Here is a 48317-nt window from a genome sequence, read left to right as displayed (position 1 = left end):
GGCGGTGACCGCCCGCCGTCCGGGCCAGTTCGCGACCCACCGACCCAGCGTAGGAGAGCCCGCGTAGGTCGGCCCTGCCGTCGATCCGGCCGAACGGAAGCGAGAAGTCGTCCGCGGCCCGGGTCTCGCCGCGCACCAACGCCACGGCGAGAGCGACCTTGGCCGGCCCGTGTTCGCCCCGCCATCTGCGCACAAGTTCAGCTGCCACTACTCGGACGCCTCGCGGAGGCGGGCGAACTCTTCGGCCAGGCGGTCCAGTTGGAAATGGGCGTTGAGGCCGCTCGGGTTCGGCAGGAGCCACAGGCGAGACGGGCCCGCAACCTCCGGCTGCGGGCCGACCACGGCCTTCGGACGGCGGAACGCCGCGCGATAGGCCGTCACACCCAGGATCGCGATCCAGTGCGGGTGCCAGCGCGCCGCCTTCGCGGCCAGCGCGGTGCCGCCGGCCACCAGTTCCGCGGAGGTGAGGTGCTCGGCGCGGGCGCTCGCGCGGTCGACCAGGTTCGTGATGCCCAGCCCGACGTCCAGCAGTGACTGCTGCTCCGCCGGGTCCAACTGCCGCGCGGTGAAACCCGAGCGGTGCAGGGCGGGCCAGAAGCGGTTGCCCGGGCGGGCGAAGTGGTGCCCCGTCGCTGCCGAGTACAGGCCCGGGTTGATGCCGCAGAACAGCACCCGCAAGCCCGGTGCGATCACGTCGGGCAGCGTTTTCTCCGCCGCGGCCTCGAGGTCGGCCTTCGTCGGTCTGGTCACAGCGCCCGGATCAGGCCGCCGTCGATCGCGATCGACGTGCCCGTCACATATGACGCCGCCGGGGACAGCACGAAGGCCGCGGCCCGCCCGAACTCCCGCGCGTCGCCCACCCGGCGCAGGGGGATGTCGTCGCCGGCGCCTGCGCGCGGGCGGGTCGGGTCGGCGGGGTCGCCGTACGCCGCCCGGGTGCGGTCCGTGAGGAAGCGGCCCGGCAGCAGGCTGACCACCCGCACCCCGCGCGGGCCAAGCTCGTCCGCCATGTCCTTGGCGACGCCGACCAGGCCCGGGCGGAAGCCGTTGGAGATGCCGAGGTTGTCGATCGGCGTCCGGGCCGACGACGAGAGCACCAGGCCGATCGCGCCACCGGACGGCAGGGCGGCGGCGATCACCCGGGCCGTGCGCACCGCACCCAGGAAGACCGTCTCGAACGACATGCGCCAGTCGTCGTCGGACACGCTCAGGGCCGTGCCGGGCGGCGGGCCGCCCACGGAGAGCAGCGCGCCGTCGAGCCGGCCGAACGACGACTGGGCCAGCGCCACCAGCCGGGCCGCCGTGTCGGGGGCCGTGAGGTCGGCCACGATCCCCTGGACCTTGCCGAGCCCGCCCAGCTCCGCGACCGCCGCGTCGACGTGCTCCTGGTGCCGGGACGAGACGATCACCCGGGCGCCCTCGTCGACCAGGTAGCGCGCCGTGGCGAAGCCGAGGCCACGGGTGGCGCCGGTCAGCACGTACACGCGGTCGGCCAGGCCAAGGTCCATGCCAGGATCCTGCCCTACCGCCCGGTAGCCCCACAAACGCGCCTCAGCGGACGAAGTGGGTGTGCGGCCGGGCCAGCAGCGTGCCGTCGACCTGGATGTCGACCAGCTCGTTGTAGAACGCGACCAGGTCCGCGATGGCTGCGACCGCCGCCGTGGGAAACGTGTAGGACCACGCGATGTCAGCCCCGCCGACCGACCAGTAGTCGCTGGTCACGCCCTTGTAGGGGCACGCGGTCTCCGTCGGCGAAGCGGTCAGGCGCGCGAAGGAGACGTCGCGGCGCGGGATGTAGTAGCGGGTCGGCAACCCCGTCTCGAACAACAGCACGGGTGTACGCGTCTCCGCGAGCACCACGCCGTCGAGCGAGACCCGGACGTGGCGGTCGGAGCGCACGGCGTCGACGCGGACGTACGGGTTGCGGGGGTGCACGAAGATCCGCTCGGACTCCTCGTACCAGGCGTCCAGCGCGGTCCAGTCAAAGCGGGCATATCCGGACACGGCGCCGGCGTCGAAGACCCACACGCTGCCTGGTCGCTCGACGCCACCGGCGCGCAACCCGAACCGCCGTGCGGGACCGCGCCGCAGTCGTTGCGAATGCGACTCGTCGACCAGGAAACGCGCATCGATGTCGCCGAACGGGATGTAGTACTGCGGGTAGTTCGGCCACTCCCACACGTACCGCGCCGAAGTGGTGTCGAAGATCTGCTCGTCCCCGAGCGTGCCCCGGATCCGGCGCGGCGCCGGCTCGACGCGGTCCGTCTCCGCGGCCATCCGCGGGTAGTCCATCAGCCCATCGTAGGAAGGCGAGGCCGGCCGGCGCGCACACACGCGCCGGCCGGCACCCCTGGTTCCTACTCCCAGGTCATGTCGACCTGGCGCTCGAAGACCGCGTATCCGGCACGGGCGAACGCCTTCGCCATCGGCACGTTGCCGACGTCGGTCGCCGCGCGGATCCGCGGCACGCCCTCGGCGGCCAGCACCCGGGTGCCTTCCGCCAGCAACTCGTCGATGTAGCCGTGGCCACGGTGGTCGGGCACGACACCGATATAGGCGATGATCGGGTTGTACGAGTTCCGGGCGGGAATCACGAAGCCGACCGGCGCGCCGTCGTCCCGCACGCCGACCCGCCACCACTCGCGGGGCGAGGGATAGCCGAGCAGCTCGTCGTCGTACTGCTGCGCGGCCTGCTCCTCCGGGCTCATGTGGCGCAGCTCGGCCTGGCTGTGCGCGTCGAGCGTGCCCTCCAGCACCTTGGCCATCAGCCCGACGAGCTCGGCCCGGTCGGTCGGCGGGCGGAAAGAGAGCCGGCCACCAGCCGCGGGCACGCCCCGCGAAGGCAGCCACTCGAGCCGCAGCCGCTCGACGAGCAGCCGCGCGCCCGTGCTTTCCAATGCGGTGACCCGGTCGGTGACGGCCTTCTCGGCAACCGGGTCGTCGTGCCAGTCGGGCGGGGTGAACCGGATGTACTGCGGCATGGCCGCGCCCGCCGGCACGACGGCGGCGCGGGCCGTCTCGAACAGCTTGAGCGCGACCTCGATGCCGTCGGGCGAGTCGTCGAAATCGAAGAAGTCCATCGCGTACGGCGCTTCGCCGTCCCGGAAGGTCCACCAGGCGACCCGGGCGACGACGCGGTCGTCCCGCAGGGCCACCCAGAGCCAGTCGGCCCGGCGCCGCCCTTCGGCGAGGTCGCGGGCGAGTTCCTTGTCGAGCTGGTAGCGGAGCTGGCAGAAGAGGTCGAGTTCGTCCGGCCCGGTGATCGGGCGCAGCGTTGTCATGGGCACACAGAGTCCTAACTAAGGGGTGTGCCCGTCTTTCGGCTTCCGCGTCAGCGCGACGGCGACGCGAGCGAAGGCACGGGCACGAGGATGGCGTTCATCTGCTCGTCCCTCCTTTCGTCTCGAACGGTCCGCACAGGTCTACCGGATCATGAGCCCGCCGCGCAACTGGGTAAATGACTCCGTCACAGCGAGTGCCCGGCGCCGAGCTGGGTTACGCGACGACAAGGCCGATCTGGTCCGGGCCGTCGCCGGCGGAGCTGCTGGCCGTCTACATCGAGTCCGACCTCGAGTTCATCGCCGAGCAACCGACCGCGATCCGCGCGGTCATCGAGATCGCCGCGAACGCCCGCACCGACGACGGCGCACCGCTGGATCCGCGCCGAAGACGTCGACGACCCGATCGCCCGCCTGGTCGCGCTGTTCCGCGCGGCGCCCCAACCGTCCTGTTCCACCTCTGCTACACCAAGAAGTGGGACCTGCGAGCATGAACGGCGACCGACTTCGGCGACCTGAGAGGCGGATACGCGGTGGCATCGGTGGCGCCGGACAGAACGACCCGGGACGGGCAGGGCATGGTCAAGATCATGTTCCGGTTCGTGCCACGCGAGGGGTGGCTTCCCTATGACACCGAGGGCTTGTGGGCGCGGCTGGTCACCGCGGACACCGCGCGGGTCGCGAACGTGCCGTTCCTGCAGGACGGCGTCGCGGAGGGAGACGTGGTCCGCTTCACGACTGACGACGACGGCGTGCGGTGGTCAGTAGAGCGTGTCGAGGCGTCGGGCAACTGCACGATCCGCGTCCTGCCGTTGCCCGACGGTCCGCTGGGACGAAGCGCACGAGCGGTTCACGAAAAGTTCGCACCCTTCGGCCTCGGTGGTGAGACGTTCAGTGCGGAGTTTCCGTTCGTGGCGTTGACCGTGCCGGCCGATACCGACCTGGGTGCCGTCAAGGTGCTGCTGGAGTCGGGGGAGACCGAAGGCTGGTGGGCCTTCGAGGAAGGGTGCATCACCGACGCGTGGCGGGACGCCTGAGCGACCCACCCGGGGAACGGGCCGCTCAGCCCGACTGGTGGCGGGTGAGGCGTTCGCGGATCAGCTGGCCGAAGAGGCCGTTCGGTTGGGCGCAGGCCGTGCAGGTGAAGGTTTCGTCCAGGCGGCCCGAGCCGCACTGGTCGCAGGTGCCGTGATCGCGCGGGTCGTGGTAGGAGCGCAGCGCTTCGACCAACGCCCCGGCCGCCGCCGGGCTAAGCGTCACCGACACCGTCAGCGGCGGGCCAGACCCCGGTGCCAGCGCGTCGATGCGGGCGGCGAACTCGTCGATCGCGGCGCGCACATCCTCGGCAGTCATCGCACCAGGATATGGATCGCGACCATGACCGCCAGCAGGTCCGGGCCGCGGATCACCTGGCGGATCATGTCTACCGGGATCACGCCCATCGGGGTTTCGGCGACCGCGCCGCCGTAGGCCATCGCGCCGCGGGTGGCTGAGCGGTAGAGGCTGGCGGCTACGCCGGCTACCAGCACGAACGGGAGCCAGAGCGGGCCCGCGCCGACCGTCGGGATCGTCGCCAGCCAGAACAGGGCCGCCACCAGCGTCGGGACCAGCATGTGCGTCAGTTTGAGGGCGCCGTCGCTGCCGCCCACCGCCCGGCGCAAGCCCGCCGAGCGGGAGATGCCGCGCAGACCGCCGGCGAACCGGTCCGCCGCCAGGAAGGCCGCGACCACCTGGACCCCGCCGGCCACCGACGGGAGCGCGACCTGCACCGCGTACACCGCCAGCACCAGCACCGCCCACCAACCGAGGGCGGCGCGGTTGCGGCCGACCCGGCGGACGTCCGCCTGCAGCAGCACCCACCAGCGCGGGCCGCCGCGGAAGCGGCCGCTGCGGACCCGGCCCACCGCGCGCCAGCGCTGGTTCTCCACCACCGCCGCGAGCATCGACGGGTCGAGCAGCAGGACCGCCGACGACGCCGCCGACGCGAAGCGGGCGCCGGTCGACAGCGACGCCCGGTCGATGCCGGGTAGCGCCCGCACCGCCACCACCAACAGCACCACTGCCGGCACCAGGCCGGCGAGCGCGACCACGGGCAGCACCGCGACCGGTGGGCGCCCGGGTGCCCAGCCCCACAGGCCGTGCGTCAGCACCACCGCGAGCACCACCAGGCCACCGACGCCGGCCAACGCCACCGCGGGCCAGCGGAGACGCCGGCCCGGCCACGACTGCGCGGCGGCCGCGCCCGCCGCGAAGGCCGTCCCCCAGCCGAGTCCGGCCACCCCCGCCCAGACGTAGCCACCGGAGCGGCCGATCGCGGCCGCGGCCGTGCCGAGCAGCGCCGCGCCCAACGCCCCCGCCAGCACCAGGCCCACGAACCGCGGCGCCAGCAGCGACCGCCGCGACAGCGGCGTGCTCGCCAGCCAGCTCTGCACCGCCGGGCCGACCTGCAGCGGACCGACCGCGGTCAACCCCTGCCAGACGAACCCGGCGAGCGCGACCCCCGCACCCGCCCCGATCCAGTAGCGGGCGCCGGGATCGGACGGCGCCGCCGCCACCTGGCGGTGCAGGAAGCCGCTGACCGAATCGACCCCGGCCCAGCCGTAGATCGCGATCAGGAACGCGATCATGTAGAGGTCAGTGAGCAGGTCACCGATGGACCGGTCCCGGTGCTGGCGGCGGGCCCGGCGCAGCCGGGCCTTCAGCTCGCCCGACGGCGGCGGCGCCGCGCCCGGCGGCGGCACCAGGGTGGTCGCCGTCACCCGCCGATGCCGATCCGCACGTCGGCCACCGCGTCCACCAGCTCCGCGTCGTGCGACGCCATCAGCACGGCCGTCCCGGCCGCCTTCTCCCGCCGCAGCCGGTCGGTCAGCCAGGCCCGGCCGTCCACGTCCAGCCGCTGCTCAGGCTCGTCGAGGATCAACACCCGGCGCGGCCGCACCAGGCATGACGCCAGCGCCAGGCGGCGCCGCTGCCCGCTCGACAGGGTGATCGGCAGCTGGTCGCGGGCCGGCGCCAGGCCCAGCTCCGTGAGGACCTCCTCGACCGGGTCACCGCCGTCGCCGTGCGCGTACGCCAGCAGCGCCAGATGCTCCGCCACCGACAGCCCGGGGACAGCAGAGTTACCCCTGACGGCGCCACGGGGCGCCGGGACAGGGGAAGCGCCGTGAAGCTCCAACCGACGCACATCGAGTTCACCTCCGAGGCGGACGGCCGGTCGTACGCAGCCCTTAAGCCGGGCACCACGTGGACGCAGGCGAAGGCCACGGCAGCTCTGTTCGGCCCAACTGGCAAGCCGGTCCGCCGGAAGTAGTCCTACCTGGCCATCCCTGATCGGGCATCCCACGGGGTGCCTGGTCAAGGGTCGCCAGTCGGCACCCGTCACCTGGGGAGGGGACACCCGAGATGGACAGCATCACCACCACGAAGTACCTACCCGCAGCGACGACGGGCGGTCGTCCGGTCAAGGTCGCGTTGTCCTTCAACGGCTTCCGGATCAGCGGGGGTCACATCCTGTCCGGTAACGGCGTGACCGTGACCTACGCACTGACCAACGGCAAGCACACGATCACGGGCGCCGACCTGCGCACGCCCCTCGGGTTTAACCAGGAAGTCGGGGACATGGTCCGTGCGCTGTGCTCCTTCCTGATCAACGACGCAGACCACGCCGACGCACACGACCGTGGCCAGTGGGGAAGCCCCTGCCCGGAGTACGGCGACGCCTGCCCAGCGCGGGACCCCCAGCGCATCGCGGCAATCGAGGTCATGCGTGACGCCATCGACGCCGCTAGCTGGATCGGCCAGCCTGCCTGACCACCCCTGGTGGAGCACCGGGCAACCGGTGCCCTGCCAAGGGTCGCCAGTCGGCACCCACCCAGTACGCGACGGGAGAGACCAATGGAGATCGTGCACGAGCTGATCGTGTGTCACGGCTGCGCTTGCTACCTGGCCAACGGGGACGGCGACCCCGACCACGCGGACGGGTTCGCTGTCGGCATCCGGTACTGGGCGGGGTTCGACGTGGTTCTCGCGTGCGGCGAGGAGAGCAACTGCGACGGCTACGGCTGGCACCGGTGCGAGGTGTGCGGCGATGAGGGCCACGGGACCGCGCACCCGGCCGTGACCTTCGCTCGCGAGACGACCGCCGCGCGCTGACCCTGCCCCATGGTGACCGGCCCGACCGGGCGCCGTGGAGTGGGACCAGACGGACCCGCAGACCCTCACGAGAGGACGAGACCATGAGCGAGACCACCACCCCGCCCGACTACACGACCGCGACGTGGAAGGGCTGGATTCGGACCGGCCAGTCGGCACAGCGCGCCATCGACAAGGGCGCCTGGAAGATCGGCGACCTGGCGGTGCAGGTGCAGGAGCACCAGGAGTACGGCGAGGCGGCCGTGACTCAGTTCGCCGCAGACCTCGGCATCGCCCGCAGCTCGATGTACCAGTACCTCCAGACGAGCAAGGCGTACGCCGAGTCTGGGCGCTCAGACCGGAACGGCTGGTCTGTCCACTTCCTGTTCCGCAACGAGGTGGACCGGGCTGAGTTGGTCGCCGCGAAGAAGTGGAGCTACCGCGACGCGCAGGCCGAGGTTAAGGCGCGCAAGGGCAAGAGCGACGCACCGACCGGCGGCGGCGAAGGCGACAGTGCGGGCGACACGGCCGAGGGTAGCGAGGGTGCCAGCGTACAGCCGATCACCTCGGAGCCTCCGACGGCAGTGCAGCTTGCCGACAACGCGCTGGCCGCGCTTGTCGCGCTGCTGAACGCGCTTCCCGAGGACGCGCCCGGACGTGACGCATTGGCCGAGCAAATCGAAGCGACCGTGACCGCGATCCGCGAGGCGCGCGGGGGTCGACTCCTGAAGCCGAGCGAGGCGGACGCGGTGAGCGTCGCTCGCAGGGTCCGCACCCGCAAGACCGCCTGAGCTGACTTCCCCGGTTGTCGCCGGATCCCGGTCCGGCGGTAGCCGAGGTGGCCAGGCCAGGCACACCCAACCAGCAATCCACGGAGGTATCTCCATGCGACGCCAGCCCTCAGCCGCCCTGTCGAACAACTCGCCCGCACGACCGAGCCATGTCCACCACGTCAGGTGTGGTGCGCGTACTGCCGGCTGACCGAGGCAGAACAGCGCCTCATCCGCGTCGCCCAGCGGGTTGACGCGCAGCACGTGACCGTGAGCCAGCACCAGGCGGTAATCGGAGCGGCCCGACTGCTGACGCTGGCAGCGAATGACGCGGAAGCGCAGGCCAACTACGAGACGCGCTCAGCCGCATAGCCGACCGGCCGGGTGGTGCACGGACAAGACGCCGTGCACGCGCCCAGCGGGCCGACCCGCTACCACGACCACCGAGACCCCTGACAAGGCGGTGCCGTGGTCCCTCGAACCCTCAAGGAGGGGTTGTGCACAAGACTAACCAGGCGTCGAACGAGAGGTTCGGCTACACCACGGGAGGCGGGCCCGACCGGGACACGATGACCGACCGCGAAAAGGTGGCCACGCGCCTAGGCATCCCGGTCTCGGCCGTCCAGATTGCCGCCGATGCTGACGCCGGGGTGTACCCAAACGTCGCTGCCGCTGACTGGCTCGACGCGGACGGAGATGACGACCACGCCGAGGTCACCACGATGATTCCTCTCCCGCCGCAGATGGCCACGTTCCAGCCAGTGCAACCGCAGCGACGGAAGGGCACCGTCTACCGGGCGCGGCACTCGGTGAATCAGCCGGTGCGTGAGCGCAAGCCGTGGTGGCGTCGGAAGATCCTCGGCATCCCGTTCGCCTTGCCCATCCTGTTCGTGTTGATCCCAGCAATCGCGTTCGCCGCTGTGATCGCGTTCAACAAGACGATCTCGGGCAGCGTGAAAGGGGCCAGCGTCGGGGCCGATGGCGGCTGGGGGTGGGTGCCGGTGACTCAGCGGTGGGCCGTTGACGGCACGTACCTCGGAACCACGACGCAGAACAACGCGTTGGCGGCTGAGCTGGACATCGACCCCGGCGACCTCGACTCGGGTCAGCCGGTCCGCATCCCCGATAACGGTGGGTGCGTAGCGGCAGTCAGGATCGCGGACCGGGGCTCCTTCGCAGTCAAGCTCATCCGGGCCATGCCTGGGGGTGAGTGCCGGATCAACGTTGGCTTGCAGTCCGAGACGAACCCGGCCAACGTCGCCAAGGTGGAGGTCGGTACGCCTACGGTCAACGCGGGAGCCGTAAGCGTGGTCTCGGTGGCGCTCGACCCATCGGCCCCAGCGAAGGCGAACCTGTTCAACGGCGTGACCGGTGGAGAGCAGTACAACACGGTCAAGGCCGGTGACGTTCTGGACGGGGCCAACGTGACGCGCGTGCTACCGCTGAAGCTGACCATCCCGGCCGGTGCCGACCTCGGCACCTCGGGTGAGTGGAACGCCTTCACGGTGACGGTGCCGTTGGAACTGGTCGGAACCAACCAGTCCTAGACCCACGAGACGCGGGGCGGGGTCCGGGTTGGGCTCCGCCTCCTTCGCGCCCGCACGCAGAAGCGGCCTGGACAGGCACGCATGCCCCGTTCGCCCGTCAATCAGACGTACCGCGGACTTGCAGGACCGACCCGTATCCGAGGGACCCCGATAGGATGGCGAGCCATCATGACCAGCAAGAAGACGCTTCGGATTCTCGGCGTGGCCCGGCTGTCCCGCGAGACCGACGAGAGCACCAGCATCACCAGGCAGACCGAGCACCTGCACGCGTACGCCGCGAGCCGTGACGCCACCCTCGTGCATGTGGCCGCAGACGTAGACGTGAGTGGCGCCGTGCTCCCGTTCGACCGGCCGCAGTTCGGGCCGTGGCTGACGGACGAGCGGGCCGGCGAATACGACGTGATTGCCGCCGTAAAGCTCGATCGGCTGAGCCGCTCGCTCAGCAACCTGGTTGCCCTTCTCGACTGGGCACGCGAGCACGACAAGATCGTGATTGCCTTCCAAGACGGGATCGACACCAGCACGCACACAGGGCGCCTGATGGCCGGGTTGCTCGGCGTAGTGGCCGAGTGGGAACGCGACATCATCCGTGACCGAGTGCAGGACTCAATGCGCCTGGCCACCCGGGAGGGCAGATTCCACGGGGGGACGGTGCCGGACGGATACATGCCCGTGAAGGTGGTCGACGGCTGGCGCCTGGTCCACGATGCCGAGCGAGTCGAACTGCTGCACGAGATCAGGCGAGACGTCATCGCGGGAAAGTCGGTCAATTCGATATGCCAGGGGCTGAACGAGTCGGGCACGCTGAGTCCCCAGGATCACGCCAACGTGCGGACCGGCAAGGCGGCGAAGGGCGCCCGGTGGCGTTCCGAGTCGCTGCACAAGATGCTCCGCTCGCGGGCGACGCTCGGCGAGAGCGTGAAGAAGGACGGCACGGTCATCCGGGGCGCCGACGGGCTGCCGGTGATGCGGGCGCCCGCCATCTACACCCAAGGGGAGTGGTCCGAACTACAGACGGCGCTCGACGCGCTGAAGGCGACACCTAGGCGAACACGGCAGGTCTCTCCGCTGGGCGGCGTGCTGTTCTGCAACGTGTGCGAGGCGCCGTGGTACCCGGTGCGCCCGACGGATGCGAAGTCGGCCCGGTACCGCTGCCGCAGCTCGGTGAACCGCGCAGGCAAAAACTTCTGCGGGAACCCATCAGCCCAAGCCGTCGTGATTGACCAGGCGATCAACACAATCATGATGGAGGAACTGGGCGACACTCCGATCGTTCGACGTGATTTCGTCAAAGGCGAGGACCACACGGCTGAGCTGGAGCGCGTTGAGCAAGCGATTAGGGACCTACGGGACGACCGCGACGCCGGGCTGTTCCGAGGCGAGCGGGACGCGGCCGAATACCGGACCCGCATGGGCTCACTGGTCACCAGGCGCGATGAGCTGGCGGCACTGCCGCAGCGCGCCGACGAGTGGCGCGAGGTGCCGACCGGTGACCATTTCTGGCAGGTGTGGCCGAGCATCGTGGCGTCGGCGAATCCGACGGCGCGCCGAGATTTCCTGCTCGCCTCAGGACTCCGTTTCTACGTGGGGGAGCGACCCAATGCCGCGACGCGCTTCATGCACGTCAGGCGGGTACCGCTTGGCGCTCCGTTCACGGGATCGGGTGTTGAGTACGACGAGGACGCCTGAACCCGCAGACGTACGATTCGGTGGCCAACGCGAGATGCCCCGCCGGCCCGTTGAGAGCAAATCTGAGCGACCTTCTGGCCCTAGGGGTACTCCTGGATACCCTGGCAGTCCTCGTAACGACAGAGCCCGCACCCCGGCAATGGGAGTGCGGGCCGTCTGTCTAGCGGTCCAGCGCTCGCGACTGGCGCAACAGCCGCTGATATGCGCGCCAGAGCGGCCCACGCCGAGCCCTGCCGGCGCGATGGCACTCCGCGTGAGCGACAGGCCATGCCTGGCGGGAGCGCTCCGTGGGTAGACCGCAATATCGGCATCGGGTCGGCGTATCGCTGCCCCTCTTGCGGATCGACGGGTCTGCATAGCGGTACAGCCGGTGGACGTGTGCCCGGCATAGCCCATGCGACCTCGGAGGCCGCTTGCAGCCTTCCTCGGTGCACTCCGGAGGTTGCGTCCGTGGTCTACCTCGGCGGGACCGAGGGCCGGCGGGCTGAACGCCGGCCCCGTCCCCGTCGCTCACCGATAGATCAGCCCATCGCGGAGCTGTTGGGCTAGCTCGGCGACATCGAGGCTGTCAGGCAGCGGCTCGTGCGGATCGAGGCCACCCCTGATTCTGGCCGGCTGCACGGGCAGCTCGTCCTCCGGGCCAAGCTCCGGGATGTCGGCGGACTGGAAATCTGTCGCGTGCAGCGTGCCAGTCTCGCGGAGTAGCCGCGCGGCCTTGACGGGGTCAAAGTCGGCCACGGTCAGAACACCTCCGAAGTCCGATTGGACCAGTTGATCACGGCGTAGGACGCCAAGGCTGCTTCGTGCTCCTGCTCCCGGCGTTCGGCCTCGGCCTTGGCCACGATGACCGGATCTCCGATGGTCCCTTCGAACTCGTACTCGTAGCCGGTTGGGCCGCCGTCAAACTTCGACGTGCTAACGCCGTCCGGCGACTTGGCGCCAACGTCTGCGAGGGCCTCACGGATGAAGCCGTGCGGTACCAGCGCCGGCAGGTGGCGAGACTCGACGGTGATCCGCGCCCGGCCGAACGTGTCGCCGTACCGGGAATCCTGGGACGGTGTCCGGCCACGGTCCAGCGGGATCGACTCGACAGTGATGCGGCCGAGGACGATCCCGGCAAGGCGGGCCGCCCGCTCGACGCGTGGGCTCAGCACCCCCGCGACAAGCTCCGCGAAGCGGTGGCCGATGGGGTTCACCGAGCCCGACGCTGCGAAATACTCCTTCTCGGCCCGATCAACAGCACGGCTGGCGGCCACGGCAGCGGACCGCAGCCGGGCCAGCCTCATTTCGTTGCGCCCGTTGAGCAGGAACTCGTTCAGGTCGTCATCCTCGGCGAAGCGAGGCTGGGGCAGAGGCTCGCCCTCGTCGTCGTATCCGTCCGACTCGTCGCTCGCGGCCTCCAGCGCCTCCGTGGCACGTGCGGCGGCTTCCCGGGCAGCGTTCAGCGCTGCCTTGGTCGCCTCCTTCGCGGCCTGGTCTGGCAAATGGGCAACGACAATGGTGTCGGTCGGCGCCTCGGCGGTCGGGGTGGCGGTGGTCTTGTTGGTCGGCCTGCGGGTGGTCATGCGGTCGCTCTCCTGGGTTTCGGTGGCTCGAATGTTGGTGGCCTGTCGTCGGGTCATGCCGCACGCTCCCGTTGCGTCGCCTGGACGGCGCGAAATAGCACCTTGACGGTCAGTAGGTCGCCGTTTCGCCTCGGCTGGCCGCCGATGGGGTTCGGGTACAGCAAGACGCCGTCCGGTGCGTACAGCCGGCGCACCGCTTCGCCCGCACCCGTCCACTCCCCGGTGAAGTCAGGCGCGACGCCGAACCCGAGCCAGCCGATGGAAAGCATGGCTTGCACGTACGGCCTGCCCGCGTTGGTCGTGCCCTCCTTGTCGGTCCGGTACAGCGACGCGACGTAGATGGACATCGGACCGTCGGTCGGCATCGCCTTGCCCGGCACGACGTACGCCGGGATGCGGAGCCAGCGGCCGAGCGAGTCGGCCACGATTGGCGCGAGGATGGTCATGCGGCTTCCGCGACAGGCAGCCCGCCAGACCGCTCCAGCAGGGCCAGAGCGCGCTCAGCCTCGGCGGTGCGCCGGTCGATACGGTCTGCTTCCCGCGTAGCCTCGCGGACCCGTTCAACGGCCTTGAACTGGCGCCGTTGCCAGCCCGCCAGGACCACGCGCGCGGTCTTCACCGCTTCCATGCGCTCCTGCCGTTCGGCACGGGCGGCTGGGCCTTGGTCGAACCGCCTTTTCGGGGACTCGTGCTCGTCTACTTCGGACAAGCTGGTTCCTTCCTTCGTTGTAATTCCCTGACCGCCACGTGGCGGGTCGGGTGGCTGGGGGGCTGTCTCGGCGCTCAGACAGTCAGGGTGTGGTCGGCGGCGCTGCTTCGGGCCGCCCGCTGGAGCCGCTGGCGGAGGCGCTGAGCAGCCCAAGCGCAACGCGAGCGGGTGAACGACTCTGGCGGCTGGGGCAGTCCGCGGTGACTTTCGTGACCGCAGTCGACGGCGCAGAACCGAGCTGAGTAGCTGCCTTCGACGCCGGGCTGCCCGCACCACACGCAGATGCCGGCGATCCAGCGCGCCTCGGCTTCGGACTCGTAGGCGTCGAACGTGGTGACGACGTCCGGAAGGGCCGGACGGGGCTCGGGAGTGGTCATCGAGGCCGGTCCTCTCGTGTGTCGGCTGTCTTCTGTGAGCAACTCGCGGATGGTGGCGCGCACCGAGCGCGGTACCGAGTGGTCGACGCGTCGATGGCAGGCTGAACAGATCGACACATACGCATCGGGGTTGGTGCTGTAGGCCAAGCCCGCGTTCTGGCCTGACGGCTCCGCGTACAGCTCGTGCGGCGTCGCGATATCCAGCGCCCACTCGGTGGCCTGGCCGAGGCACACGGTGCAGTGATGTTCGCTTGCCTTGCCCTTGGCGCGCTCGACCGCGTGATGGGCGCCGACGTAGCCGGGGATGCCCGAGCGATGCCGGTTGGCCCTGCCTGAGCACTTCCCGCATGTGGAGTGCTCGCCCTTGACCAATTTGCGGGCCGGCGCGGTTGACTCCTGACCGCAGGCATCACAGCGCACCAGGGCTATCCGACCGCTGGCCTTCCCGTTCGGCTGCTTCGGGCCGGGCCGTAGGGCTAGCACCACGAGAGCGCCGAAGCGTTGGTCTATCTCGACCGGAACGGGCTTTGTCATGTCGTCGCTCCGGTCCGGATGCGCTCGCGCAGTTCCTCCTCCGTGATGCCAAGGTGACGGGCCACGCGGCTCAGCCGGTAGACGACGCGGCCGAAGATTTCCTCGGAGACCATGCCAACGACTTGTTCCGATCGCCTGGCACGTCGGTTGCGAAGCGACTCGGCGGTGACGCCAGTCAGGAGGGAAACGGCGTGGACATCGAGGTATTCGAGGCCGCCAGAGTGGTAAAGCGTGATCACGACTTGTCCTTTCGGGATGGAGGGTCGAAAAGCGGTTACGCCGCGTCCAGCAGGAGGCGAACCGGCTTGCCGCGACCGAGCTTGTTGGTTCGCCACGAGTCGGCCGTGCCGTCGAACTTGGTGGCCAGCGCCTTGGCCTGCTCGCTCGCGGTCGCCTTGGCCAGTCCGGCGGCAATCAGGTAGTTGGCGGCTTCGCGATGCCGCTCGTGCGTCTCTTGGGCGCGCTGCTTGGCCTTGCGCTCGACCACGCCGTCAACGGTCCAGCTCGGCGTGCCGCGCTTATCGACGGCAAGCGAGAGGTTGATGGTGGAGTCGCCGAAATCGCGGGATTCGATGTTGAGCCGGTGGGTTCCGCTCCCGAGCTTCTCCAGTCGCAGCGTCGAACGAGCCCATGCTGTCCAGGCCAGCGATCCGGTTGCCGTCTTGGCTCCGATGCCGCCAGGGCCGGGCTTCGATGTGTGGGACATCAGGACCGGCACGACGTCCAGGTGCGCCAGCTCGTCCAGGCGGTCCGTCGCCAGCGACCGCACGTCAGCGGGCTTGTTCATGTCTCCGCCCCTGCTGCCGACGAGCCCTAGCGCGTTGTCGAAGATGGCGACGTCGAAGCGGTATTCAGTCACCACGTCACGCACGGCGCTCCAACTCCAGTCACCGAACAGCGGCGCAGCGAAGATGGGACCTGCATCCCCTCGCCGAGCCGCATACCGGCGATCCTCGCGGGGATCGGTGGTGAAGATGACCACGCGACGGCGCGAGGGGTTGAAGATGGGACGGTCAAGCCAGGTCGGTTCGCCGCTGGCTAGCGCTGAAGCTAGCGAGGACACCAACATGGACTTGCCAGCGTTAGCGGGACCGATGATGGTGGTGGCTGCGAAGTCGACCAAGCCGTCGACCAATGCCAGCGGTTGACCTTCCATGGTTTCGGCGATGTCCTCCAGTGAGCGAACGGTGATCAACGGGGTTTCCTTCGGTTAGCGGGCTAGCTGCGGCCTTCGGCCGCGCCAACAGGGGATGCTTGATAGCCGATTAGCCGGGGATCGCTCCTCCCCTCCGTCTCTCTTTGCCGCGGACGGAGGGGGTTTCGGCGTGTCGATGGACGACGGAGTCATGATCTGGGCCGCTCGGCGGTTCGTCGGGCAGCACATGGAGCCGCTGAGCCCGGGCGTTCCCGGACCCTGCACAGCATGCCCGCCGTTCGATGACGCGGCAGTCCTCGTGTGCTCACGGCTCCGCTGGGCGATCCGGACGCTCCTCGACAACGGCCGGTTGCACTGATGGCCGACACAACGACCCTCCTGCATAGCCTCCTGGACCTCGCTTACCACTCGTTCGAGGCCGGCAGGGCTGCGGAGCGGGGAAACGGCGCTGCCAATGTGGAGCACAACGCCGCTGCGCTTCGGATCGTCGGTCAGTTGATGGACTCCGCCGACGCCCACGAGCTGCACTCAAGCACGGCGGACTGCCGACCCAAGGGGATCGCCGGGAGGCATCGGTGAGCACGGTCAGCCCCAAGCAGATCGAGGAATGGACTCGGATCTACCGCGAGCACAGCCGCGATCCCGAGGACCGGCACCGCTGCATGGGCTGCATACGGCTCTGGCCCTGCCGCGACCGCATCGAGGTCGCCGAGTTGCTGGTCATGAACGGCGTTAACGTCGATCCGGCTGGCCCCACGATCCAATGTGTAGTCTGCGACCATGGCTCAGCTCTGGAAGTGCCCGAAACCGGATTGCCCGCCGACCGAGTTTGAGCCGGTGGCTGCGACTGCCGGTGACGCGGTGGCAACCTCGGTGTGTGGCGGTGCCTGCGGCGAAACCTACCCGCGACAGGCATTCAAGCGCGTTCCTGCCCGGTGACCTAGCCTCGCGCGTTCGTCATATCGGGCGTGCTACAGTGGACCGACCTGGCCAGGGTGACTCTGCAATTGTCCTTTAAGGATACCTATGCTTGTCACTGGCCCGTTCATTGGAGCCCCCGGCCCGGTGAGCCAAACCCCGCAGAAGCCCACGCTGACCGTGCGCGGGCTCGTCGTTGGCGCCGCGTCTGCTGGCGTCACTGCCCTCGCGTACTTCATTCCCGAGAGTCAGCCGCTGATCGTCATCTTCGGCTTGACCTACCTCGGGCTCGACCAGCGCGTGGGCTACTGATCAGCTAGTGCTGGCGGCCTCGGTGCGTGTCTCGGGTGTAGTCCCAGCACATGGGCTGGGGCCGCCAGCGAATTCCGGGTCAGACTGCATAATATGCGAACGATTTGCGCCCGTTTCGCCAGTCTAGAACCTGCGCAACCCCCGGGGGCATATACCTCCCGGTCTCCTTACCTAGCCGCCGAGCAGGTCATACCCCCACCCCCTGGGGCAGAACCGGACACGATGGACAGGCGTGAGCATGCGTCGGGCTGCATACCCATGCGATCACCCGCAGTGCGCGAGCCGTGACGGGAGCTGCCAGGGTGCCCCATCCGCGAAGCGCTCTGTCGGGGCCACGCTCACGGGCCACACCCGCCACCCTGACCTCAGATACCCTGGGGCTCTGCGAGGCTGGCAGCGGCCAGCACGGCGGGCAGCCTGCTACCTATCCACGCGGACGCGGTTACCGAGTGCACCACTGGAGGTCAAGACGTTGTGGCCTGCATCACAAAGGTGTAGCTCTGCTTGACACGAGAGGTCGGGGAAGAAGTCGATGTCGTCGAGCGCGGCCGCCATGATCGAGCGGGCCCACGCATCCGTCTCGTAGATCCGGCGCCCGCCCACCGTGACCACGCCCTCGTCCGGCCGTTCGGCGCCGACCACGCAGCGCAGCAGGGTCGTCTTGCCGGAGCCGTTGGCACCCAGCACGGCACCGACCTGGCCCGGCTCCACCGTGAAGCTGACACCGTCGAGCACCACCAGGTTGCCGAACCGGCGGGTCAGCCCTTCGACCGAAAGCGCGTCCACAGCCGTCCACTCTCCCAGAGCGAGATCCGGCGGACCCGCCCGGACAGCGGCCGGCGGCGGGGGACGGGGGCACCGTGGCCGTCGTAGCGGAACGCCGCCTCCCGTCCCGCCAGCTCCGCCGCGGCCGCGCCGGACAGCGGAGACGACCGCGCCAGATCCCAGCCGTCCCGCAGCGAGCCGTTGGTCGGCCGCTGCGCCGCCCAGGCCGCGAACGTCTCCCGCCAGCTCTCCCCGAACGACGCCGAGAGCATCGGCCAGGTCCGCGCGACCTCCCCGGCCCGCTTGCGGAGCAGCGCCTGCCGGGCCACACCCACCAGCCGTGGATCAAATCCAGGGGGTACGGGCGCGCCCGACGTGAGCGTGGCAACCAGGGCAGCCTGGCGCGCCGCGAGATCGCCGGTCACGTGATCGCCGGATAGCCCGAGGCGGCGGCGATCGCGTCGAGCTCGGCCCGCAGCGTCTCCGCCGCCGGGTAGGACCCGTCGCGCTCCAGCAGCAGCGCCGGCGGTCGCTGCCGCGCACACAGCGCCGACACCAGCGCCAGCACCGGCTCCGGGACCGCGTGCGTGTGCGTGTCGTGGTAGATCCCGGCCGCCTCGGCGCCACCCGCCACGTGGCAGTACGCGACCCGCTCCAGCGGCAGCGCGTCCAGCAACGCGAACGGGTCGGTGCCGCGGTTGCGGGCATTCGCGTACACGTTGGCGATGTCGAGCAGCAGCAGCGCCTCGGTCCGGTCCAGGATCTCGGTCAGGAACTCCGCCTCGGTCAGCTCGTCGTCGGGCCAGTCGAAGACCGCGGCGATCGGCTCGAGGGCGATCGGGACGGACAGTTCGGCCTTCGTACGCGCGACGTTGGCCACCACGGCATCGACCGCCTCCCGGGAGCGGGGGAGCGGCAGCAGGTGCCCGGCCTCGACCCCGCCCGCGCGTACGAAGGCGATGTGTTCACTGACCAGCGGCGCGTCCAGCCGCTCCGCGACCGTGGCTAGGTGGGTGACCCGCACCGGGTCGACCGGCTCCGCTCCACCCAGGGAGAGCTTGACCCCGTGCGGCACCACCGCGACGCCCTTGTCCCGCAGCTCGGCCAGACCCTGGGGCACGGGCGCGTGATCGTGCACCGACTCGGCGACCACCTCGACGAACCGCAGGCCCGGCAGCTCCGCCACGAACCCCGCGATCTCCGGCCGCCAGCCGATCCCGACGCCGTAGCCGGTCATTGCCCACCTCCGCCGCCACCACAGCCGCCGCCACCACAGCCGCCGCCACCACAGCCGCCGCCGCCACCGCAGCCGCCGCCTGCGCCTCCATCCGACCCGCCCCACCAGCCGACCGGGCCCGTCGGCCCCATCGCCGTGGCGGCCACGATGCCCGCGAGCCCCGCGTCCGCGGCGATCCGCGCGTCCAACAGGTAAAGGGACGGCGCCCCGAACAGCGCGACGGCCATCGCCGTGTCCCGCACACTGTAGGTCGCGTAGCTCGGCTCGTGCTCGGGCGCCAAGTGGAAGTGGCGGAGCTTGAGCCCCTCGAGCGCCTCGCGCGCCGCGCCGGTCGACTCCGGAACCCGGCGCACGCTCACCACCAGGCCGATGAGGAGCAGCGCGCTGATGAACGCCAGCCAGCCGATCGGCCGTTCGTTGACGATGCCCGAGCGCATCCGGACTGCGCCGAGCACGAGCACGGGCAGCAGTAGGAGGCCCGCGAACCGCGCGAGACGGCGGCGGCCGCGGGACAACAGCAGCCCGTTGCGGCGGAGCTCGACCAGGAGGTCGACGAGGGCGCCGTGCACCTCCGGGTCGTCGACCAGGTCGCCGGCCCGCCGGTGGCGGGCCGCGCGGAAGACCGCCTCGTCCAACGGCGTCGCGCCTGCGGGCACCGCGCCGAGGGTCGTCAGCCGGCCGTCGCGCCTGGGCCGGATCGCGTTCGCCCGGCGCAGGAAGGCCAGCGACGTGCACATCACCAGCGCGACACCACCGTTGAGGTACGCCGCCTCCAGCGGCCCGATGCTCTCGAGCCGCACCTCGGCCGTCCCGTGCAGTACCTTCCGCCGCAGCAGCACGACGGCACCGCCGGCGATGGCACCCAGGACGGCGTAGAGGGCGACGAACTCGGGACCGGAGAACGTCCAGTCGCCGCCCGCCGCGATGACCGGCGCCGCTAGCCGCCGCACCCGCCACCGCCGCAGCCGCCGCCACCACCGCAGGAGCTGCCACCACTGCACGAGCCGCCACTGCCGCTGTCGGAGTAGCCCGCGCCCCCGTCACTCGACGAGCCGCCGCTGACCTGCCGGTTGATCTCCGCGTCGGCGGCGAACGCCGGGTCGAGCAGGAACAGCGTGCTCGCGCCGAACAGCGCGACACCCATCGCGGTCGCACCGGCGCCGTAGGTGGCGTAGCTCGGCGCCTCACCCGGCGCCAGGTAGCCGTGCTGTTTGCGCAGACCGGTGATCGCCCGGGTGCCGGCCTTGGTCCGGTAGGCGGCCCTGGTCAGGCTGACCAGCATCCAGACGACCGTGACGATGACCAGCAGGATGAGGAAGCCGACCGGCCTGTCGTTGGCGAGCCCGTCGGAGATCCGCGCGCCGCCGAGCACGACCACCGGCAGGAGCAGCAGCGCCGCCAGCCGGGACAGCCGCCGCCGTTCGCGCGACATCAGCAGCCCGGCCCGCTCCAGGCCGGTCCGGATGTCGTCGAGCGCGCTCGACACCCACGTGTCGCGGGAGAGGTCCCGGGTCCGCAGCCGCTTGCCCGCGGCGTTGTAGACCGCGGTGTCGAGCGGGGTCGAGCCCACCGGCAAGGGCCCGGTCGGCACCAGCGTGCGGTCGGGGTTGGCGCCGATCGCACCGCCGCGGCGCAACCCGCCGAGCGAGGTGTAACGGGCCAGCGTCGCGCCGCCGTTGAGGAACGCGACCTGCTCGGGCGTCAGGTTGGGCCAGCCGTCCTCGGGGCCACGGGACAGCATCGAGCGGACGAGCGCGGTGGCGACGATGGCGACGATCGCCAACGCCACGTAGATCCCGAGGAACGTGGGGCCGGAGATGCCCCAGGTGTCGCCGGACGCGGCCAGTGTCATCGCGTGCTCCCGTGGTCGCAGGGCCGTTGAGCCCATTGTGGACGCCGCCTGCCACGCCGACTGACCTCGGTCAACTTCCCGACGCGACGCCGTTTGGCCCATTGTGGAGCGGCCCGGCCACCGTGCGTAAGACCGCCCGACCCCGGCAGAGGTAACGGCGAGGTAAACGTCACCCGGTCAGTCGCCGCAACCGCCACCGCAGTCACCCCCGCTGCAGTCGCCGCCCCCGCAACCGCCGCACGAGCTGCTCGAGTCGGGTTTGCGGGCCAGCTCCGTCAGCTCGACCTCCGTGGCGAACGCCGGGTCGAGCAGCACCAGCGAGCCCAGCCCGAACAGCGCGCCGGACAGCGCCGCCGCTTCAGGTGAGCGACCGCCCGGTCGGCCGCCCGCGTGCGGTCCAGCTTCCGGAACAGGCTGAACCCCACCCAGATCACACCCACCGCGACCAGGAAGCTGAGCGGCTCGGTCGACTTGCCGGCCCGCCCGGCGTTGAGGTAGGCGACGTGCTCAGGGTGCAGCGACTCGGCCCGAAGCCCGCGACTGCGGCCCAGTGTGTTGCCTCGATGCCAGAAGCGTCAGCGGCTGGCCTGCCGGACCGCTTCTTCGACCAGGTCGAGCACCCGGCCGAGGTCGCCGGCCGGGCGGCCCATCGCCAGGTGCAGCACCAGGCCGTCGTACGCCAGCTCCAGGAACTGGGCCAGCACGTCGAGGTCGACGTCCTCGCGGAGCACGCCCGCGGCCCGCTGGCGAGCGAGCCGGTCGCGGGTGGCCTCGGCGATGGCGGCCGAGTGCACCGCCCAGCGCTTGGCGAACTCCGGGTCGGTGCGCAGCCGCCGGGAGACCTCGAGCTGGCTGCCGAGCCAGCCGGTGGTGTCCGGCGAGGCGGCCTGGGCGAGCAGGTCGCGCATCACCTGGACGAGGCCGTTGCGGGCGACCGTGGCCACCATCGCGGCGGCGTCGTCCTCGGCGACGGCGAGGAAGAGCGAGTCCTTGTCACGGAAATGGTGGAAGATGGCGCCCCGGGACAGCCCGGTTTCCTCTTCGAGCCGGCGGACCGTGGCACCCTCGTAGCCGTAGCGCGCGAAAGCGGCGCGCGCCGCCGCCAGGATCTCGTGGCGGCGGGCGTCGAGCTGGTTCTGGCTCACGCGGGGCACGTGTCGATCGTGTCAGGTGGCCTTCCGTGATGCAATCCGTACGTACGGCTTGCGTGTCACGTCCGCGGCCCCACCAGCAGCGCCTGCGCGCCCTGGCCCACCGCACCGCCGTCGTCGTAGAGCAGCGTCGTGGCCAGCCCGGCACCGCCCTCGGACAGGGTGGTCCGCGCCCGCACGCACATCCACTCGCCGGCCGGCGGCCGGAGCAGGTGCAGGCTCAGCTCGGTGTTGATGAACCACCAGGCGGCCATGTCGAGCACCCGGCTCAGCCCGTTGCCGGAGTCGGCCAGCGCGACCAGCCGTTGCAGCGGCGACATCGGCTCGCCGGCGACCAACGGCACCCGCGGCCGGGCCCAGACCAGCGCCGGGCCGGGCTTCTCGAAATGCCCGGAGATGAAGCGCCACTCGACCGCGCCGAGGTAGCCGCCCCGCCAGGCCGGGTCGGTGAAGGCCGTGGCCACCGACGGCCGCATCGGCGCCGGCTCGATCCGCGGGCGGGCCGGCCGGGGCAGCTCGAGCTCCGTGCGCCGGATCCGCCAGCCGCGGGCGCTGAGCACCGTGCGCCCGCCCGCCGAGGCGGCCGCCTCGACCAGTTCGACCGACCGCCCGGGCCGCAGCACCGTCGCGGTCACGGTCAGCTCGTCGACCGGCACCGCACCGAGGATCTCCACGGTCAGCCGGGCCAGGTGCGGCTCGCCGGCCAGCGTGCTGGGCAGCGCCTCGATGGCCCGGGCCAACAGCGCCGAGGGCGGGCCGGCGTGCTGGAGGCCAGCGCCCCAGGGCCCCTGGGTGTGCCGCGTCGACTCGAACCGGGTCGGGTCGCCGGTCGGCCGGTAGAAGGCGTCCTCCACGCGATCGATTCTCGCCGTACGATGCCGCCGTGGACACCCCGCCGGCGACTCCGTTGACCGTGGCCGCCGTGCAGGCGACCCCGGTGCCGGGTGACGTCGCGCACAACGCGGCCGTCGCCGCCCGGCTGGTCCGCGAGGCCGCGGACGCCGGCGCCCGCCTGGTCGTCCTGCCCGAGCTGTTCCTCTGCGCCTACCACCCGCCGACCCTGCACGCCGACCCGTCGGCCGATCTGCCGGCGAGCGCCGCGGGCGAGATCGGCGACGGCCGCCTCGACCCGTTGCGGTCCGCGGCGCGCGAGCGCTCCGTCGTGGTCGTGGTCGGCGCTTCCGTCCGGCACGCGGACGGTCGGCGCACCTGCTCGGCCGTGCTGGTGGACCGGGCCGGCAACACCACCTCCGCGTACGACAAGCAACTGCTCTGGGGTCCTGAGGAGAACGCGCTGTTCACGCCCGGCACCACCGGCGCGACGCTGGTGGTCGACGGCTGGCGGTTGGGTCTGGGCATCTGTTACGACGGCTGCTTCCCGGAGCACGGCCGGGCCGCGGCCGACGACGGGGCGCACGGCTATCTGGTGCCCAGCGGCTACGTGGTCGGCTCGGCGCACCGGCGCGACGTCTACTACGCCGCCCGTGCCCTCGACAACACGATGTACGTGGTGTTCGCCAACTCCGTCGGTGGCGACCGCGACTGGTCGTTCAACGGCGGCGCGGCCGTCTACGACCCCGAGGGCCGGCCCGTGGTCCGGGCGGCCGACGAGGGGGAGGCGGTCGTGGTCGCGACCCTCGACCCGGCCGAACTGGCCCGGGTGCGATCGGCCCACACGATGCTGCGCGACCGTCGCGAACTGGGCGCCCGCCGTACCCTGACGGCTTTTTAGAACTTCTGTGACCGCTGCCCCTTGACGTCAGCGGTTCGTCGGTTGCATGGTTAGTTACATGAGTAATGAACCAACGAGCCGAGACGATGGATGACGACCGCCCGATCTTCGTCCAGATCGCGGAGCTGATCGAAAACTCGATCATCGACGGGACGCTCGCGGAGGAGTCCCAGGTGCCGTCCACCAACGAACTGGCGGCGTTTCACCGGATCAACCCGGCGACCGCGGCCAAGGGGATCAACCGCCTGGTCGATGACGGAACTCTCTACAAGCGCAGGGGAATCGGGATGTTCGTGGCGACGGGAGCCCGCGAGACGCTTCGGGAGCGTCGCCGGCTCGACTTCTCCGCCCAGTACGTGCGGCCGCTCATCGAAGAGGCGCGCAAGTTGGGCATCGGCACCGAAGAACTCAAGAAACTCATCGAGACCTGGGAGGAACAGCGATGAGCGTCGTGGCGGCCGCGGGCCTCACGAAGCGGTTCGGCGACGTGACCGCTCTCGACGACGTCTCCTTCTCGCTGGAGGAGAACGCGATCTACGGTCTGCTCGGCCGCAACGGCGCCGGCAAGACCACGCTGATGCAGCTCATCACCGGGCAGAACACCGTCACCTCGGGGGAGCTGCGGCTGTTCGGCGAGCACCCGTTCGAGAACGAGCAGGCGCTCATGCGGGTGGTCTTCATCAAGGAGAGCCAGAAGTACCCCAGCGGCTACAAGGTGAAGCACGTGCTGACGATGGCGGGCCGCCTGTTTCCCAACTGGGACGAGGAGTTCGCGCAGTCCCTTGTGGACGACTTCAACCTGCCGCGCAACCGGGACGTGCGCAAGCTGTCGCGTGGCATGACGTCCGCGCTCGGCGTGACGGTCGGTCTGGCGGCCCGGGCGGAGCTGACGTTCTTCGACGAGCCGTACCTCGGCCTCGATGCCGTTGCCCGGCAGCTCTTCTACGACCGGCTGCTGGCCGACTACGCCGCGCACCCGCGCACGGTCGTGCTCTCCACCCACCTGATCGACGAGGTCGCGGACCTGATCGAGCACGTGCTGCTGCTCGACAAGGGCAAGCTGCTCCTGGACGCGCCCAGCGAGGAACTGCGCGGCGAGGTGATGGACGCGACCGGGCCCGCCGCCGTGGTCGACGAGTTCGCGGCCTCGCGGCTCGTGCTGCACCGCGAACAACTCGGCGGCACCGTGCGGGTCACCCTGCGCGGGTCCTTCGACAACGCCGAGCGCCTGAAGGCCAAGAAGCTCGGGATCGACCTGGAGCCGGTCTCGCTCCAGCAGGCCGTCGTGCGCCTGACGATGGAAAGGAACGCCGTCCGATGAACCGCATCCTCGCCGTCGCCCGGCTGCACACCGTGGTCTGGTGGAACCAGTTCATCTGGCCGTGGTTGATCCTGTTCATCTCGCTGTCCGCCAACTACCTGATCTTCCTCTCGATCGACGAGGCCGCGCCGGGCAAGACCAGCACCGGCGGCCTGTCGAGCATCTACATCGTCTCGGCGATCGCGGCGGCCATCGCGATCAGCCAGATCTTCCCGTTCGCATTGGGGATGGGCGTCACGCGGCGCACGTTCTATCTGGCCACCGCGCTGGTCAACGTGACGCAGGCGCTCCTCTACGGTGTGCTGCTCTACATCCTCAACCTGATCGAGGGTGGCACCGACGGCTTCGGCATCGGGCTGCACTTCTTCCGGGTGCCGTACGTGGATGTCTCCAATGGACTCCTGCAGATCGCCGTGTACGCGGCGCCCCTGCTGTTCATCAACTTCGTCACGATGTTCGTGGCGATCCTGTTCGTGCGCTTCGGCACCAACGGCCTGTTCGCCACCGTCGCCGCCACGATCCTGATCTTCGGCCTGCTCGCGGCGCTGATCAGCTGGCAGAACTGGTGGGGCGACATCTGGCACTGGTTGAGCACACAGCACCAGATCAGCCTGCTGGTGGGCTGGCCCGCCTTGGTGGCCGCGGTGGCCGCCCTCGGGGGAATGGCGGCGATCCGGCGGACGAACGCCTGATCAACGGACCCCACCAGGGGATCGCCGGTCCGCGTGATGCGGGCCGGCGATCGTCCGTCACCGGCGGTCGACCAGTGGCCCAAGATTGTTTACATTGCGGGGGTTTTGACGAATCGGTGCTGTCCCGTACTGTGCGCGAGTGCCCCTCATGTTCCTCGACCTGGACAACACCGTTCTGGACCGGACGGGCGCCTTCCGATCCTGGGCCGAGGGATTCCTGGACGGGATCGGGGCACCGTCACCTGACCTCGACTGGCTGATGTCCGTCGACGCCGACGGCCTGACCGACCGGTGGGACGTCGCCGACGCGATCCGCGACCGCTACCGCTTGAGCACCTCGTCGGTGGACCTGGTCGACGAGATGCGCGAGGGCGTCGTCGCCAACAGCAGGCTCGACCCGCTGGTCGCCTGCGCGCTGCGGATCGCCGACGACGCGGGCTGGGTGCCGGTGCTGGTCACGAACGGCGCTACGCGTCAGGAAGACACCACGATCCGGCGCACGGGCCTCGACCGCTACGTCGCCGACTGGGTGATCTCCGAGGAGGTCGGCGTCAGCAAGCCGAACCCGCGGATCTTCGCGCTCGCCGCGGAACGGGTCCGCATGCGGATGCGCGGGGCCTGGGTGATCGGCGACAGCCCGGAGACCGACATCGGCGCCGCGGCCGAGATGGGCCTGCCCAGCGTCTGGCTGCACCGGGGCCGACAGTGGATGGAGTCGCGCTTCGAGCCCACCGCCCAGGCCGGGGGGATCATCCCCGGCATCGCCGCGGTGCTGGCGGGATAATTCGCTTGCGCGGCGTCGCCGGTTGGGCGATGCTCGCGATCTAGTTGGAACCAGACTCTGGCCGCGCCTGACCCGCGCGCCCGCGGTCGTCGAGACGGAAGGGGTGAGTCCTGTGGCTGTCGTTGTCGGTCGCTTCTCGCTGCCCTCTTCCTCCTTCTCGACTCTGGAGTTCCTCCGTTGCGTGAGCACGATTCCGAGCCGGCCCCACGCGCCCGCTCGAGCAAGCGTCGTTTCGACGACGACGACCCGCAGTTCCTGAAGCGCGCCCGACACCGCACCCCGGTCGCGTTCGACACCAACGCCGACGTCGACGCCCCTCCCGCCGGTGACGCCTGGTCATCGTGGGAATCCGCGTTGCAGGGACCGTTGCCGCGACCGTCGTGGGTGGTCACCGAACTGGCCGCCGTCGACACCGAGCTCGGCATCCTGAAGACGGGCAAGGAAGCCGACGTCTTCCTGGTCAGGCGAGGTATCCCGGACTCTTCCCGGAGCTGTCTCCTGGCCGCGAAGCGATATCGCGACCCGGACCACCGGATGTTCCACCGGGACGCCGGCTATCTCGAGGGTCGGCGCGTCCGGCGGTCCCGGGAGATGCGGGCGATGACCAGCCGGACGGCCTTCGGCCGTGAGCTGATCGCGGGCCAGTGGGCAGCGGCCGAGTTCGCGGCGCTGTCGCGGCTGTGGGAGGTCGCCTCGTCGTACGGCACGATCACGGTCCCGTACCCGGTGCAGCTCATCGGCACGGAACTGATGCTGGAGTTCGTCGGCGACGCCGAGGAAGGCCTGGCTGCGCCACGGCTGGCGCAGCTGCGGCCGGAGCCGGGCGAGCTGAAGTCGCTGTGGGACCAACTGATGGACGCGCTGATGGTGCTGGCCCGCGCCGGGCTCGCACACGGCGACCTGTCGCCGTACAACCTGCTGGTCCACGGCGACCGCCTGGTGGTGATCGACCTGCCGCAGGTGGTCGACGTGATCGCCAACCCGAACGGCCCGGGCCTGCTGGCCCGCGACGTCCGCAACGTGACGTCCTGGTTCGCGGCCCGCGGCCTGACCCAGGACCCCGACGAGATCACCCGCCGCCTCCTCGACGAAGCCGGCGTCCGCTGACGCCCGGGTCGGGCCGCTCCTGCCGAGGGAGCGGCCCGCGCGCCGGTCAGCCCGACTCGCGCGTGAGCAGGTCGACCGCATCCTCGATCGTCTTCACGAACGTCTCGGGCGCGATCCTCGCGACGAACACCTTGCCGAGCTGTTCCGGATTCGGATGCGTGTCGCGAAAGAAGCTGAACATCAGCACGAGGTCGCCGTCGAGGTAGGCCAACGGCGACAGGTTGTCGACCGTTTCGCCCCAGCGCATGAACCAGAATCGTTCGCGAAACTCCGCGTCGCCCTCACCGAGGAGCCGGTAGGTCTCCTCGGGCGAGCGTCCCGGATACGGGGACCGCTCGATCTCGCCGCGGTTGACGTCGTCGGCCGTGCGCCGCATCAAATGGCAGAAGGACGGGACGTAGGCCACGTTGTCGTGCACGGTCAACCGCACGTCCGCGGCCCAGAGGTCGACGACCCGCAGTCGAGGCGATTCGTGTGCGCCGACCTCGATGGCGAAGGTGGAGCGGTCACCGAAGCGGATGGGCATCGCAAGATCGTACGTACGCGGGAGATCGAAATTGGTTCCGCGTGGTGGCAGGATGTCGCGCAGAGCACGTTCGGTCGCGGATGTTCGTCGCAGGAGGCATGCCATGACGGTTGTCGCGGATCTGGTCGCCGCTCTCGGGTCCGGCGCTGTCCGGGTGGTCGACCTGACCAACAAGCTGTCGGCGTCGACGCCGACGTTGCGGCTGCCGGAGCCGTTTGCCAATCTGATCGATTTCAGTCTGGAGCAGGTCAGCGCCTACGACGCCCCCGGGCCGTTCTGGAAGCACCACAACATCCGGACCGGGGAGCACATCGGGACGCACCTCGACGCGCCCGTGCACTGGGTCACCGGGCGGGAGGGGCACGACGTCTCCCAGATCCCGCCCGCTCGGCTCGTCGGTCCGGCAGCCGTGATGGACTTCAGCGCGGAGGCTTCGGCTGATCCCGACTTCCTGCTCGAGATCGACCACGTCAAGGGCTGGATCGCCGAGCACGGTGAGCTGGCCGAGGGCACCTGGCTGCTGTTTCGGACCGGGTGGGACCGGTTCGCCGACGACCAGGAGCGGTTCCTGAACGCCGACGAGACCGGCTCGCACACGCCCGGCATCTCGGCGGCGTGTGCCGAGTGGCTGGCGACCAGCACGCCGATCTCGGGCTTCGGCGTCGAGACCGTCGGCATCGACGCGGGCAACGCGGGCGGCTTCGACCCGCCGTTCCCGGCGCACTTCCACCTGCTGGGCAACGACAAGTACGGCCTCACGTCGTTGCAGAACCTCGCGTCCCTGCCGCCGACCGGCGCCGTGTTGATCGTCGCTCCGCTGCCGATCGTCGGTGGGACCGGCAGCCCGACCCGCGTGCTGGCGCTCGTGGACGGCCAGTAGTGCCAACCGTGGCCGACGTGGTCGGCCAGACGTTGGCCGCCCTCGGCGTCGGTCACGCGTTCGGTGTGGTCGGCAGCGGCAACTTCCGCGTGACCAACGCGCTGCGCGCCGGCGGGGTGCCGTTCACGACGACCCGGCACGAGGCCGGCGCGGCCACGATGGCCGACGCCTATGCCCGGATGTCGGGCACGGTCGCGGTGCTGTCGGTGCACCAGGGTTGCGGCCTGACCAACGCGGCGACCGGCATCTGCGAGGCGGCGAAGAGCCGGACGCCGTTGGTCGTGCTGGCCGCCGAGGCGACGGGGGCGACGTCGAACTTCGCGATGGACCAGGCGGGTTTCGCCGTCGCCGTCGGTGCGGTGGCGGAACGTGTCCACAGTGGTCCATCAGCGGTGGCGGACACGGTGCGGGCCTGGCACACGGCCCGCGACGAGCGCCGAACCGTCGTGTTGAACCTGCCGTTGGACGTGCAGGGCGTTGCGGTGGACGCCGATCCCGCTGCGGCGCCCGGTTCTCCGCCCGCGCCCGGGGCACCGGCGCCGTCTTCGGTGGCTGAGCTGGCGGCGTTGTTCTCGGCCGCGTCGCGCCCGGTGATCGTGGCCGGCCGGGGCGCCCGCCATGCCGGCCACGCGCTGCGCCGCCTGGGCGAGGCGACGGGCGCGTTGCTGGCCACGTCGGCGGTGGCCAACGGCCTGTTCAACGGGGATCCCTACGCCCTGGGCATCTCAGGCGGGTTCGCCTCGCCGACGACGGCTCGGTTGATCTCGGAAGCGGACCTGATCGTCGGCTTCGGCTGCGCCCTGAACATGTGGACGATGCGCCACGGCCGCCTGATCGGCCCGGACGCGAAGGTGGCCCAGGTCGACGTCGACGGCGCCGCACTGGGCCTGCACCGCCCGGTGGACTTAGGCGTGGTGGGCGACAGCGCGGCCACCGCCGAAGCGGTGCTCGCCGCCTTGGGCACCGGTGGACCGGGCTACCGCACCCCCGAGGTGGCCGATGCGATCGCCACCCGCGGCCGCTGGAACGCCGAGCCTGTCGAGGACCTGTCCACCCAGGACCGCATCGACCCCCGGATCCTGAGCCGCGAGCTGGACAAGCTGCTTCCCGCGGAACGCATCGTGTCGATCGACTCGGGCAACTTCATGGGTTATCCGAGCGCCTACCTGAGCGTGCCCGACGAGCACGGCTTCTGCTTCACGCAGGCCTTCCAGTCGATCGGCCTGGGCTTGTCGACGGCGATCGGCGCGGCCCTGGCCCGCCCGGACCGCCTCCCGGTCCTGGCGTCCGGCGACGGCGGATTCCTGATGTCGATCGCGGAGCTGGAAACGGCTGTCCGCCTTGGCCTCCCGCTGCTGTGCCTGATCTACAACGACGCGGCCTACGGCGCGGAGGTCCACCACTTCGGCCCGTACGCCGACCTGTCCACGGTCGTCTTCCCGGACACGGACATCGCCGCGCTGGCCAAGGGCTTCGGTGCCGAGGGCCTGACGGTGCGACGTGCGTCCGACCTGGCCGGCATAGAGACCTGGCTGGCGTCGTCCCCGACCCGCCCGCTGGTGGTCGACGCCAAAATCACCTCCGACGGCGGCTCGTGGTGGCTGGCGGAGGCCTTCAAGGGCCACTGACGCGCCTCATCGCGGCCTGAGGCCGAGCGTCTTCGGATAGTCCTCGACGTCGTAGAGCGCACGCACGTGCTCCCGCGCCGCGCGCAGAGCGTCTTCGAAGTCGAGGTCCTCGGTCTTGTGCCGGTAGAGCACGTGCGAGCCGGTACCGTACGTGCCGATCGCCACGTCGAGGTGCGCCTCGATCACCGACTCGACCACCGCGTGCTCCGGCGTGAAGGTCAGCAGCAGCAGGATGTGGAAGGCATTGCCGACTTCCGGTCCGAGGTTCACTTCCAATGCGCTGCGGATCTCCGCACGCCATGCGTCGTCGACCCGCCAGGTCTCCAGATAGGTCCGCGCCTGAGACTCGCCGCCGAAGTCGTAGCCGAGCCACTGCTGGATGCCGTATTCGTCCACATCGAACTGGCACTCGTGCAGCGTCCCGAGCAACGAACGGGCCACCTCGTTCGACATCCGGGTCCTCACCTGGTCACGAGGCCGCGGAGGGCCGCGATGACGGCGCGGTCGCTCACCTTGGCGTAGAGCTTCCGGTCGGCTCCGACGAGGACCACGTACGGGCACGACTGGTCGTCGCCCGCCAGCGTCCTGTCCAGCAGCTTGCGGCCCGTCGCGATCTCGTAGACGTGCAGGCGCCAGGTCGCGCGCACCAGCGGGAGCGTGTCCGGGGCCGGGTCGTCGAACGTGCAGCGGCGGATCGTCGATCCCGCGCTGACCCGGTCTAGGCAGGCGACCAGTTGGACCTTTTCGAGCGACTCGGGCGCCCACGTCTGCTCGACGCTTTTCGACAGCCCGAGGTCGTAGTAGTAGGTCTGGTCCTGGAAGCGCGTGTCGCCCGGTCCGCCGGCGCGCATCAGCGCCACCGGATGCGGCGGCTTGCCGGCGCGCTTCGGCGACAGCGGGAAGTAGGCCTCCTGGTCGCAGACCTTCTCCAGGTCTCTGCCGTCGACCGGCGCGTACGTGCTGGGCAGCGGCCCTTCCTCGACGGGCGAGGCGGCCACGGCCGGCGAGCCGCTCGTGGCCGGCCCGCTCAACGGGGCCGCAGGCCCCGGTGCGGCGGTCTCCCCGGAGGAGCGGCGGAGCACGAGAAAGCCCGTCACCGAGCCTCCGATGCACACCGCCAGGAGTGCCGCGATCAGCGTGGCCGCGAGGATCGTGGGCCCGCCGCCCGGACCGTCCCGCCCGGCGGTCGGGTCCCACGGCGCCACCGGGAGGTGCGCGGCGGGTGCCGGCGGGCCTCCAGGTGTCGGGCCCTCGGGTGTCGCGCCGGATTCAGATTCGGCCCCCGTGCCGGTCATCTGCATCTCTCCTTGGTCAAGGCAAGACAGCGAATGTAGCAAGCGACTCACATCACGTGGGGGCAGCATCAGTCCACATGCGACGGACCTCGTCGATAACAGAAAACCGGGAGACAATCGGGCATGGCTTGGGAGTGGGTGGCGCCTGTCGCCACGGCGAGCGCGGGTGCGGCGGGCGTCTTCTTCACCTGGTTGACCGGGGCGCAGAGCCGCCGCCATGTCGAGCGGTTGACCCAGCGCACCGAGGACGCCGCCCGCCGGGAGCGGTCCATCCAGGAGCGCCGCGACGCGTACCTCGCCGCCCTGAAGGTTTGTCGCCTCGATCTGGCGCGGGCGCGCTACGAGCGCAAGGGTGACGACGAGAAGCTCGCCGAGGTGCACAAGAGCTTTCCCAAAGGCGAGCGGGTACGCATGTCGATCGACGCGCAGATCGCCGTCGAGACGTTCGGCAGCGTGGCCGCCCGGCGGGCGACCGCCCGCTGGGCCGACGCCGCGGGCGAAGGCGAAGAGCGGATGCGCGAGGTGTACGAGCAACTGGTCGCGCTGGCCCGGGCCGAGCTGGGCGCCGAGGCACTCGACGAAACTCTGCCGGCGCGGCCGGTCGAATTGCCGCGTGCCCGCGCGACGCGTGGGTATGAATGACAGCATGACCACGCCGATCTCGACCGACAACCTCGACCGGTACGGCAACGCCGCGCTGCCTTGGAGCCGCCCCCGCGACGGCCTGCGTCAGGAGACGCCCACCGCCGACCTGACGTTCTTCGTCGCCACGGTGCGGCCCGACGGCCGCCCGCACAGCGCGGGCGTGGGTGCGGTCTGGGTGGACGACGCCCTCTACTTCACCAGCGGGCCCGGCAGCCGCAAGTCCCGCAACCTCTCGACGAACCCGGCCTGCAGCGTCTCGGTGCGCCTGCCCGGCATCGACCTCACACTCGACGGCGTCGCCGATCGGGTCACGGACGGCCCGACGCTGGAACGGCTCGCCGAGGTCTACCGCAGTGGCGGCTGGCCGGCCACCGTCGAGGGCGACGCGTTCACGGCTCCGTTCAGCGCGCCGAGCGCCGGCCCGGCGCCGTGGCACCTCTACCGGCTGGACCTGCGCCGCGCGGTCGGCGTTGCCACCGCCGAGCCGCACGGCGCCACCCGCTGGGAGTTCTGACTACTGCAGGTAGCCCTCGACCTCGGAGACGGGCTCCGCGTTGATCGAGTCAGGGTCGCCACCGGCCGCCCGGGCGGCGCGCCGCCGGCGGAGCAGGTCCCAGCACTGGTCGAGGGCTTCCTCGAGCTGGCGCAGCCGGGTGCGCTCGTCGTCCGAGGAGATCTGGCCGGACTGCACCTGGGTGCGGAGCTGGTGCTCCTCCTGGACCAGGTCGTTGATCCGGGTCAACACGGTCTTGTCGTCCATGCAACGAGCCTTGCACAGCGATGGGCCCCCTGTGGTCCAGGGGGCCCATCGTCGTTCAGCTCGCCAGCATCTTGCGCAACACGAACTGCAGGATGCCACCGTGCCGGTAGTAGTCGGCCTCGCCGGGCGTGTCGATCCGCACAACGGCGTCGAACTCGACGCCCGTGTCGGTGGTCACCTTCACGGTCCGCGGTGTCGAGCCGTCGTTGAGCGCCTCGACACCGGTGAACTCGAAGGTCTCGGTGCCGGTCAGGCCCAGGGACTCCGCGTTCTGGCCCGCCGGGAACTGCAGCGGCAGCACGCCCATGCCGATCAGGTTGGAGCGGTGGATCCGCTCGTAGGACTCGGCGATCACGGCCCGCACGCCCAGCAGCATCGTGCCCTTCGCCGCCCAGTCGCGCGAGGAGCCCGAGCCGTACTCCTTGCCCGCCAGGACGACCAACGGCACGTTCTCGGACGCGTACGCGACGGAAGCGTCGTAGATCGTGGTCTGCTCGCCGGTCAGGTGGTTGACCGTCACGCCGCCCTCGACGCCCGGCACGAGCTGGTTGCGCAGCCGGATGTTGGCGAACGTGCCGCGGATCATCACCTCGTGGTTGCCGCGCCGCGAACCGTACGAGTTGAACTCGTGCCGCTCGACGCCGTGCGACGCGAGGTAGTGGCCCGCGGGCGAGTCCGGCTTAATCGAGCCGGCCGGCGAGATGTGGTCGGTCGTGACGGAGTCGCCGAGCTTGGCGAGCACCCGCGCGCCGTGGATGTCGTTGACCGGCTGCGGCTCGCGGGCCATGCCCTCGAAGTAGGGAGGCTTGCGCACATAGGTCGACTCGGCGTCCCAGGAGAACGTGTCACCGCTCGGCGTCGGCAGGCTCTGCCACGCCTCGTCGCCGGCGAACACGTCCGCGTAGTCGCGCGTGAACATCTCGCTGGCGATCGCCCGGCCGATGACCTCCTCGATCTCGGCGGCCGACGGCCAGATGTCGCGCAGGAACACCTGCTGCCCGTCGGACCCGACCCCGATCGGCTCGTTGACCAGGTCGATGTCCATCGAGCCGGCCAGCGCGTACGCGACGACCAGCGGCGGCGACGCCAGGTAGTTCATCTTGACGTCGGGGTTGATCCGACCCTCGAAGTTGCGGTTGCCGGACAGCACCGACACCACCGACAGGTCGTGCTCGGACACGGCGGCCGAGATCGACTCGGGCAGGGGGCCGGAGTTGCCGATGCACGTCGTGCAGCCGTAGCCGACGAGGTGGAAACCGAGCTTCTCCAGGTACGGCGTCAAGCCCGCGCGCTCGTAGTAGTCCATGACGACCTTGGAGCCCGGTGCCAGCGTGGTCTTGACCCACGGCTTGCGGTTGAGGCCCTTGTCGACGGCGTTGCGGGCGAGCAGCGCCGCGCCGATCATCACCTGCGGGTTTGAGGTGTTGGTGCAGGAGGTGATCGCGGCGATCACGACCGCGCCGTGGTCGAGCTCGAACTCGGTGCCGTCGTCACCGGTCACCTTGACCGGCTTGGTGGTGCGGCCATTGGCGCCGCGGGCGGCCGACTCGTAGTCGCGCGGCTGGTCGGCCGGGTCGTCGTGGTCGAGCGCCGGCGGGTCGCTGGCCGGGAACGACTCCTCGGAGGCCTCGTCGGCCGCGCCGATCGTCGGGACGTAGTCGGTGAGCACCGAACGGAAGATCGGCTTGGCGCTGCCCAGCGGCACGCGGTCCTGCGGGCGCTTGGGGCCGGCCAGCGACGGCTCGATCGTGGCCAGGTCGAGCTCGAGGCGCTCGGAGTAGACCGGCTCGCGGTCGGGGTCGTGCCAGAGACCCTGCTCCTTGGCGTACGCCTCGACGAGCGCGACCTGCTGCGCGTCGCGGCCGGTCAGCTCGAGGTAGTTGATCGTCTCGCCGTCGATCGGGAAGATCGCGATGGTCGAGCCGTACTCCGGGCTCATGTTGCCGATCGTGGCGCGGTTCGCCAGCGGCACCGCGGCCACGCCCGGGCCGTAGAACTCGACGAACTTGCCGACGACGCCGTGCTTGCGCAGCATCTCGGTGATCGTCAGCACGAGGTCGGTCGCGGTGGTGCCGGCCGGCATCTCACCGGAGAGCTTGAAGCCGACGACCCGCGGGATCAGCATCGACACCGGCTGGCCGAGCATTGCGGCCTCGGCCTCGATGCCACCCACGCCCCAGCCGACGACGCCCAGGCCGTTGACCATCGTGGTGTGCGAGTCGGTGCCGACGACCGTGTCGGGGTAGGCCTGGCCGTTGCGCTCCATGATCGTACGAGCCAGGTATTCGATGTTGACCTGGTGCACGATGCCCGTGCCCGGCGGGACGACCTTGAACTCGTTGAACGCGGTCTGGCCCCACCGCAGGAACTGGTAGCGCTCGCGGTTGCGCTTGTATTCGAGCTCGACGTTGCGGGCGAACGCGTCCTCGCGGCCGAACAGGTCGGCGATCACCGAGTGGTCGATGACCAGCTCGGCCGGCGCCAGCGGGTTGACCTTGGTGGCGTCGCCGCCCAGCTCCTTGACCGCCTCGCGCATGGTGGCCAGGTCGACCACGCAGGGCACGCCGGTGAAGTCCTGCATGAGCACGCGGGCCGGGGTGAACTGGATCTCCACGCTCGGCTCGGAGTCGGGGTCCCACCCCGCCAGCGCCCGGATGTGGTCGGCGGTGATGTTGGCGCCGTCTTCGGTCCGGAGCAGGTTCTCCAGCAGGATCTTGAGGCTGTAGGGCAACCGCTCGTGCCCGTCCACCGTCGTGATCTTGAAAATCTCGTAGCTCGCGTCGTTGACGCGTAGCTGGCTCTTCGCACCGAAGGTGTCGAGGCTCGCCACGTCGTACTCCTTCTCCGCCTGTTTCACTCAAGTCTTTCGCAGCAGGCTGGGCTGGCCGGGCTTAGGTTCGGCTAACCGCAAGCATTTAAACCGTACGTCCGTCTTGTTTTCTGGTCAACCCAGGGTGATGCTGTCCGCATGATTCATCACGTGCAGATCGCCTGCCCCAGGGGCACCGAGGATGTCCTCCGTTCTTTCTACGCGGGTGTGCTGGGTCTCGCCGAGAAGCCGAAGCCGGCGGCGTTGGTGTCGCGCGGCGGGTGCTGGTTCGTGGGTCATGGGATCGAGCTCCACCTGGGCGTCGAGGACGACTTCCGGCCTGCCCGGAAGGCGCATCCGGGGCTGCTCTGGGAGTCTGGCCTGGCCGCGTTGGCGGGGCGTTTGGAGGCCGTTGGGCATGACGTGGTGTGGGCCAACGACGAGTTGCCGGGGTTCCGGCGCTTCCACACCCACGACCCGCACGGCAACCGGCTGGAGTTCCTCGAACCCACCGCGTGAACGGCGGGTGTCGGCACGGTGCTAGGGTGCGGCGCGTGACCGACCTGCACCTTGAGCCGCAGCCGCGCATCGACGTCCTGGTGACGGACTACGACACCGAGGAGCGTCGCCTGCGCACCGACTACGCGGGCGTCGCCTACATCGGCGACGAGCCCGACCCCGAGACGGGTCTCATGGGCGGCGCGTACGCGAAGCGCTCGGTCGACTCGCGGCTGTTCCTGCCCGACACCCACTGGTACGACGCCGACCAGCTCGAGAGCGTCGAGGTGCAGGTCACCGCGGGTGTGCTCCAGGTCGCCCAGACCGATCGGGGCACGCAGGGCCTGCTGGGCGCGTTGACGGCGCCGGAGGTCGAGTTCTACGAGCACCCCGAGGGCGCCGAGGGCGTCGGGGTCTGCCTGTGGATCCGCGGGGAAATCCTGTCGAACGTCGCGGTCTCGTACCGGATCACGGTTGTCTGTGACCCGATCGCCGTGCAGCGCAAGGGCGCGACGGAGCTCGAAGAGGTGCCGGCGGTCAGCTGACCGCTTTCGCCCTTTCGCGAAGTTTCGCCTTGATTTCTTCCGGAGTGTAGGCGCGCCGCTTACGCTCCGCACGCGCGACGACGACGCCGGTTGCCGCAACGCCGACAAGCCCGGCAATTCCCAGGACCTTCCACAGCCGCATTCCACTTAGGGTAGTAGGCATGGCCATCACCCTGGATGCGGCGGTCGAGCAGACGCGCACGGGCGACGTGTGGCTGTTCCGCGGCAGCTCGGTCCCGGACCGCGCGATCCGCCTCGCCACCAACAGCCCGGTCAACCACGTCGGCATGTCGGTGGTGATCGAAGACCTGCCGGCGCTGATGTGGCACGCGGAGCTCGGTCGATCGTTGCGCGACCACTGGACCGGCACGTTCCAGCGCGGCGTGCAGCTGCACGACCTGCGGGACGCGGTGCTGCTGTGGGCCCGCCGCTACGGGCAACGGGCGTGGTTGCGGCAACTCCAGACGCCGGTCTCGCCGGAGATGGAGAACGCGGTCCTGCGCACCGTGGCGCGCCTGGACGGCACGCCCTTCCCGTCGACGACCCGGCTGGCGTGGCGCTGGGCCCGCGGCCGGGTGCCCGACCTGCGCAGCGGCTTCTTCGCGGGCGACTCGCAGGCGGCGGGCGCGCCACCGGACGCGCGCCTGGAGACGGCGTACTGCGCGGAGGTGGTCGCGGTCACCTACGAGGCGATGGGCCTGCTGCCGGCGGGCCGGCGCCCCAACTGGTACGACCCCGGCCGGTTCTGGAGCGGCGACGAGCTGCGCCTGGAAGGCGGCGCGAAGCTCGGCGACGAGATCGCGGTGGAGATCCCGTAGCGTTGGCGCGGTGATCCGCATCCCCGGCCTGGCCCTGACCGACCACACGTTCACGGTGCCCCTGGACCACGCTGATCCCGACGGCCCGACGATCTCGGTCTTCGCCCGCTCGGTGGCCGCGACGGACCGCGCCGGCGACGACCTGCCGTGGTTGATCTTCTTCCAGGGCGGCCCGGGAGCGAAGTCGCCGCGGCCGCCGGGGCCGGCGGAGAGCTGGTTCGGCCGTGCGCTGAAGACGCACCGCGTGCTCCTGCTGGACCAACGCGGCACCGGACGGAGCACGCCGATCAGCGCGCGCACGGTCGCGGGCCAGACGGACCAGCAGCTCGCCGACTACCTCAAGCTCTTCCGCGCGGACAGCATCGTCCGGGACGCGGAGGTGATCCGGAAGCACCTGTTGGGCGACGGCCAGTGGGAGTCGCTGGGGCAGAGCTACGGCGGCTTCATCACGCTGACGTACCTCAGCCTGGCTCCGTCGGGGTTGCGGTCGTGCTACATCACGGGCGGTCTGCCGGGTCTGACGGCGACGGCGGACGACGTGTACGCCCGGACGTATCCGCGGGTGGCGGCGAAGAACGCGGCCTACTACGCGCGCTACCCGGACGACGTGGCCGCGGTCCGGCGCATCGCGGACCGCCTGTCGGCCGACGACGTGCGCCTCCCGGACGGCGACCGCCTGACGGTTGACCGCTTCCGCGTGCTGGGCAACGCCTTCGGCATGGGCGACGGCTACGAGCGCCTGCACTGGCTGCTGGACGACGCCTGGCACGGCGACTCGCTGTCGGACCTGTTCCGGCACGAGGTGATGACCCGGACCGGGTTCATCGACTCGCCCCTGTTCGCGCTGCAGGAATACTGCTACGGCGGTCCCGGCCGGCCCAGCCGCTGGGCGGCGGAACGCGCCATCCACCCGCGGCCGGAGTTCGCGCCGGACGCGACACCGCTGCTCTTCACCGGCGAGATGATGTACCCGTGGATGTTCCGCGACATCGCCGCACTGCGCCCGTTCGCCGGCGCCGCCGACCTGCTGGCCGAGGCTGACGACTGGCCGGCGCTCTACGACGTGGCCCGGCTGGCCGCCAACGAGGTCCCGGTGGCGGCGGCGGTCTACTTCGACGACATGTACGTGGACGCGGACCTCTCGTTGTCGACGGCGAGCGCGGTCGGCAACGTCCGCACGTGGGTAACCAACGAGTACGAACACGACGGCGGCGCCGTATCCAAAGGCAACGTCCTGGCCCGCTTGATGGACATGGCCGCCGGCCGCATCTGAGCAAGCGCCGGCGCCCGCCGCTGGTGGTCGCGACGGGCGCCACGCCGAGCTGACTAGGCCGGGAGCGCCTTCAGGAGGGCGTCGCCGGCGGCCTGCGCCGACTGGGGGTTCTGGCCGGTGATGAGGTTGCCGTCGACGACCACATAGGACGTGAAGGCCGGGCCGGTCTCGTGCACCGCGCCCGCCGCGCGCAGGCGGGACTCCAGCAGCCACGGTGCGTTGGCGGCCAGGCCCACCTGGTCTTCCTCGACGTCGGCGAACGAGGTCATCCGGCGGCCGCGGAAGAGCCAGCCGCCGTCGGGCGCGCCGGCCGGCAGGAACGCCGCCACGCCGTGGCAGAGTGCCGCGACGGTCTTCGTCTCGTCGGGGAGCATCGCCTCGAGGATGCGGGCGACGTCCGGGTCCACGGCGAGGTCCTGCATGGGGCCGTGCCCGCCCGGGATCAGCACCGCGTCGTAGTCGGCCGGGTCGACGTCCGCGAGCCGCGCCGGCGACTCCAGCGTGTCGCGTACGCCCGCCAGATAGGTCTTCAGGTTTTCGTCGTCGAGGCTGACCTCGTCGGCGACCGGGACGCGGCCGCCCGGGGTGGCGATCGTGACGTTGACGCCGGCCTCGGTGAGGATCCGGTGCGGTGCGACGAACTCCTCGGCCCAGAAGCCGGTGGGGCGCTGGGTGCCGTCGAGCTGGGTCCAGAAGCGGGCACCGGACAAAACGATCAGAACTGATGACATGGTACGTCTGCTCCCTTTCAGGCCATCATGACGTTGCAACCTTACGGGTGTAGACCCTCACGTCGTGATGCTCTTTGGGCATAGCGGTGAGGTTCTATCGAGCTACGCTCCTCACCATGGAGAACTGTCCGCCGGTCGTCTGCGAGGCCAGCGACCTGGTGCTCTCGTTCGTCAACGCGGAGTCCCCCGACGCCCGGTTCGGCCCCGCCTCGGACGTCGCCGCGGCAGGGGAGTTGCGGGAGAGCCTGGTCGTGCTGTTGCGGCAACACTCCGGCTGCACATTGCCGCCGACCGCGGTGACCGAGGCGGAAGATCATCTGCGGCAGGTGGCGGTCCGCTACCCGCTGGTCCCGGTGGTAGGCGCGGACGCATGCACGCTCGAGCCGGCGCAGGGCGGCGCGTTCGGCCATTTCGCCCGGGTGCTCGGCGCGGTCACGGACCTCGCCTACCGGGGCGCCTGGCCGCGGGTCAAGGTCTGCAAGAACGACGGTTGCCACCGGGGCTTCTTCGACAAGACCCGCAACATGTCGGCGCTCCACTGCAGCCCGGCGTGCTCGTCGCAGGCGTCGATGCGCGCCTACCGCAGCCGGCGAAAGGTGGCCTGATCGTGGAGTTGCGGCACCTGCGCACCTTCGTGGCGGTGGCGGAGGAGCGCAGCTTCTCCCGCGCCGCGACCCGCCTGCGGACCGCGCAGTCCGCGGTCTCCCGGACGGTCCAGGCCCTCGAGCGCGAGTTGGGCAACCCGCTGTTCGCCCGCACCAACCACCACGTGGAGCTGACCAAGCTGGGACACGCCACCCTGGACACGGCCCGGGCGGCCCTGGCCGCGGCCGAGGCGGTCCACGCCGCCGCGCGTCGCACCTGCTCAGGGTCGGTGTGTGGCTGATGATGGTCGCATGGCACTCGACGGAACCCGCGTGCTGGTCGTCGGTGGCACGTCGGGTCTGGGCCTGAGCGTCGCCGCAGCGGCCGCGGAACGAGGCGCGACGCCGATCGTGGCCTCGCGGCGGCAGGAAAGCGTCGACCGGGCGCTCGGGACCCTGCCGTCGGGCGCGCTAGGTGCCACGGTCGACCTCACGGATCCCGACTCGATCGACCGCTTGATCGGGTACGCGGCACCGATCGACCACCTGGTCTACACAGCAGGTGAGCCACTGCGCATCACGATGATGCCGGACCTGACGCCGGACACGGTGCGCCGCTTCTGGGAGACCCGCTTCGTCGGCGCACTCAGCGTGATCCGCGCGGCCTCGATGGCCGGCGCGATCCGCGCCTCGGTCGTCCTGACCGGCGGCAACGCGTCGCAGCGCTCAGCGCCTGGTTGGGCCCTGGGCGCAAGCGTCTGCGGCGCGATCGAGGCGCTGGTGCGGCAACTCGCGTTGGAACTGGCCCCGATCCGCGTCAACGCGGTCGCGCCGGGCATCACCCGGAGTCCGCTCTGGTCCGGCATGTCACCGGACCAGGAGGAGGCCATGTACGCGGACCTCGCGTCCCGCCTGCCGGTGGGCCGGGTGGGCGAGCCGTCGGACGTGGCCCTGAGCTACATCTACGCGATGGAACAACGAATGACCACCGGCACGTCCATCCTCGTCGACGGCGGCGCAGTCCTCGTCTGAGCCCGACCGCCGCCTGCCGCGCATGGATCGTCCCTACGGGACATGAGTCAGTTGGGACGTTTCTCGTCTTGTTCGGAAGACGCGGATGGCTGTGTCGAGAGACGGCGGTGTCGCTGCGCGAGGCCTGACCGAGGAAGCCGGCCTGCGGCCGCCGTTCGGCCGCGATCGCGGTGGTGTCGTTGTCAGCGACCGCACGATCCGCAGCTTGGACGAAAGAGTTGCGCCGGATACTCGCCGACGGCGTCCATGCCTCGGCCGTCGTTCGGCCGGCGATCCGTTTCTTGGCCGAAGACGTGCGCCGCAGGGACTGTCAATCGTCAGTCAGCAGGGGGTCGGCGGTTCTTCGCATGAGCCGGGATCGGCCGATCTGTTCTGTGAAGCCCCAATGCTGATAGAACGAGACCAGTTCCGGCTGGCAGACCAGCTCGATGCTGCGGACCCCGGCCAGGCTGGGATGCGCGACAACCGTGTCCATCAGGATCGCGCCCAGGCCCGATCCCCGCGTGCCAGCCGCCACGATCACGTCGAGGACCATCGCCAGGTAGATCCCGTCCGTGATGACCCGGGCGAAGCCCGTCAACCGGCCCGACGGTCGGTGGACGAGGGCGACCACGAGGTCGGACGCCGCCAGCATCCGTTCCACGTCGCTGGGCGTCCGGTCGGCCGTCCACCACTCGGACGCGAACAGGTCCATTAGGTGCGGCAGGTGCTCGGCGCCAACCTCGTCGCGCACCTCGATCTCGGAGACATCCACGACCGCAGCATCCCAGGGGTGCGCCGATCGTCATCAACGGCCCGTCAAATGGCTCCGGCGTCGGAGAACAGGTTGGCGCGAGTCCGGCTCAGCGGGCGACGCGGTCGGAAGGCGGACCACGGAGGGGGCGGCGCAGTTCGCGCTCCCGCCGTGGCTGCCAGGTCGCCGACACCAGCGCCACCGCCGGCGCGAGGAGGCCGACCGCGCCGGCGACTGTCAGCAGCGTTCTGAACGTGATCGGCATTTACGGGCTCGTGACGGCGAGCGCCCGCCACGCGTCCTTGACCAGTACCGTGGCCGGCAGCACGACGGCCACCGACAACGAGACCCACAGCGCTCCCACGACCACCTGGGTCTGGAACTGCGGCATCGGTTGGTCCAGGGCCACCGTCCGGACGCACAGCGCGAGCGCGATCGTGACCGAGAAGATCACGGACAGGAACAGGAACAGGTACACGGCCGTCCGGTGGGTGCTCGGCGGCGTTCACCGTCTCCGCCGAGGACATGACCTTGGCCAGGTGGCGTTGGATCCCCTGGATCAACGTGCATCCCGCCAGCAGCAACGCGATGAGGAGACCGACGAGAGCCAATCTAGGGCCCCCTGCGAGACCGTCCAGATTGAATCACGACGCCTCGTCGGGTGCGGCGACCCACGCGGAGAAGACCGGTAGCCCAAGCCACGCCGCGCCCGAAGCGGTGTCTGGTTGCCAGCCGTCGCGCCAGGGGCGGTCGGCCAACGCGACCACCGCGTACGGATGTCCGAAGCGCAACTCCGCCGTCCGCCGCAACCCGTCCTGCGGGATCGGGGCGCTGACCCCGGCCATCATCGCCGACACCGCAGCGGCCTCGAAGCCCACGCGGGTGTAGCGGGCCATCGCCACCTGCGACGCCTCGTACCAGCCCTCGACACCCAGCGCCGCCTGAGCCGCGGCTGCCGCGGCCGGCACGCCAAGCTCTGGGCGGTCCAGGTCGTGCTTGCTCTCCGCCGACCAGGCCGGCAGCACCGCGTGGTGCACCTCCTCCCGGCCCCACGGTGCCGTCGTCGTCACCGACTCCTCGGTGATCGTCCACAGCGGACCGTCGCCCACCGGAAGGTCGAACAGCGAACGCCGGTCGAGCGCACCGCGCGTGAAAGACGCGGCCGCGATCTCGTAAGCCGCCGCCAGCACCGCGGACGGGGGCACGTCCGAAGGCGCGATCACCGAGGTCACCCGCAACCCCTCGGACGCGTACCCCGTGTGCACGGCGACGTCTCCCACCCCCACTCGGGCGATGAACGCGTCATGGCCGTGCGACGGCATCGACAGCACGTGGGAGACCGCGTCTCGCCACGAGCCCGCGCCGAGGCGCGCGGCCGGTGCCAGGTCGAAGGGCGCAACCCACGACACCTTGGTGGCCAGCGCCGTCGCCAGGAGGAGCAGCGTGTCCGGGCGGATCTTGAGTGGCATCTCCTTGATCAACCCGAGCGTGTGCTCCGAGGCCCAGGCGTCCGCCTCCGCCTGCGACGGCAGTGGGCCCGTCGAGACCGACGACGGCAGCGCCGCCAGCCACGCCGAGAGCGCCGGCGTCGAGCTGCCCGACTGCCACAGCGCCGCTGCCGACAGGACTGCCGGGTGCGGGTCGTCCAACAGCGCGCGCGCGATCTCCGACGCGGTCCGCAGGTCGACGCCCAGGGCCGTCGCGAGGTCGTCGCCGACCGCGGCGGGTGCGCACAGGGCCGCCAGCAGCCACGCTCCCAGTGGCGACGCCACGTGGTGCGCCGGCAGGGCCGGGCCGTGCAGCAACCCCGCATACCGGGCCAATGGCGCACGCAGGTCCACCGCGGTGGTCATGCTCACCACTCTGCCAGCCCGGCCACGTTTGCGCAGACGCCCGAACGGCAACTTACACAGCCGTGAACGCCAAGACCGACCTTGACGTCCTGTCCGACTTCTTCGACCGGTACGGGTCCGCCCTCACCGCGGGCGACGTGCCAGCGCTCGCCGGCTGTTACGCGCTGCCCGGCAGCGTGGTCGCTGACGCGTACACGTTCACGTTCTCCTCACCCGCCTCCGTCGCCCTCTCGTTCATCGGTGCCGCGCCCGACTACCAGGATCGTCAGCTCATCGCCGCGCACGCGCGGATCGACAACGTCGACAAGCTCAGCCCCGCCCTCGCGCTCGTCACCGTCGAGTGGGAGTTTCTCGACAGTCAGGGGCGCTCGGTGCCGGGGGAGCGCTACGTATACCTGGTAAGAACCACGAACGACGAGCCCGCGATCTGCACGGTGATCCACGCCGCCTGACAAAGGAGCCAGGCGGGCGCCGGTGATGAGAGGATCTTCGGATGGATCTGACCCGGCAGCGGGCACACTGGATCGACCGGTCCACGGTCGCCTGGCGCTTCGAGGGGCCGGTCGGTGACCGCCGCTGTGATCTCGTCTGGTCGGCCGACGCCGCGCTGGAGATCATCGACGGGGCGCTCTCCGGACCGCACGAGACGCTGCCGCTGCGGGTCAAGCCCGGCGGGCTGACCAGCGCCCAGCGCCGCCAGTGGCCGCACCTCGCCGACCACGCCGCCTTCACGGTCGAGGCCGACGAAGAAACGATCAAGCGAGCGCTCACCGCGCAGGTGGCGGTCACGGCCCGTGACGAAGGCGGCTGGCTGCTCGTCGCCACCGGCGCACAACTCCCGGGCGTCCTAGACGACGTCTATGCCGACGCCGTACACGCGGATCTCGGTTGCCGTTTCCACGACGACGGCGGCGTGACGATCTCGGTCTGGGCACCGACGGCCCGGTGGGTGGCGCTCGAATGGTGGGCCACAGGGGAAACAGACCCAGAGATCATCGCCATGTGGCGCGACGACCACACCGGCGTCTGGCGCGTCGACGGCGACTGGGGCTGGACGGGTCGCCGCTACCGCTTCCGGGTCGAGGTCTACCACCCCGCGACGCAGCGGATCGAGACGATGAGCGTCACCGACCCGTACTCCGTCGCCCTGACCGCCAACTCGACACACAGCGTGGTCGCCAACCTGCTCGACCCGCTGTTGATCCCGGCCGACTGGGGCACGCTGCGCAAGCCGCCGGCGGTCAGCCCCGCCCGGGCCCAGGTGCACGAGGTCTCCGTGCGCGACTTCTCGATCTACGACCGGAGTGTTCCGGAACAGAAGCGCGGCACGTTCGCGGCGTTCGCGACGCCGAACAGCACGGGCATGCGACACCTGCGCAGACTGGCCGACGCGGGCGTCACCCACCTGCACCTGCTGCCGGCCTTCGACTTCGCGACCGTGCCCGAGCGCCGCGACGAGCAGCAACACCCCGAGGGCGACCTGGCCGCGCTGCCGCCCGATGCCAAAGAACAACAGGAACGGATCGACGCGGTACGCGCGAACGACGGTTACAACTGGGGGTACGACCCGCTGCACTACTCCGTACCCGAGGGCAGTTATTCGACCGACCCCGACGGACCGGAACGGATCACGGAGTTCCGGGAAATGGTCGCCGCCCTCAACGGCACCGGGCTGCGCGTCGTGATGGACGTGGTCTACAACCACACGGTCGCCGGCGGGGTCAACGAGCACGCGGTGCTGGACCGGATCGTGCCGGGCTACTACCACCGCCTGCTCGCCGACGGCCGGGTCGCCGACTCGACCTGCTGCGCCAACACCGCGCCCGAGCACGCGATGATGGGCAAACTGGTGGTCGACTCGGTGCTGCGCTGGGCGATCGACTACAAAGTGGACGGTTTCCGCTTCGACCTGATGGGCCACCACCCCCGGGAAAACATGGTCGCGGTTCGCACGGCGCTGGACCGGCTCACCCCGCAGCGCGACGGTGTCGACGGCCGGTCGATCCTGATCTACGGCGAGGGCTGGGACTTCGGCGAGGTCGGCGGCAACCAGCGGTTCGTCCAGGCGAGCCAGCTCCAGCTCGCGGGCACCGGCATCGGCACCTTCAACGACCGGTTGCGCGACGCGGTCCGCGGTGGTCAGGCCTTCGAGACCAACCCGCGATCGCAGGGGTACGCGTCAGGGCTGTTCACGGACCCCAACGGCGACGACGTCAACGGGCCGGCGGAGCACCAGCGGGCCCGGCTGCTGTTCCAGCAGGACCTGATCAAGATCGGCCTGACGGGAAACCTGTCGTCGTACCGTTTCGTGGCGAGCAGCGGCGCCGTGGTGACCGGCGGGGAGTTCTACTACAACGGCGCGCGGGCGGGATACTGTGCCTCGCCGGGGGAGTGCGTGACCTATGTGGACGCGCACGACAACGAGATCCTCTTCGACACGCTGGCCTTCAAGCTGCCGGCGTCGCTGCCGCCGGCGGACCGGGCCCGGATGCAGCTGCTCGCCCTGTCGTTCACGGTCCTGGGCCAGGGCATGGGCTTCGTCGCGGCGGGCTCGGAACGCCTGCGCTCGAAGTCCCTGGACCGCAACTCGTTCGACTCGGGCGACTGGTTCAACGCGATCCGCTGGGACCCGGCGGAGGGCAACGGCTTCGGCCTAGGCCTGCCACCGGCGTGGGACAACGCGGACAAGTGGCCGTTCGCGGCGCCGCTGTTGGCGGACCCGGCGCTGATCCCGCCGCCGGAGGTCATCGAGTGGACTGTCGAGCGGTACCTGGAACTCCTGCGGATCCGCCGCGACTCACCGCTGTTCGGCCTGGCCACGGCGGTCGAGGTGCAGGACCGGGTGTCGTTCCCGCTGAGCGGCCGAGGCGAGACCCCCGGCGTGATCACGATGCGCCTGACGGGGGTGGACGACTTCGTGGTCATCTTCAACGCCGCGCCGAGAACGGTCGCACAGAAGCTGCCGGACCTGCGCTATGGCAGTTTCGACCTGCACCCCCACCAACGCGCGAGCGGCGACGATCACCTGCTGCAGTCGGCCTTCGACCAGGCAACAGGCATCTTCACAGTCCCACCCCGCACGGTCGCCGTCTTCACGGGCACCGCGCCGCGGGGGTAGATGTCGCTGGAGCGACACGAACCGATACCCAACCGGGGTATAGCCTGGTTGGTAAGATTCTGCTGCCCGACTAGCCACGCCGTCAATATCGCGCTTGCAAAGTCGAATGCGCGGCTGGCTCAGCCCTTCGCGCTTCGAACCTGCGCGACTCTTGCTTGTCCGTCGCCAAATGCCTTGCCGCAAAGGCCTCGACGACCTGCAGTTCCCCGCGGCAGACTGTCCCAACTCACCTGCAGACACCGGACATATGCGGCGCGGCCGGTCGACGGAGGTCGACCGGCCGCGCTGCTATGAAGCTAGTGAGTGCTGATGCCGAGCAGCTCGCGGGCTAGCGACTCGGCTTGCGGGGAGGTCCGTCGTAGGTCGCGTACATTGATGAGCACCTGTGGTTCGCCGGACTCCAAAGTCAGCTTCATGCGTCCGAAGCGGGAGCGGACGACTTTGGCACCGACGTCGTCCCGACCGGCTACACGGGCAAGGGCGCTGTCGAGCTTGCCCACGGATGACACCGGTAACACGTCCGGGTCCGCCGGCAACTTCACGTTGTCGAACGGGACCTTTCTGAAGTTGACCCCGTCCAGCTGTGCCGCTGAAAGGTCCACATTCAGCATCGGGTTGGGGTCCGGCTTCTCGTCGCCGAGCACGCGACCGTCGAACACGACATCTCGCAGCCTGCCGGCGAAGGTGCAGTCCACGAGCGTCGACTGCCAGAAGTTGACCCCGTCCAAGCGCGCGTGGGAGAAGTCGCAACCCAGGTACCTGGCGGTGCTGGTCGCCAGGCCCCGCAGATCGGCACGGCTGAAGTCCACACCCTGAAAGAGGTTCCCCTTCCCCTCGTACCAGGCACCGAACGACGACGACGAAAGGTCCGCCCCGGCGAAGCGACAATTCGTGAAGGACGTCGCCCACACACCCATGTCGCTACAACTCGAATCGTCGAACAGGCAGTCGTCGACGACACC

Annotated in this window: 63 protein-coding genes; 29 read left to right on the top strand and 34 right to left on the bottom strand. The window is 70.3% G+C overall.

The features are described 5' to 3' along the window. The 5 genes from Air01nite_RS31875 to Air01nite_RS31855 form a co-directional block, all read right to left on the bottom strand. Positions 1-193 (bottom strand): hypothetical protein (locus tag Air01nite_RS31875; RefSeq protein WP_203707058.1); only part of this gene is annotated, 193 nt, incomplete at its 3' end. Between the two features lie 14 nt (positions 194-207). Further along, positions 208-750 carry a G/U mismatch-specific DNA glycosylase gene (mug, locus tag Air01nite_RS31870; RefSeq protein WP_239091099.1) on the bottom strand — a complete coding sequence of 181 codons (543 nt, stop codon included), beginning with the start codon at positions 748-750 and terminating at the stop codon, positions 208-210. After that, on the bottom strand, positions 747-1508 hold the full coding sequence (locus tag Air01nite_RS31865) for an SDR family oxidoreductase (protein WP_203707057.1): 762 nt from the start codon (positions 1506-1508) through the stop codon (positions 747-749). The genes mug and Air01nite_RS31865 overlap by 4 nt, the downstream gene beginning before the upstream one ends. 43 nt (positions 1509-1551) lie before the next feature. Next, positions 1552-2292: a DUF427 domain-containing protein gene (locus tag Air01nite_RS31860; RefSeq protein ID WP_239091098.1), complete on the bottom strand. Its 741-nt coding sequence runs from the start codon at positions 2290-2292 to the stop codon at positions 1552-1554. Between the two features lie 65 nt (positions 2293-2357). Further along, the gene (locus Air01nite_RS31855; protein ID WP_203707056.1) at positions 2358-3281 is read right to left on the bottom strand and encodes a GNAT family N-acetyltransferase; all 924 of its coding nucleotides are present in this window, start codon (positions 3279-3281) and stop codon (positions 2358-2360) included. Between the two features lie 176 nt (positions 3282-3457). Between Air01nite_RS31855 and Air01nite_RS31850 the strand changes: the two genes are divergently transcribed. Both Air01nite_RS31850 and Air01nite_RS31845 read left to right on the top strand, forming a co-directional pair. Continuing rightward, a complete protein-coding gene (locus Air01nite_RS31850; RefSeq protein ID WP_203707055.1) occupies positions 3458-3772 on the top strand; it encodes a hypothetical protein in 315 nt (104 codons plus the stop codon). 48 nt (positions 3773-3820) lie between these two features. After that, positions 3821-4315: a DUF4265 domain-containing protein gene (locus Air01nite_RS31845; protein ID WP_239091097.1), complete on the top strand. Its 495-nt coding sequence runs from the start codon at positions 3821-3823 to the stop codon at positions 4313-4315. Between the two features lie 25 nt (positions 4316-4340). Here Air01nite_RS31845 and Air01nite_RS31840 read toward each other — a convergent pair whose 3' ends face one another. From Air01nite_RS31840 to Air01nite_RS31830, 3 genes are read right to left on the bottom strand one after another with little or no spacing between them, the layout of a single operon-like run. Beyond that, entirely contained in the window at positions 4341-4631 is a 291-nt protein-coding gene (locus tag Air01nite_RS31840; protein WP_203707054.1) for a hypothetical protein, read from the bottom strand. Beyond that, on the bottom strand, positions 4628-6037 hold the full coding sequence (locus tag Air01nite_RS31835) for a DUF6297 family protein (RefSeq protein WP_203707053.1): 1410 nt from the start codon (positions 6035-6037) through the stop codon (positions 4628-4630). Before Air01nite_RS31835 ends, Air01nite_RS31840 begins: the two co-directional genes overlap by 4 nt. Then, entirely contained in the window at positions 6034-6462 is a 429-nt protein-coding gene (locus Air01nite_RS31830; RefSeq protein WP_373310513.1) for an ABC transporter ATP-binding protein, read from the bottom strand. The genes Air01nite_RS31835 and Air01nite_RS31830 overlap by 4 nt, the downstream gene beginning before the upstream one ends. Between Air01nite_RS31830 and Air01nite_RS31825 the strand changes: the two genes are divergently transcribed. The 6 genes from Air01nite_RS31825 to Air01nite_RS31800 all read left to right on the top strand — a co-directional run bounded on the left by Air01nite_RS31825 (position 6442) and on the right by Air01nite_RS31800 (position 11415). Then, on the top strand, positions 6442-6588 hold the full coding sequence (locus Air01nite_RS31825) for a hypothetical protein (protein ID WP_203707063.1): 147 nt from the start codon (positions 6442-6444) through the stop codon (positions 6586-6588). The two genes, Air01nite_RS31830 and Air01nite_RS31825, sit on opposite strands and share 21 nt — an antisense overlap. A 92-nt stretch (positions 6589-6680) precedes the next feature. Then, a complete protein-coding gene (locus tag Air01nite_RS31820) occupies positions 6681-7088 on the top strand; it encodes a hypothetical protein (protein ID WP_203707052.1) in 408 nt (135 codons plus the stop codon). Between the two features lie 84 nt (positions 7089-7172). Then, positions 7173-7430: a hypothetical protein gene (locus Air01nite_RS31815; protein WP_203707051.1), complete on the top strand. Its 258-nt coding sequence runs from the start codon at positions 7173-7175 to the stop codon at positions 7428-7430. Between the two features lie 83 nt (positions 7431-7513). Then, a complete protein-coding gene (locus Air01nite_RS31810; protein WP_203707050.1) occupies positions 7514-8200 on the top strand; it encodes a hypothetical protein in 687 nt (228 codons plus the stop codon). Positions 8201-8676: 476 nt separating this feature from the next. After that, entirely contained in the window at positions 8677-9726 is a 1050-nt protein-coding gene (locus tag Air01nite_RS31805) for a hypothetical protein (protein ID WP_203707049.1), read from the top strand. Between the two features lie 168 nt (positions 9727-9894). Further along, the gene (locus tag Air01nite_RS31800) at positions 9895-11415 is read left to right on the top strand and encodes a recombinase family protein (RefSeq protein ID WP_203707048.1); all 1521 of its coding nucleotides are present in this window, start codon (positions 9895-9897) and stop codon (positions 11413-11415) included. A 510-nt stretch (positions 11416-11925) separates the two neighbouring features. On the opposite strand, the gene Air01nite_RS31795 is transcribed toward Air01nite_RS31800, so the two are convergent. From Air01nite_RS31795 to Air01nite_RS31765, 7 genes are all read right to left on the bottom strand, one after another. Continuing rightward, positions 11926-12153, bottom strand: a complete 228-nt coding sequence (locus tag Air01nite_RS31795; RefSeq protein ID WP_203707047.1) for a hypothetical protein — start codon at positions 12151-12153, stop codon at positions 11926-11928. A 2-nt stretch (positions 12154-12155) separates the two neighbouring features. After that, positions 12156-13037: a hypothetical protein gene (locus Air01nite_RS31790; protein WP_203707046.1), complete on the bottom strand. Its 882-nt coding sequence runs from the start codon at positions 13035-13037 to the stop codon at positions 12156-12158. Next, on the bottom strand, positions 13034-13426 hold the full coding sequence (locus Air01nite_RS31785; protein WP_203707045.1) for a hypothetical protein: 393 nt from the start codon (positions 13424-13426) through the stop codon (positions 13034-13036). The genes Air01nite_RS31790 and Air01nite_RS31785 overlap by 4 nt, the downstream gene beginning before the upstream one ends. Further along, positions 13423-13689, bottom strand: a complete 267-nt coding sequence (locus tag Air01nite_RS31780) for a hypothetical protein (protein WP_203707044.1) — start codon at positions 13687-13689, stop codon at positions 13423-13425. Before Air01nite_RS31780 ends, Air01nite_RS31785 begins: the two co-directional genes overlap by 4 nt. Positions 13690-13763: 74 nt before the next feature. After that, positions 13764-14600, bottom strand: coding sequence for a hypothetical protein (locus tag Air01nite_RS31775; RefSeq protein ID WP_203707043.1), 837 nt, complete (start codon positions 14598-14600; stop codon positions 13764-13766). Further along, on the bottom strand, positions 14597-14839 hold the full coding sequence (locus tag Air01nite_RS31770) for a hypothetical protein (RefSeq protein WP_203707042.1): 243 nt from the start codon (positions 14837-14839) through the stop codon (positions 14597-14599). Before Air01nite_RS31770 ends, Air01nite_RS31775 begins: the two co-directional genes overlap by 4 nt. A 35-nt stretch (positions 14840-14874) precedes the next feature. Then, a complete protein-coding gene (locus Air01nite_RS31765) occupies positions 14875-15795 on the bottom strand; it encodes an AAA family ATPase (RefSeq protein ID WP_203707041.1) in 921 nt (306 codons plus the stop codon). Between the two features lie 536 nt (positions 15796-16331). On the opposite strand from Air01nite_RS31765, the gene Air01nite_RS31760 reads away from it, so the two are divergent. Beyond that, positions 16332-16589 carry a hypothetical protein gene (locus Air01nite_RS31760; RefSeq protein WP_203707040.1) on the top strand — a complete coding sequence of 86 codons (258 nt, stop codon included), beginning with the start codon at positions 16332-16334 and terminating at the stop codon, positions 16587-16589. Positions 16590-16821: 232 nt separating this feature from the next. Then, positions 16822-16986 (top strand): hypothetical protein, encoded by a 165-nt coding sequence (locus tag Air01nite_RS31755; RefSeq protein ID WP_203707039.1) that lies wholly within the window; start codon positions 16822-16824, stop codon positions 16984-16986. 420 nt (positions 16987-17406) lie between these two features. Here the strand turns inward: Air01nite_RS31755 and Air01nite_RS31750 are convergent, their stop codons facing one another. The 7 genes from Air01nite_RS31750 to Air01nite_RS31720 form a co-directional block, all read right to left on the bottom strand. Further along, positions 17407-17772, bottom strand: a complete 366-nt coding sequence (locus tag Air01nite_RS31750; RefSeq protein ID WP_203707038.1) for an ATP-binding cassette domain-containing protein — start codon at positions 17770-17772, stop codon at positions 17407-17409. Beyond that, a complete protein-coding gene (locus Air01nite_RS31745) occupies positions 17745-18176 on the bottom strand; it encodes an SCO6045 C-terminal-like domain-containing protein (protein ID WP_203707037.1) in 432 nt (143 codons plus the stop codon). Before Air01nite_RS31745 ends, Air01nite_RS31750 begins: the two co-directional genes overlap by 28 nt. Continuing rightward, a complete protein-coding gene (locus Air01nite_RS31740; RefSeq protein WP_203707036.1) occupies positions 18173-18988 on the bottom strand; it encodes an MbnB/TglH/ChrH family RiPP precursor modification enzyme in 816 nt (271 codons plus the stop codon). The genes Air01nite_RS31745 and Air01nite_RS31740 overlap by 4 nt, the downstream gene beginning before the upstream one ends. Next, entirely contained in the window at positions 18985-19989 is a 1005-nt protein-coding gene (locus Air01nite_RS31735; protein ID WP_203707035.1) for a TIGR04222 domain-containing membrane protein, read from the bottom strand. The genes Air01nite_RS31740 and Air01nite_RS31735 overlap by 4 nt, the downstream gene beginning before the upstream one ends. After that, entirely contained in the window at positions 19926-20840 is a 915-nt protein-coding gene (locus Air01nite_RS31730; RefSeq protein ID WP_203707034.1) for a TIGR04222 domain-containing membrane protein, read from the bottom strand. The genes Air01nite_RS31735 and Air01nite_RS31730 overlap by 64 nt, the downstream gene beginning before the upstream one ends. 575 nt (positions 20841-21415) lie before the next feature. Further along, positions 21416-21994, bottom strand: a complete 579-nt coding sequence (locus Air01nite_RS31725) for a TetR/AcrR family transcriptional regulator (protein WP_203707033.1) — start codon at positions 21992-21994, stop codon at positions 21416-21418. Positions 21995-22050: 56 nt separating this feature from the next. Beyond that, a complete protein-coding gene (locus tag Air01nite_RS31720; RefSeq protein WP_203707032.1) occupies positions 22051-22845 on the bottom strand; it encodes a thioesterase family protein in 795 nt (264 codons plus the stop codon). A gap of 29 nt (positions 22846-22874) precedes the next feature. On the opposite strand from Air01nite_RS31720, the gene Air01nite_RS31715 reads away from it, so the two are divergent. From Air01nite_RS31715 to Air01nite_RS31690, 6 genes are all read left to right on the top strand, one after another. Next, positions 22875-23723, top strand: coding sequence for a carbon-nitrogen hydrolase family protein (locus Air01nite_RS31715; protein WP_203707031.1), 849 nt, complete (start codon positions 22875-22877; stop codon positions 23721-23723). An 86-nt stretch (positions 23724-23809) separates the two neighbouring features. Beyond that, complete coding sequence (locus Air01nite_RS31710) at positions 23810-24169, top strand: GntR family transcriptional regulator (RefSeq protein ID WP_203707030.1); 360 nt, start codon at positions 23810-23812, stop codon at positions 24167-24169. Beyond that, the gene (locus Air01nite_RS31705; RefSeq protein ID WP_203707029.1) at positions 24166-25044 is read left to right on the top strand and encodes an ATP-binding cassette domain-containing protein; all 879 of its coding nucleotides are present in this window, start codon (positions 24166-24168) and stop codon (positions 25042-25044) included. Before Air01nite_RS31710 ends, Air01nite_RS31705 begins: the two co-directional genes overlap by 4 nt. Further along, the gene (locus Air01nite_RS31700; protein ID WP_203707028.1) at positions 25041-25736 is read left to right on the top strand and encodes an ABC transporter permease; all 696 of its coding nucleotides are present in this window, start codon (positions 25041-25043) and stop codon (positions 25734-25736) included. The genes Air01nite_RS31705 and Air01nite_RS31700 overlap by 4 nt, the downstream gene beginning before the upstream one ends. 139 nt (positions 25737-25875) lie before the next feature. Then, complete coding sequence (locus Air01nite_RS31695) at positions 25876-26520, top strand: HAD family hydrolase (RefSeq protein ID WP_203707027.1); 645 nt, start codon at positions 25876-25878, stop codon at positions 26518-26520. A 177-nt stretch (positions 26521-26697) separates the two neighbouring features. Continuing rightward, positions 26698-27627 carry a serine protein kinase RIO gene (locus Air01nite_RS31690; RefSeq protein WP_203707026.1) on the top strand — a complete coding sequence of 310 codons (930 nt, stop codon included), beginning with the start codon at positions 26698-26700 and terminating at the stop codon, positions 27625-27627. Between the two features lie 46 nt (positions 27628-27673). On the opposite strand, the gene Air01nite_RS31685 is transcribed toward Air01nite_RS31690, so the two are convergent. Continuing rightward, positions 27674-28153 (bottom strand): hypothetical protein, encoded by a 480-nt coding sequence (locus Air01nite_RS31685; protein ID WP_203707025.1) that lies wholly within the window; start codon positions 28151-28153, stop codon positions 27674-27676. Between the two features lie 103 nt (positions 28154-28256). Here Air01nite_RS31685 and Air01nite_RS31680 point away from each other — a divergent pair, with 103 nt between their 5' ends. Both Air01nite_RS31680 and Air01nite_RS31675 read left to right on the top strand, forming a co-directional pair. Continuing rightward, positions 28257-29033, top strand: coding sequence for a cyclase family protein (locus Air01nite_RS31680; protein WP_203707024.1), 777 nt, complete (start codon positions 28257-28259; stop codon positions 29031-29033). Positions 29034-29041: 8 nt separating this feature from the next. After that, complete coding sequence (locus Air01nite_RS31675; protein WP_203707023.1) at positions 29042-30661, top strand: thiamine pyrophosphate-binding protein; 1620 nt, start codon at positions 29042-29044, stop codon at positions 30659-30661. Between the two features lie 6 nt (positions 30662-30667). Here the strand turns inward: Air01nite_RS31675 and Air01nite_RS31670 are convergent, their stop codons facing one another. Both Air01nite_RS31670 and Air01nite_RS31665 read right to left on the bottom strand, forming a co-directional pair. Beyond that, positions 30668-31114 carry a hypothetical protein gene (locus Air01nite_RS31670; RefSeq protein WP_203707022.1) on the bottom strand — a complete coding sequence of 149 codons (447 nt, stop codon included), beginning with the start codon at positions 31112-31114 and terminating at the stop codon, positions 30668-30670. Between the two features lie 8 nt (positions 31115-31122). Then, on the bottom strand, positions 31123-31956 hold the full coding sequence (locus Air01nite_RS31665) for a hypothetical protein (RefSeq protein ID WP_203707021.1): 834 nt from the start codon (positions 31954-31956) through the stop codon (positions 31123-31125). Positions 31957-32079: 123 nt separating this feature from the next. On the opposite strand from Air01nite_RS31665, the gene Air01nite_RS31660 reads away from it, so the two are divergent. Together Air01nite_RS31660 and Air01nite_RS31655 are read left to right on the top strand one after the other, a co-directional pair. After that, positions 32080-32598 carry a hypothetical protein gene (locus Air01nite_RS31660; RefSeq protein WP_203707020.1) on the top strand — a complete coding sequence of 173 codons (519 nt, stop codon included), beginning with the start codon at positions 32080-32082 and terminating at the stop codon, positions 32596-32598. 4 nt (positions 32599-32602) lie between these two features. Further along, a complete protein-coding gene (locus Air01nite_RS31655) occupies positions 32603-33115 on the top strand; it encodes a pyridoxamine 5'-phosphate oxidase family protein (protein ID WP_203707019.1) in 513 nt (170 codons plus the stop codon). On the opposite strand, the gene Air01nite_RS31650 is transcribed toward Air01nite_RS31655, so the two are convergent. Both Air01nite_RS31650 and Air01nite_RS31645 read right to left on the bottom strand, forming a co-directional pair. After that, positions 33116-33361, bottom strand: coding sequence for a DUF2630 family protein (locus Air01nite_RS31650; protein WP_203707018.1), 246 nt, complete (start codon positions 33359-33361; stop codon positions 33116-33118). It lies immediately after the preceding gene. Positions 33362-33416: 55 nt separating this feature from the next. Continuing rightward, positions 33417-36191, bottom strand: a complete 2775-nt coding sequence (locus Air01nite_RS31645) for an aconitate hydratase (protein ID WP_203707059.1) — start codon at positions 36189-36191, stop codon at positions 33417-33419. 138 nt (positions 36192-36329) lie between these two features. Here Air01nite_RS31645 and Air01nite_RS31640 point away from each other — a divergent pair, with 138 nt between their 5' ends. Continuing rightward, positions 36330-36689, top strand: coding sequence for a VOC family protein (locus Air01nite_RS31640; RefSeq protein ID WP_203707017.1), 360 nt, complete (start codon positions 36330-36332; stop codon positions 36687-36689). A 35-nt stretch (positions 36690-36724) separates the two neighbouring features. Next, the gene (locus Air01nite_RS31635) at positions 36725-37213 is read left to right on the top strand and encodes a hypothetical protein (protein WP_203707016.1); all 489 of its coding nucleotides are present in this window, start codon (positions 36725-36727) and stop codon (positions 37211-37213) included. On the opposite strand, the gene Air01nite_RS31630 is transcribed toward Air01nite_RS31635, so the two are convergent. Further along, positions 37206-37355 carry a hypothetical protein gene (locus Air01nite_RS31630; RefSeq protein ID WP_203707015.1) on the bottom strand — a complete coding sequence of 50 codons (150 nt, stop codon included), beginning with the start codon at positions 37353-37355 and terminating at the stop codon, positions 37206-37208. The genes Air01nite_RS31635 and Air01nite_RS31630 overlap by 8 nt on opposite strands. A gap of 19 nt (positions 37356-37374) precedes the next feature. Between Air01nite_RS31630 and Air01nite_RS31625 the strand changes: the two genes are divergently transcribed. Both Air01nite_RS31625 and Air01nite_RS31620 read left to right on the top strand, forming a co-directional pair. Further along, the gene (locus Air01nite_RS31625) at positions 37375-38031 is read left to right on the top strand and encodes a C40 family peptidase (protein WP_203707014.1); all 657 of its coding nucleotides are present in this window, start codon (positions 37375-37377) and stop codon (positions 38029-38031) included. Between the two features lie 10 nt (positions 38032-38041). Beyond that, positions 38042-39304, top strand: a complete 1263-nt coding sequence (locus Air01nite_RS31620; RefSeq protein ID WP_203707013.1) for an alpha/beta fold hydrolase — start codon at positions 38042-38044, stop codon at positions 39302-39304. Between the two features lie 53 nt (positions 39305-39357). Here Air01nite_RS31620 and Air01nite_RS31615 read toward each other — a convergent pair whose 3' ends face one another. Further along, the gene (locus tag Air01nite_RS31615; RefSeq protein WP_203707012.1) at positions 39358-40035 is read right to left on the bottom strand and encodes a type 1 glutamine amidotransferase domain-containing protein; all 678 of its coding nucleotides are present in this window, start codon (positions 40033-40035) and stop codon (positions 39358-39360) included. A 116-nt stretch (positions 40036-40151) separates the two neighbouring features. Here Air01nite_RS31615 and Air01nite_RS31610 point away from each other — a divergent pair, with 116 nt between their 5' ends. From Air01nite_RS31610 to Air01nite_RS31600, 3 genes are read left to right on the top strand one after another with little or no spacing between them, the layout of a single operon-like run. Beyond that, a complete protein-coding gene (locus tag Air01nite_RS31610; RefSeq protein ID WP_203707011.1) occupies positions 40152-40640 on the top strand; it encodes a CGNR zinc finger domain-containing protein in 489 nt (162 codons plus the stop codon). A 2-nt stretch (positions 40641-40642) separates the two neighbouring features. Beyond that, entirely contained in the window at positions 40643-40921 is a 279-nt protein-coding gene (locus Air01nite_RS41680) for a LysR family transcriptional regulator (RefSeq protein WP_203707010.1), read from the top strand. A 10-nt stretch (positions 40922-40931) separates the two neighbouring features. Beyond that, positions 40932-41651 carry an SDR family oxidoreductase gene (locus tag Air01nite_RS31600; RefSeq protein ID WP_203707009.1) on the top strand — a complete coding sequence of 240 codons (720 nt, stop codon included), beginning with the start codon at positions 40932-40934 and terminating at the stop codon, positions 41649-41651. 310 nt (positions 41652-41961) lie between these two features. Here the strand turns inward: Air01nite_RS31600 and Air01nite_RS31595 are convergent, their stop codons facing one another. The 4 genes from Air01nite_RS31595 to Air01nite_RS31580 form a co-directional block, all read right to left on the bottom strand. Continuing rightward, complete coding sequence (locus Air01nite_RS31595) at positions 41962-42405, bottom strand: GNAT family N-acetyltransferase (RefSeq protein WP_203707008.1); 444 nt, start codon at positions 42403-42405, stop codon at positions 41962-41964. An 88-nt stretch (positions 42406-42493) separates the two neighbouring features. Further along, positions 42494-42649 carry a hypothetical protein gene (locus tag Air01nite_RS31590; protein WP_203707007.1) on the bottom strand — a complete coding sequence of 52 codons (156 nt, stop codon included), beginning with the start codon at positions 42647-42649 and terminating at the stop codon, positions 42494-42496. After that, a complete protein-coding gene (locus Air01nite_RS31585) occupies positions 42650-42862 on the bottom strand; it encodes a hypothetical protein (RefSeq protein WP_203707006.1) in 213 nt (70 codons plus the stop codon). It abuts the gene before it with no gap. Between the two features lie 166 nt (positions 42863-43028). Beyond that, positions 43029-44237 (bottom strand): hypothetical protein, encoded by a 1209-nt coding sequence (locus Air01nite_RS31580; RefSeq protein WP_203707005.1) that lies wholly within the window; start codon positions 44235-44237, stop codon positions 43029-43031. A 62-nt stretch (positions 44238-44299) separates the two neighbouring features. On the opposite strand from Air01nite_RS31580, the gene Air01nite_RS31575 reads away from it, so the two are divergent. Continuing rightward, entirely contained in the window at positions 44300-44689 is a 390-nt protein-coding gene (locus Air01nite_RS31575) for a DUF6841 family protein (protein WP_203707004.1), read from the top strand. Between the two features lie 41 nt (positions 44690-44730). After that, positions 44731-47355 (top strand): pullulanase-type alpha-1,6-glucosidase, encoded by a 2625-nt coding sequence (gene pulA, locus Air01nite_RS31570; RefSeq protein WP_203707003.1) that lies wholly within the window; start codon positions 44731-44733, stop codon positions 47353-47355. Between the two features lie 296 nt (positions 47356-47651). On the opposite strand, the gene Air01nite_RS31565 is transcribed toward pulA, so the two are convergent. Then, positions 47652-48317, bottom strand: a 666-nt coding sequence (locus Air01nite_RS31565; RefSeq protein ID WP_203707002.1) for a pentapeptide repeat-containing protein, incomplete at its 5' end; no start/stop codon positions are given.

It is taken from the genome of Asanoa iriomotensis (genome assembly GCF_016862515.1).
Classification (GTDB): Bacteria; Actinomycetota; Actinomycetes; order Mycobacteriales; family Micromonosporaceae; genus Asanoa; species Asanoa iriomotensis.
Note: the sequence above shows the minus strand (reverse complement) of the source record. Positions and strands in the feature narration are given on the sequence as shown.

Coding starts and splice junctions, on each gene's coding strand:
- Air01nite_RS31865 (WP_203707057.1), bottom strand. CDS start 1,508: ATGGACCTTGGCCTGGCCGACCGCGTGTACGTGCTGACCGGCGCCACC.
- Air01nite_RS31860 (WP_239091098.1), bottom strand. CDS start 2,292: ATGGACTACCCGCGGATGGCCGCGGAGACGGACCGCGTCGAGCCGGCG.
- Air01nite_RS31855 (WP_203707056.1), bottom strand. CDS start 3,281: ATGACAACGCTGCGCCCGATCACCGGGCCGGACGAACTCGACCTCTTC.
- Air01nite_RS31850 (WP_203707055.1), top strand. CDS start 3,458: ATGACTCCGTCACAGCGAGTGCCCGGCGCCGAGCTGGGTTACGCGACG.
- Air01nite_RS31840 (WP_203707054.1), bottom strand. CDS start 4,631: ATGACTGCCGAGGATGTGCGCGCCGCGATCGACGAGTTCGCCGCCCGC.
- Air01nite_RS31820 (WP_203707052.1), top strand. CDS start 6,681: ATGGACAGCATCACCACCACGAAGTACCTACCCGCAGCGACGACGGGC.
- Air01nite_RS31815 (WP_203707051.1), top strand. CDS start 7,173: ATGGAGATCGTGCACGAGCTGATCGTGTGTCACGGCTGCGCTTGCTAC.
- Air01nite_RS31810 (WP_203707050.1), top strand. CDS start 7,514: ATGAGCGAGACCACCACCCCGCCCGACTACACGACCGCGACGTGGAAG.
- Air01nite_RS31800 (WP_203707048.1), top strand. CDS start 9,895: ATGACCAGCAAGAAGACGCTTCGGATTCTCGGCGTGGCCCGGCTGTCC.
- Air01nite_RS31790 (WP_203707046.1), bottom strand. CDS start 13,037: ATGACCCGACGACAGGCCACCAACATTCGAGCCACCGAAACCCAGGAG.
- Air01nite_RS31785 (WP_203707045.1), bottom strand. CDS start 13,426: ATGACCATCCTCGCGCCAATCGTGGCCGACTCGCTCGGCCGCTGGCTC.
- Air01nite_RS31775 (WP_203707043.1), bottom strand. CDS start 14,600: ATGACAAAGCCCGTTCCGGTCGAGATAGACCAACGCTTCGGCGCTCTC.
- Air01nite_RS31740 (WP_203707036.1), bottom strand. CDS start 18,988: ATGACCGGCTACGGCGTCGGGATCGGCTGGCGGCCGGAGATCGCGGGG.
- Air01nite_RS31730 (WP_203707034.1), bottom strand. CDS start 20,840: ATGACACTGGCCGCGTCCGGCGACACCTGGGGCATCTCCGGCCCCACG.
- Air01nite_RS31710 (WP_203707030.1), top strand. CDS start 23,810: ATGGATGACGACCGCCCGATCTTCGTCCAGATCGCGGAGCTGATCGAA.
- Air01nite_RS31705 (WP_203707029.1), top strand. CDS start 24,166: ATGAGCGTCGTGGCGGCCGCGGGCCTCACGAAGCGGTTCGGCGACGTG.
- Air01nite_RS31700 (WP_203707028.1), top strand. CDS start 25,041: ATGAACCGCATCCTCGCCGTCGCCCGGCTGCACACCGTGGTCTGGTGG.
- Air01nite_RS31685 (WP_203707025.1), bottom strand. CDS start 28,153: ATGCCCATCCGCTTCGGTGACCGCTCCACCTTCGCCATCGAGGTCGGC.
- Air01nite_RS31680 (WP_203707024.1), top strand. CDS start 28,257: ATGACGGTTGTCGCGGATCTGGTCGCCGCTCTCGGGTCCGGCGCTGTC.
- Air01nite_RS31670 (WP_203707022.1), bottom strand. CDS start 31,114: ATGTCGAACGAGGTGGCCCGTTCGTTGCTCGGGACGCTGCACGAGTGC.
- Air01nite_RS31665 (WP_203707021.1), bottom strand. CDS start 31,956: ATGACCGGCACGGGGGCCGAATCTGAATCCGGCGCGACACCCGAGGGC.
- Air01nite_RS31660 (WP_203707020.1), top strand. CDS start 32,080: ATGGCTTGGGAGTGGGTGGCGCCTGTCGCCACGGCGAGCGCGGGTGCG.
- Air01nite_RS31655 (WP_203707019.1), top strand. CDS start 32,603: ATGACCACGCCGATCTCGACCGACAACCTCGACCGGTACGGCAACGCC.
- Air01nite_RS31650 (WP_203707018.1), bottom strand. CDS start 33,361: ATGGACGACAAGACCGTGTTGACCCGGATCAACGACCTGGTCCAGGAG.
- Air01nite_RS31640 (WP_203707017.1), top strand. CDS start 36,330: ATGATTCATCACGTGCAGATCGCCTGCCCCAGGGGCACCGAGGATGTC.
- Air01nite_RS31630 (WP_203707015.1), bottom strand. CDS start 37,355: ATGCGGCTGTGGAAGGTCCTGGGAATTGCCGGGCTTGTCGGCGTTGCG.
- Air01nite_RS31625 (WP_203707014.1), top strand. CDS start 37,375: ATGGCCATCACCCTGGATGCGGCGGTCGAGCAGACGCGCACGGGCGAC.
- Air01nite_RS31615 (WP_203707012.1), bottom strand. CDS start 40,035: ATGTCATCAGTTCTGATCGTTTTGTCCGGTGCCCGCTTCTGGACCCAG.
- Air01nite_RS31610 (WP_203707011.1), top strand. CDS start 40,152: ATGGAGAACTGTCCGCCGGTCGTCTGCGAGGCCAGCGACCTGGTGCTC.
- Air01nite_RS31600 (WP_203707009.1), top strand. CDS start 40,932: ATGGCACTCGACGGAACCCGCGTGCTGGTCGTCGGTGGCACGTCGGGT.
- Air01nite_RS31590 (WP_203707007.1), bottom strand. CDS start 42,649: ATGCCGATCACGTTCAGAACGCTGCTGACAGTCGCCGGCGCGGTCGGC.
- Air01nite_RS31580 (WP_203707005.1), bottom strand. CDS start 44,237: ATGACCACCGCGGTGGACCTGCGTGCGCCATTGGCCCGGTATGCGGGG.
- pulA (WP_203707003.1), top strand. CDS start 44,731: ATGGATCTGACCCGGCAGCGGGCACACTGGATCGACCGGTCCACGGTC.